Genomic DNA, 57,671 nt, shown 5'->3' on the forward strand with positions numbered 1-57,671 from the left:
AATGGCAACGACTCGAAGAGAAGTTGAAAGCGTTGCCGGTTACGAAAAAAGATGCCCGAGCATTCACTCGTTTTTTCTTCTCAGGGGCCGCTGAAGTAGGGCTTGATAAGCAAGGCAGAGTAAATATTCCTGCCAACTTGCTGGAGTTTGCTAAGATTGAAAAGGATTGTATGGTCATCGGCGTATCAAGCCGAATCGAGATTTGGTCTACAGAACTTTGGGAAGCGTACTACGAGGAATCAGAGGAATCATTTAACGACATTGCAGAAAACCTTATTGATTTTGATTTTTGAAAGCAGGCGTTGTAATTATGTTTAACCATACAACAGTTTTATTGCATGAAGCCGTCGAAGGCTTAAATGTAAAAGAAGACGGTATCTATGTGGATTGTACCCTTGGCGGTGCAGGACATAGTGAAGAAATTGTTAAGCTTCTTTCTCCGAAGGGTCAGCTGATCTGTTTTGACCAAGATATGACAGCTATTGAAGCAGCAAAGAAAAAATTAGAAAAATATGCAGCGCAAGTGCAATTTGTTCATGCAAACTTTAAAGAACTTAAAAAAGAACTAGAAAGTCTAGGTATTACTGAAGTGGACGGCATTTTGTATGATCTCGGCGTTTCATCACCACAGCTGGACACGCCCGAAAGAGGTTTTAGTTATCATCATGATGCACCTCTCGATATGAGAATGGACACCTCAGCCCCCTTAACGGCATATGAAGTGGTGAATGAATGGCCGTATGAAGATTTGGTGAGAATCTTTTTCCGCTATGGCGAAGAGAAGTTTTCAAAGCAAATTGCCCGAAAAATTGAGGAAGCACGAAAAAATGAACCAATCCGCACAACAGGGGAATTGGCGGAGCTTATCAAAACAGGTATTCCAGCCGCAGCCAGAAGGACAGGCGGACATCCGGCTAAACGAGTCTTCCAAGCGATACGTATTGCAGTGAATGATGAGTTGGGAGCGGCAGAACAGTCGCTGACAGACGCATTAACCGTACTGAGGGAAAAAGGCCGGATAAGTGTCATTACATTTCATTCGTTAGAAGATCGTTTATGTAAAAATATCTTTAAGGAAGCAGCGTCTATGCCAGACCTGCCGCCTAATTTACCTGTAATACCAGAGGGAATGGACCCGGATTTTAAGCTGATTACTAGAAAGCCCATCGTTCCTACAGATGAAGAAATCGAACGTAATAAAAGGGCTAGATCAGCAAAATTACGGATTGCAGAGAAAAAGTAGAAAAGGGGAAATCGAGAAATGGGACTAGAACAACGGAAACTATACACTCCACATACGCCGGAAGTCGAACAGCATACACCGAAAGAACAACAGCATGTTGTCCGCCGTGTCAAAAGACGTTTTTCTAAAGGCGAAAATATATTGTTCGCTTTATCTGCAGCATTTACGATCTTTCTTTCTTCGATGCTCCTACAAACGCATTCCGATTTAAATGCTGTGAATAAAGAAGTACAATTACTGAATTCAGAAATTGATGAAACTACAAAACAGAATACCGAATTGTCCATCCAAGTGAGCGATAAGTCTACGTATGAGCGCATTTGGAAAAAAGCACAAGAAAATGGCTTGAACCTCAACAAGAACAATGTAAAGGTCGTGCCGGGACGATGAAGAAGTTTCGTTTTCAATGGGGAGCCTTTCTAATGTTTGTAGTATTCGGAGGGCTCTTTTTCATATTATTCGGCAGAATTCTTTTTATTCAGCTGACTGGCCAAGTAGACGGCAAAGAACTAGCCAAAATCGCGGCGAACCAATATGAAAAGCATAGTGTTTTGCAGGCGAATAGGGGGTCTATCGTAGACCGAAATGATGACCCGATTGCATCCGATACACTCAGCTACCATGTAGTGGCAGTATTAAGTGAAGCTGCGAGTAAAAATAGTAAAAGAAATTATCATGTGGTTGATTATGAAGAAACCGCAAAAGTGTTAGCGAAGTATATACCCCTTGAAGAGCAGGAAATCTTGGCGAAAATGAAAAATGCTAAAGAGGGTACTTGGCAAATTGAATTTGGTCGAGCCGGTAGGGATTTAAAACGTGAAACAGTTCTCAAGATGGATGAGGAGCTTGAACGCAAAGGCTTGACGGGAATTTTGTTTGTGGAAGGCAAGAAACGATTTTATCCGAATGGCCGTTTTGCTTCTTATCTAGTAGGCTTTGCTCAAAAAGAAGAAACCGAAGATAAGAAAGCTATAACCGTCGGCAAGATGGGGTTGGAAAAGACGTATGATAAGCAATTGGCCGGAAAAGATGGAAAGGTAAATTACCAGTCTGATAGCTGGGGATATATCTTGCCATCGACCAATAAAAAAGTGGTGCCACCTAAAGACGGCCATACAATCAAGCTAACAATCGATAAAACGATTGAAAACTTTGTAGAAGAAGCGATGGACCAAGTTGAAAAAGAATATGCACCCCAGAAAATGTTGGTAGTCGTATCCGATCCGAAAACAGGTGAAATTCTAGCGATGAGCCAACGACCGACATTTAACCCGATGACGAGGGAAGGGTTGACGGAAAACTGGCTGAACGATGCAGTAGAACAGACAATCGAACCTGGTTCTCCGATGAAGATGTTCACATTGGCTGCTGCGGTCGAAGAGAATAAATGGGATCCAAATGCATACTTCAAATCGGGATCCTACAAAATTTATGACCGAATCATTCGTGACGTCAACGGCACAGGTTGGGGGACGATCACTTTCCTCGAAGGACTTCAGCGCTCTTCCAACGTAGGAATGGCCTATTTGCTTGAGAGAATAGGCGATCGAAAATTCATTGAATACATTCATGACTTCGGCTTTGGAAAACGTGTCGGAATTGATTTGCCGAACGAAGCAAAAGGTGTTGTGCTCGATAATTATCCGGCAGAACGCTTAACCACATCATACGGTCAAGGTTCTACTGTTACGCCGTTGCAAATGATTCAGGCAGCTTCTGCTATTGCTAATAACGGCGTCATGATGAAACCATATGTCATTGATAAAATTATCGACCCGAATACGAACAAAGTTTTAGAGGATCATAAACCGGAACAAAGCGGCTCTCCAATATCTGCTGAAACAGCGAAAAAAGTGCGAGAAATATTGGCTACTACAGTAACTTCAGATAAAGGGACCGCACAAAAATACAATCTGCCGAATTATGCAGTAGGCGGGAAAACAGGGACAGCTGAAATTCCTAGAAAGAAAGGTCCGGGATATATGTCCGGCTTTGGCAACTATCTGTATTCATTCCTTGGAATGGCACCAATAGATGATCCGCAACTATTGATTTATGTGACAGTACAACAGCCAAAATTAAAGGCTGGAGAATTTGGTTCCGATCCTGTATCGAAAGTGTTCAACCCGATTATGGAAAATAGTTTAAAGTATTTAAACATCGCTCCGGAAAATGAAGCGGAAATACCAGTCAAGAAAGTCGGTAATTATGTGGGGAAAGATGCCAAGACAGTTGCAGGACTTGCGCAGCAGGAGGGCTTTAAGCCGATCACTATAGGTGAAGGCGGAAAAGTGACAGAACAAATCCCAGCGGCGGGAACGAAATTGACGGAGAACTCAGTTGTTCTCTTGAAAACATCTGGAAAAACAACTCTCCCAGATTTCCAAGGCTGGTCTAAAAAAACAGTGCTGTCGTTCAAACATCTTTCCAATCTGGATATACGGATAAACGGTGAAGGGTATGTAGTTGGTCAAAGTGTAACCAAGGGGACGAAAGTAAGCGCCGATGACCCAATTGTCATTGAGTTGCGTACACCTGAAGAACAATATAACGATAAGAAGTCTAAAGAGCAAGAAGAAGAGGAAGTAATCATGGGCGGCTAATGAATAGGGCGCATTCCGGTGACATACCTTAGTAGAAAAACAAAAGGTAGTGAGTCATTGCGGTCTTTCATTGATATGCAGTCGAAGAAACGTTTACGAGCAGCCTTTATCATTTTCTTTATCAGTATGCTGCTAGTTGTGGGCAAATTATTTCACGTGCAAATCATTAAGCACGAATGGTTAAAAGAACGAGCAAAAGAAAACTGGGATCGGGAAATTCCTTTTGGCGCCATGCGAGGTGACATTATGGATCGCAACGGCGACCTGTTGGTGGGTAATAAATTAGCGCCTACCCTATATTTTATGCCCTCTCAAAATCCAGATATCTCCAGTTCGATACCTGATATCGCCAAAATTCTTGATTTACCTCCAGAAGTATTGGAAGAGAAAATGAAGAAAAAGGAATACATGGTAAAGCTGGCGCCAGAGGCAAAGAACATATCGAAACAACAAGCAGATGAAATAACGAAACTTCAAGTACAAGGCTTGTATGTAGGTGTGGATTTTGTTCGTCATTACCCATATGACGACTTGCTGGCTAGGTTAATTGGATTTACTGGGTATGACAGTAAAGGATTGGCAGGAATTGAGTATGCGTATGATGAGATTCTGAGCGGTGTTGGTGATAAAATTAGACTGTTTACAGATGCGAAAGGAATTCCGTTGCCACATGTCGAAGATGGTTTTGAACATGGGAAAGAAGGATCGTCTCTAGAACTGACCATTGATTTGAAAATGCAACAAATCGTGGAGCGTGAACTGATCCAAGCGATGGAGAAGTATGAAGCTACGCAAGCGTTGGCAATTATCATGAATCCTAAGACAGGGGAATTGCTATCTCTCGCATCCGTCCCTGGCTACGACCCCAAAAATTATCAATCGACGGATTCGACAATCTATAATCGCAATTTACCGGTTTGGATGACATATGAACCCGGCTCTACCTTTAAAATCGTCACTTTAGCCGCCAGTCTTGAAGAAAAAGTCATTGATTTGGAAAATGAAAGTTTTTATGACCCAGGCTACACGATGGTCGCGAATGCTCGCTTACGTTGCTGGAAGCGAGAAGGACATAAAGACCAAACGTTTCTTGAAGTCGTGGAAAACTCGTGTAACCCAGGTTTCATCACGATGGGGCAGCGCTTAGGAAGTGAAAAGCTGGATCGATATATCCGGTCATTCGGATTTGGTGAAACGACGGATTCTGGAATCGCAGGTGAGGCGAAAGGGATATTGTTCTCCAAAGAAAAATTTGGTCCTGTTGAACAAGCAACGACATCTTTCGGACAAGGAATTTCCGTTACACCGATACAGCAGGTTCAAGCAGTAGCCGCTGCTATTAACGGAGGAAATCTTTTCAAACCATATATCGTGAAAGAAATAAAAGATTCCGAAGGGAAGACATTGAAAAAGTTCGAACCAGAACTGAAAAGAAAAGTAATCAGTGAAGAGACTTCTGCGCAGGTCCGACATGCACTCGAATCTGTCGTTGCTAATGGTTCCGGACGCAATGCATTTGCGGATGGTTTACGAATTGGCGGCAAAACCGGAACGGCTCAAAAAGTAGTTGATGGTCGATATAAAGATGGTGATTATATTGTTTCATTCATTGGTTTCGCACCGGCGGATGACCCTGAACTACTCGTATACGTAGCAGTGGATAGCCCGAAAAACTCGGTTCAATTCGGTGGTGTTATTGCCGCACCTATTGTCGGGCGGATCATAGAAGAAGTGGCACCGATTGCGAAGATCGAAAGAAGGAAAGACCAGCTCGAAAAAGAGTACAGATGGGGGGATGCTGTTACGTTTCGCGCGCCTGATCTACTGGGCATGAGTGAAAAAGAATTGCTTGCCCAACAGTACACGTTCAAAATGGAATGGCACGGCAAAGGCAAAAAAGTCATTCGTCAATTGCCGGCTCCGAATACATTAATGACCGTGGAGGATACGATTCATCTGTACACAGAATAACAAAAACAGCAGAACCAATATGTATCTGCTGTAAATTAGAAGGAGAACCTATCATGACACTCGGTACGACAGTCACGACAATTGCTGTAGCATTCTTTGTTTCAGCAATTGTCGGGGTGATCATCATCCCATTACTCAGAAGGCTGAAATTTGGCCAAAGCATTAGGGAGGAAGGTCCACAGGCGCATATGAAAAAAGCCGGTACCCCTACAATGGGGGGACTTATCTTCCTAATTTCCATTACAATTTCAACACTTGCTCTATCTTACATAAATGATTCGCTGACAACTCATACAATTGTATTGCTAATTGTGCTGCTCGGTTTTGGGTTCATTGGCTTTTTGGATGACTTCATTATCATCATAGCGAAAAGAAACTTAGGATTGACATCGCTGCAGAAGTTAATAGGACAGATCGTAATTGCGATCGTCGCTTTTTTCTTGTTGAAGTTAGGGCCATTCGAAACAACAGTCACCATACCGTTCACTACGATCGGGTTGGATCTAGGCGTATTTTATGTGGCGTTTCTTATTTTTTGGCTAGTCGGCTTTTCCAATGCCGTCAATTTGACAGATGGACTGGATGGTCTCGTTGGCGGAACATCGACGATTGCATTTGCAACGTTTGGTGTGTTTGCTTTAGTTTACGAGCAAAATGACATTGCATTGTTTGCGTTTGTTGTGGCGGGTGCGATGCTAGGATTTTTATTGTTTAATATTAAGCCGGCTAAAGTGTTCATGGGAGACACAGGTTCATTGGCGCTTGGCGGGGTACTTGCCATGATGTCCGTGCTGATCAAACAAGAATTACTATTGCTCGTGATCGGTATAGTTTTCGTTGTTGAAACCTTGTCTGTCATCATTCAAGTTATCAGTTTTAAGTTGACAGGAAAGCGTGTTTTCAAAATGAGTCCGATTCATCACCATTTTGAATTATCAGGATGGTCTGAATGGAAAGTCGTCGTTGTATTTTGGGGAGTGGCATTATTGGCTGCTCTCGTACCGGTCTTTTTGGAGGTCATGTAGATGAAAAATATAGAGCAATTCATAGGGAAAAGAGTGTTGGTTGTTGGTTTGGCTAAAAGCGGTCTCGCAACTGCAGGTTTACTGCGACGTCTTGGAGCGGAGGTAGTGGTTAATGACGCCAAGCCGCTTGAGGGGAATGAGGAAGCCGCTGAACTTCAAGCGCAAGGTGTTGAAGTAATTGGCGGCGGTCATCCAAGTGATTTATTGAAACGGGATTTTGACTTTATCGTGAAAAGTCCAGGGATTCCGTATAGTAATCCATTGATTGCGAAAGCAGTTGCTGCAAATAGTACAATTTGGACCGAAATCGAATTGGCTGGAATAATTAGTGAGGCACCAATCATTGCGATTACCGGTTCAAACGGTAAAACGACAACGACGACTCTGCTTTACCACATGCTGAATATAGGTAAGAAAAAACCGCTTATCGCCGGTAACATCGGAACGGTTGCTTGTACGGTAGCGGAAGAAGCAAAGTCGGATGAAGTTATGGTATTAGAAGCTTCTTCATTTCAATTAGCAGGCACTGAGAATTTTAAGCCTCGAATCGCCATTTTTACTAATTTGTACGAAGCTCATTTAGATTATCACGGTTCGATCGACGAATATTTGGAAGCCAAGTTACAGGTTGCTCGAAATCAAACAATGGATGATTTCCTGATTTACAATGATGATCAAGAGGTTGTGAGCCGATCCGTTGAATCTTTGTCTTCTCAAAAAGTTCCATTTTCTGTGGAAGGGAAAAAAACTACTGGTATTTCGGCCGATGAAGAATGGATTTATTGGTTGGGAGAGCCATTTATTGAAACAAGAATTATCAAATTGCCAGGACGTCATAATCTGGAAAATATCTTGGCGGCAACTGCGGCTGCAATTCTCTCAGGATGTGAAAAGTCGGCTATTGAAAATGTCTTGAGTTCGTTTACGGGTGTCCGTCACAGGATGCAATATGTCAGGGAGCTGAAAGGCCGCACCATTTATAATGATTCAAAAGCAACGAACACTTTGGCCACGAAAAGCGCCTTATCCTCATTCCGCACACCGATTGTCTTAATAGCGGGGGGCTTGGAGCGAGGACATTCCTTTGAGGAATTGCGTCCCTATATGGCCAATGTGCGTGTTGTAGTCGCTATAGGGGAGACTGCCCAGCGTTTTACCGAATTCGCAACGTCGTGCGGTGTCCCACAAACGTTCATTGCTTCTGCTATGCCAGATGCTGTGCAAATTGCTTATGATTCTAGTGCAGAAGATGATGTCATTTTATTATCGCCAAGTTGTGCCAGTTGGGATCAATATCCAAACTTTGAAATCCGAGGAGATCAATTTATTGAAGCAGTAATGAAATTGTAAATGAGTTGTAATAGTAGGAGCGTATAATTGAAAAGCGACTGATTAATTTGCGGAAGGATGCGAACGCTGGAAAGAACATATCGTGCAGTCTTTTTGACATCTGCTTTGTTGCTGTCGGTGATTGGGCTCGTGTTTGTCCAATCGGCGGGTTCTTATTGGGGAGAAGTGCATTATCAGGATTCCTCTCCATTCATCGTCAAGCAAGCGATTTATATGGCTGTTTCTTTAAGTATCGCCTATGCATTATATAGAAGCCCATTGACTTCACATCCAAAATTTTGGACATATTTTTATGTGGGTTCGATCTTGATGTTAGTAGCAGTTTTAATTCCTGGCATTGGAGTTGTGCGAAACGGCTCTCAAAGTTGGATAGCACTCGGACCGATCAGTTTGCAGCCCGCCGAGTTTGTGAAGGTTGCCTTGCTTGGAAAATTGGCCAGCAGTATGAAGCGGAATAAGAAGAAATCTTGGCAATGGCAAGATTTCGCACTCATTTTATTGCCGGCTACTTTAATTATGATGCAACCTGATTTAGGTTCTGCCGTCATAATGATCGTTTCTGCTTTTGTGATTCTTTTCTTAGCGGGCTACCCACTCTCTTTCTTTATTTTTCTTTTTGTTTCGGGAGTGACTGCATTTATCGGGCTGATTTTAGCGGCACCTTACCGATTAGATCGAATAAAATCGTATATCGATCCATGGAATGACCCGTTAGGAACAGGTTTTCAAGGAATTCAATCCTTGTTTGCCATAGCACCAGGCGGATTGTTCGGACATGGACTTGGAAATAGTCGTCAGAAGTTCTTATACTTACCAGAACCTCAAAATGACTTCATCTTTTCGATCATTGCGGAAGAAATCGGTTTTATCGGCGCAGCATCTATCATTTTGCTTTTTATATTATTGTTGGCATCGACATTTGGTATCGCCATTCGGCTGCGTGATTGGAATTCGTTTTTGGTCGTATCCGGTATGGTGTCCATGATTATCTTCCAAACATTTTTAAATATGGGTGTCGTTTCGGGGTTACTGCCCGTTACAGGGGTTACATTACCTTTCATTAGTTATGGCGGTTCATCGCTATTGACAACCTGGCTGGCGGTTGGAACGATCTTACACTTTTCAAAAGGCAAAAGGATGGGCTGAAAGGAGAACAGCGTATGGATAAAGTAATCGATATTGAAGAACGAATCCCATCAATGCGTAAGAAGCGCAGGAGGAAGACGAATAAAAAATTTATTCTACTCGTTTCTTTATTCTTAATTGTTCTCCTTTCATTGCTGTATTTTCAATCTCCATTAAGTGATGTTAAAGATATAACCATCAATGATACGAAGTTATCTGATGGGGCTTTCTACAAAAATCAGAGCGGGTTGTTTACCGGTCAATCATTGTGGGGGTTCCATACAGAGGACATCGAAAAGAGATTATTGAAAATCACAGGTGTAAAAGAAGTCACGGTGTCCAGAAAGTTCCTCAACAACGTCAAGATTACGATTACTGAATGGGAACCGATAGCGTATATAGAAGATAAAGCACGGTATGATTTATTGCTGGTGAACGGGGATCGCATTGAAGCGAATGAGGCAGATTCGCTCTTGCATGCACCTATTCTTTCGGGGTTCACTGAGCCGGATGTGATTGAACAGACGATTCAGCAGCTTCAGAAGATGGACAACTCTGTCTTTGAGTTGATTTCAGAACTTCAATATATTGAGGAAGATAAAATCCGGGTATTCATGAACGATGGATATGAGGTGCACGCGGCGATCATGAGCTTTGCTGAAAAAATGTCCTATTATCCTGAAATTATTGCACAGTTGCCTAAAGAAGAAAAAGGTGTACTGGACATAGAAATCGGTGTGTTCTTTAAAACGTTTACTGACTATTATGCCGAACTGGGACAGGGGGAGGAAGATGGAGAAGAAACCGAAACAATCGAGTAAAAAAAGAGGAAAGCAGTTGCTATACTCTGTCGTCTTCCTTGTGCTCGGCTTCATTCTTGCTTTCTCCTATCGAACGATCGGCAGCAATCATAAAGAGTTGGATGAAGTACAATCCGAACTTTTTTTGCAGGAAGAGCAATATAGAGAAGAGTTAATTGGGCAGCAAGAACGAAATAAAGAATTAACCGACGAATTATTAAGTAAGCAAAAAAAAGTGCATGAATTCGAACAAGATTTTTCCAGCAAGCAGAAAGATCATGCAGTGCTGGTGGATAAAGCGCAAGATTTACGTTTACTATTAGGTGTGATTCCTGCCAAAGGTACAGGCATCAAGGTAACAATGGAAGATTCGGATTATGATCCATCTATACAAAATCCGAACGACTATATTGTCCATGAAAGCCACGTATTACGTGTGGTCAACGAGCTGAAGATAGCGGGTGCTCAAGGCGTGGCAATTAACGGGCAGCGAGTCAATTCCAATTCGTACATAAAATGTACAGGCCCTGTTATTATGATTGATGGCCGGACATTTCCAGCCCCCTTTACAATCGAAGCAATTGGCGACCCGAAAGTGCTGTCTCCTGCTTTGCATTTGAAAGGAGGGGTAATAGACGGACTGCTGAGAGATAATATCGTTGTCACAACAGAGGAAATAAAAGAAATTCAACTACCAGCAATCCGTGATAAAGCCTAATCTTTATTCAGTAGAAGACTCTCACTTCTCTTAGGTTGTGGAATGAATGCGGTTTTATTTCCTGTTCAGAGGGTGTTCAAACGCCAGCTGAACAAAGATCAAGAGGTAGAGGGGGGTTAGAGTGAGTGGGAAAGTAAACTGGAAGTTCACATTAATTTTATGCATTGTCGGCTTCATGCTAGCTTTGCAATACAATTCCATGAACACACCATCTACCCGAGATACAAGAGATATGTGGGCCATCCGTAATGAATTGGCCAAAGAAAAGAAAATTCATTCCGAGTTATTAGGTGAGATACGGGAAGTGGATCAAACGCTTGCTTCCTATACAGAATTAACGAATGAAAAAACAGCTGAAGCTTTGCAGAATACATTGGATAAATTGTACAAACAAGCGGGTTTTATGCCGACCACGGGTCCAGGCTTTGTAATAGAAGTAGCACCATCTCCTGAAAGTATCGCGTTCGGTTATGAAGTGGAGCCTTTATCATCTGAGCTTCTGACCCGGTTTATCAATGTGGTGAATCAATATAAAGGTAATGAATTGGAAATTGATGAGAAACGTTTCACAACACTTAGTTGGATCCGAGATATTAATGGAAAGTTAACCGTTAATGGGGAAAATGTTTCTACACCGCCATTCAAAATCAAAGTCGTATCGCCGACAATCGAGGATAGTAAGAAACTCTACAATCATTTGCTCTCTTCTGCGATACAAGACGAATTTTATTTGGATAACCTTATCCTCACCATCAGTAAGCCGGTAGATCATATAACGTTACAAAGCTGGACGGGTGGTTTCGAAAATCAATTTTTAAAAGAACAAACGAAGGAGGAATGACAATATGTGGCTACCACTGCTTGGGCTGCTCCTTGGCGTTTCACTTGGTTTGCTCTCGGATATTCAAATCCCGCAAGTCTATAATAATTATTTATCCATCGCGATTTTGGCCGCATTTGATACACTGTTTGGCGGAATTCGCGCTCATCTTCAGCAAGTATATGACGACAGAGTATTCGTTTCGGGGTTCTTCTTTAATATTCTCCTTGCAGCAGCTTTGGCATTTATTGGCGTGCATTTAGGCTTAGACCTTTATCTTGCAGCAGTCTTTGCCTTTGGTGTTAGGTTGTTCCAAAACATAGCTGTAATCCGTAGAATTTTGCTGGCAAAGTGGACATCGAGGAAACAAAATTCCAGTACGAATGTCTGACGTAAAACATTTACAGAAGAGGGTGCTGAAAATATTTAGACAAAGTAGTCAAAATACAATAGAATGTAAGTTAATAGTTGCCTTTAGGAGGTGTCAATAATTGAGTCAATCATATAATTATGTATCACTTGATATAGGATCATCCACTATTAAAGTGTTGATCGGAGAAATGGATCATAACTCCCTGCATGTAATCGGTGTGGGAAATGTTCAATCAGCAGGCATTCGAAAAGGTACAATTATTGATATCGATGCAACGGTTCAATCAATTCGAAAAGCAATTGAACAGGCGGAGCGCATGACGGGCTTGAAAATAGAAGACGTTGTTCTCGGAATCCCGGCAAATGGCGTGCAACTTCAAGATGTCAAGGGAGTAGTGGCAGTCAATTCAGAGAACCGTGAAATCACTGATGATGATTTAGAACGCGTCATGAAATCTTCTCAAGTGATGAATGTGCCGCCTGAAAGAGAGATCGTCAATCTTGTCCCTAAACAATTTATTGTAGACGATTATGATGAAATTACTGATCCTCGTGGTATGATGGGGGTTAGATTGGAAATGGACGCAACGTTAATTACGACGTCCAAAACTCTAGTACATAACATTTTACGATGTGTGGAACGGGCGGGATTGCAAATACGTGAGATTTATTTGCAACCTTTAGCAGCAGGTACCTTCGCATTGTCGGAAGACGAAATGAATCATGGAACAGCCTTTATCGATATTGGCGGCGGTTCCACTACGATATCCGTATTTGCAGAAAATCGTTTGGTCAAAACGTCTGTGTTGCCGATCGGCGGAGATCATATTACGAAAGATTTGTCGATTGTTTTAAAGACACCGACTGAACAAGCCAGAATGATTAAGCATCAACACGGACATGCCTTTTATGATGATGCTTCAGATGATGAATTATTTGAAGTGCCGGTAATTGGGGCAGACTCCAAGGATCAGTACAGCCAGCGTTATATTTCTGAAATCATCGGTTCACGTTTAGAAGAATTATTTGATTTGATATTAGAAGATTTATATGAAGCTGGAATACATGACTTGCCTGGCGGAATCGTCATTACCGGCGGCACGGCTAAATTGGATGGTGTTTTACAATTAGCGCGTGAAATTTTCAAGACAAGAGTTCGTCTGTATACGCCAGAATATATAGGTGTAAGAGAACCGATGTATTCCACTGCAGTTGGCTTAATCCGCTATGCATATATGGAAGATGTTTTCTTTGGTCATGAAGAAGGACAGGCTAGTCTGTCTCAAGCGGATGAAGCGGTTTATGAGCCAGCTGAACAAAACACCAAATTGGTCAGACCGAAAAAAGAAAAAGGCGAAGGCTTCATGAAAAAAGCCAAGAAGATGTTTGATAATTTCTTTGAATAAGAAATAGTGTAGACGGGAATTGCAGATAAAGAAGAGGAGGAGTACCAATGCTTGAATTTGAGACGAATGTAGATGCATTAGCAGTAATAAAAGTTATTGGAGTAGGTGGCGGCGGGAACAACGCAGTGAATCGAATGATTGAACACGGGGTGCAAGGCGTTGAATTTATTGCAGTTAACACAGACGCCCAAGCATTGAAACTTTCTTCAGCTGAAGTGAAGTTGCAAATTGGGGAGAAATTGACTAGGGGTCTAGGTGCTGGTGCGAATCCTGAAGTAGGGAAAAAGGCAGCAGAAGAAAGCAAAGAACAAATTGAAGAAGCATTACGCGGAGCAGATATGGTATTTGTTACAGCGGGAATGGGTGGAGGTACGGGTACGGGTGCAGCACCTGTCATCGCTCAAATTGCTAAAGATCTAGGTGCATTGACGGTCGGTGTCGTGACACGTCCATTCACGTTTGAAGGAAGAAAGAGATCGACACAAGCCATCGGTGGAATTACCGGCATGAAGGAAGCTGTCGATACATTAATCGTTATTCCAAATGATAAATTGCTTGAAATCGTCGATAAAAATACACCAATGCTTGAAGCGTTCAGAGAAGCCGACAATGTATTGCGTCAAGGGGTTCAAGGTATTTCCGATCTTATCGCGGTTCCTGGACTTATTAACTTGGACTTTGCAGATGTCAAAACGATCATGTCAAATAAAGGTTCTGCCTTGATGGGGATCGGCATGTCCACTGGAGAAAACAGAGCAGCGGAAGCAGCCAAAAAAGCGATTTCCAGTCCATTGCTTGAAACGTCCATCGATGGTGCAAAAGGCGTCCTGATGAATATTACAGGCGGCTCTAACCTAAGTTTATTTGAAGTACAAGAAGCGGCAGACATCGTAGCGACAGCATCCGATGAAGATGTTAACATGATCTTCGGTTCTGTCATCAACGATAACCTAAAGGACGAAATCATCGTCACAGTCATCGCAACCGGTTTTAACGAAGAACACCTGACAGCACCACGTCCAGGCAGAGGCCCAGGAGTTGGAAGCGGCATTCGTCAACGCGAAAGCAAGCCGGTTCAACAACAGGCACCTACACCAACTAGACGTGAAGAGCCTCGTTACGAGCAACCTGAACCAAGACAGCCACAAACGAACCAACACGAAGAACAACTGGACATCCCAACGTTCTTACGCAACCGTCAACGACGTAAATAATTTATAAACCAAAGCTTTCCACATGAGAATAAGCTCTCTAGTGGGAAGCTTTTTTATTTTGCATGCTCCTGTATCCGATGTATTCAATTTTAGAAGCTTGTTTTGTCCCGTGGCTCGATTTATAGTGGGTTCTGGCAAGAGACGGGGTGTGTACATTGACACCGCTTCGCCGCTCGGAGATTGCCTTCTGCCATGAGCCAACTAGCAAAGAGCGCTAGTTGGCTCATGGCAACGGCCGACCCCGCAGTTGCGGCTACGCTAGTGTGGTTAAAATAATGTGTGTGGTGTTTAATCTAATATCCTCTTTGTTGTTAGTGCTAGCTTGTGAAGAGAATGAACTTCTTTTTTTCTACATGCTAAACGCGGGAGCCATCCGCAAGCGCCGAAGTGAGTTCAGTGAAGTTACTCTTTTTGTTGTTACGTTGCTCGATTTTTTAGAATATCCGAAATAAATACAGGTTTGTACATTATCACCGCTTCGCCGCTGGGGGATTGCCTTCTGCCATGAGCCAACTAGCAAAGAGCGCTAGTTGTCTCACGGCAACGGCCTACCCCTCAGTTGCGGCTACGCTAGAGTGCGTAAAGTGCTTGAGTATAGTATTTAAAAAAGTACTATTACGTTGTCTCGTAGCTCGACTTACAGTGGATTCAGGCAAGGATATAGGGTGTACATTATCATCGCTTCGCCGCAGGGGGATTGCCTTCTGCCATGAGCCAATTAGCAAAGAGCGCTAGTCGTCTCGCGGCAACGGCCGACCCCGCAGTTGCTGCTTCGCTAGTGTGGTTAAAATAATGTGTGTGGTGTTTAATCTAATAACCACTTTGTTGTTAGTGCTAGCTTGTGCAGAAAATGAGCATCCTTTTCTTCCATTTGCTAAACGAAGGCGCCTTACAAGCGGTAGGCGTAGCGACGAGACAGACAGGCGGTCTTCCTGACTGGCTCATCGCAGGAGCCATCCGTCAGCGCCGAAGTAGGTCCAATGACGTTGCTTTGCAATTGAATAAATGCTCTTTTTAAAATTTGAAATTGTTTATCCGAAATACACAATATCTACTTGTACTCGCCAAACGAAGGCGCCTTACAAGCGGTAGGCGTAGCGATGAGACAGGCAGGCGCGCTTCCTGTCTGGCTCATTGCGGGAGCCATCCGCCAGCGCCGAAGTGTGTTCGATGAAATTACTCTGTTCCTGGTCCTGTCTTGCATTTAACTCCACAAGCAAACTACTCAAACTTTGTCGAAGGCTTTGCCGGAAAGCGTCCGCGTCCTGACATTTTTTTTAGGAGGTCCATGATAATCTATTCCTAAGGAGGCCGGCATATGTATGGGGAACTAATGATAGGAATCAACATGCTCTTTAACTACGCCATCCTGTCATTCACGAATAAAGTAGGAAACCATCAGACGAGCAGAAGGAGGCTATGGAGTGCCTCGTTTATCGGAGCCTTCTTTATTACGTTGTTTCCATACTCCATGCTAGCGATCATTGTAACTTTTTTGGGCATGACATATATCGCCTTTGGACAAACGCTCAGCAGTTGGAAAAGCTCCGTCCTTGCGGTCCTAATCGCTGCATTTTTTGCAGGTGGACTTCTGACACTCGTCTATGCAAATGTCCCAACCATGCAGAACAACAACTTATTGTTAATTGCTATCGGACTAACTTATCTCTCACTTTATATTGTGAAAATCAAATGGCTAGATACACGCAAGAACACAAGCTTAATTCGTTATACACTGGATTCCGTCGTGCAACTATGGGGACAATCTATTCCGTTAAAAGTGTTTATTGACACCGGCAATCATTGTATTGAGCCGATTTCAGGAGCTCCTGTACATTTTATTGGATATCAGGCAGTAAAAGAACAGTTACCTGCCGATTTTGCAGATGCTTTGGAAAAATGGAAACCAGACAATTCGCCTGATCTATCTGGATTTCCTTCTGTGTATCAAAAAGATCTACGACTTATCCGCCTACAAACTGTACAGGGTGCATCTTGGACTGTTGGTATCAAATTCAAAAGCTGGTTGGTGGATGAACAGCCATTGCCTTCAGGATATATTGCCCTAACGAAAGAGCAACGTCAATATCCACAAGGCGCATCAGCAATTTTGCAAGTCAGCGCAATGGAAGTGATGAAAGAAGAAAGGAGAACGGATACATGTTAATTGAAGTGAAAAAATGGGTTTCCTTTATCGCAGGTTTTTTTAGAAAAAAGAATGGAACATTTTATATCGGAGGACATGAATCCCTCCCTAAGCCACTGGACAAAGAACAGGAAGCCAAAACAATTCAAGCATTAATGAATGGCGATCCAGCCGCACGTGATACTTTAATTGAGAAAAATTTAAGGTTAGTTGTGTATATTGCAAGACGTTTTGATAATACCAATACGAATATTGAAGATTTGATCAGCATCGGAACAATTGGCCTTATAAAAGCAATCGAAACTTTTAAAGCTGATAAAAATATTAAGCTCGCTACGTACGCATCGCGCTGTATTGAAAATGAAATTTTGATGCATTTACGCAAGACAAGCCGAATGCGTTCAGAGATATCATTCGATGAACCGTTGAATTCAGACGCGGATGGGAATGAATTGCTGCTATCAGATATTCTGGGTACAGATGAAGATATTATTACAGATGATGTTGAAAAAAAGTTGGAACGTCAATATATGATAGATGCGATTCAATGCCTTGATGAGAGAGAGCGATATATTATGGAACAGCGCTTTGGATTGATGGGCACAATGGAAATGACACAGAAGGAAGTTGCGGATTTATTAGGAATCTCACAGTCCTATATTTCAAGATTGGAGAAAAAAATCATTTCCGAGCTTCGTGATCGGCTCAACCAGCCCATTTCTTAATTGGACGTATCGGTAGAAATTGGCGATTCTCTAAACCGCATATTCTAATGCGTTGAGGACAAACTACTTTGTACACTCACCTATAGAATGCGGAGGAAAAGCCAATGGTACGTACAAGAGTAGAAATTTGTGGAATCAATACGTCCGAGCTGCCATTATTAACAAGCGATGTGATGAAAGAAACATTCATTCGTTTGCAAAGCGGCGACGAATTTGCCAGAGATGAATTGGTGTTTGCGAATTTGCGGCTCGTACTTAGTCTTGTTCAGCGTTTTAACTATCGTGGTGAACAGGCTGACGATTTATTCCAAGTAGGATGTATTGGTTTGTTGAAAGCCATCGACAATTTTGATTTAAAGCACAATGTTCGATTTTCCACTTATGCCGTGCCGATGATCATCGGAGAAATCAAGCGGCACCTAAGGGATCATCATGCTGTTCGTGTATCCAGGTCCTTGCGTGACATCGCTTATAAAGCCATAAAAGCAAAAGAAGAGTATATTAATGAACATCAACATGAACCACGTATTTCAGATTTAGAAAAAATAACGGGCATCCCGGAAGAAGATATTCTTTTCGCACTTGATGCTATTCAAGACCCGATGTCTTTACACGAACCGATGAACAGCGATGGCGGAGATCCAATCTACATGATGGACCAGCTGCAAGATCAACGTGTCTCAGAAGAACGCTGGATGACCTATGTCTCCATAAAAGAAAGTGTAGAAGAGCTAAATGAACGCCAACAACTTATTGTTTCAAAAAGATTCTATTTAGGCCAAACGCAAACCGAAATAGCCAAAGAACTTGGAATATCACAGGCGCAAATCTCGCGTATTGAAAAACATGCAATGGATAAAATCCGTCTGGGGATTGAACAAAAGAACAGCTAAAAGGTTGATTGAACATTTTAATAGCATTTTATGAAGTTGGGAATACAACGAAGCATAAGAAGTATATCATCTGTCACAATGCCAAAGGGTATTGTGGCAGCTTTTTACGTTCTCGATAAAACACACTAAGCATAGTATGAAATAAGGAGGCGGAGTTATGCGTTTTTCTAGTTTACAAAAGAAAGAAGTCATCGAACTAAAAAAAGGATCCTTTCTTGGATTCGTACAAGACGCCACCATCGACATTGAAAGTGGAAAAATCGACAAACTGCACATCGGCGAAATACAGCGTTCATTTTTCTCAGACGCCAAATCAAAAGGCGTACAGAAGGTTGGCTATGAAGACGTCATGACGATCGGCAAAGATATTATCCTTGTCCAGAAGAAACACCCAAATTGATGACTAATCGTTGATATCCAACGCCTCGCTTGATACAATGAAGCAAAGAAGAAGAAAAGTAGTGATATTGTGAAATTAATAGAACAAAGGTTAGCAACTATACAGCAGCAAATTAACGAAGCATGTGAGAAAGCAAAGCGAAATCCAGAAGATATCACCTTAATCGCGGTTACCAAATCGGTATCGTCCAAAAGAGCGCAGGCCTTAGTGGATATCGGAGTGGAGGATTTAGGTGAAAACCGATTGGAAGGGCTGCTGGAAAAGCAAAAGAATATTCAAAACCCAGTGAACTGGCATTTTATTGGGAACTTACAAACTCGCAAAGTTAAAGAGCTGATTCATACTATTCACTGTCTGCATTCTGTAGATCGTATGAGCCTTGCGAAAGAAGTGAATAAACGGGCTGAACAGCCCATGGACTGTTTTGTACAAGTCAATGTGTCTGGCGAAGAGTCTAAATCAGGTATTGAACCAGAGGCAGTTGAAGCATTTATTGAACAATTGGCAGCCTTTGAAAACATACATGTGATCGGCTTGATGACAATGGCTCCGAATACTGATGACGAATGCGCCATACGCAATGTGTTTAGCTCTTTACGTGAATTGCGTGATAAAATTGCCGCGAAACAATTATCTTATGCTCCGTGTACAAAGTTATCGATGGGAATGTCAAATGACTTCACAATCGCGATTGAAGAAGGTGCAACACACATACGCATCGGCACAGCATTAGTCGGATCAGAAAGCGAGGAAGATGAATGAGCCTCAAGAAACGATTTGAAAAATTGTTTTGGTTGGAAGAAGAGGAAACTGTTAATGAACCTCAAAGTAAACAGCCAATGGTCAATCAACCGCCTGCCCGTAAAGAAATGAAAAAAACCAATGTGAAAAAACAAGCAATAGAACCAACTCCAACTACACCGGTTATCAGTTTGCAAAGTGTCCAAAAGTCTTCAAAAGTGATTTTAGTGGAGCCGCGTGCTTATGCGGAAGCACAGGATATCGCAGAGCATCTAAAAAACAAGCGTTCGGTAGTAGTGAATTTGCAACGAATTGAGCGAGATCAGGGTTTCCGCATTATCGATTTTCTGAGCGGTACCGTATATGCGCTTGGGGGAGATATTCAACGGGTAGGGACGGATATATTTCTCTGTGCACCTGAGAACGTGGAAGTAGCTGGCTCAATTACAGAATTTATATCAGAGTAATTGTGATTCTGCTATCTGCCAGGACTACAACTTCTGTGGAAATTAAGCTTGAACAATTTTGAATGAGGTGTACATGTCATTATGATCGTATTATTGAACAATGCGTATTTACTAATCTCAGGAGCACTCCAAGTATATTCCATCCTATTGGTGATTTATATTTTGATGTCTTGGGTACCATCGACGCGAGAAACCAAATTTGGTCAAATTTTAGGTAAGCTCACAGAACCTTATCTAGGATTTTTCCGAAAGTTCATTCCGCCACTTGGAATGATTGATATTTCTCCAATCGCAGCAATTTTTGCATTACAGTTAATCGGCCGGGGTATCGGGCAGATTTATTTAATACTTTTCAGAGCACTCGTCTGAACTAAGAGTTTTAATTCCACAACGGAAATCCTCACAGGGGTGAGGATTTTTTTGCATAAGGAGAATGTTTGCCATGGAATCATTTTTCCAGCATTTTCGAAAAGAAGAACAACCATTCATTGAAAAAGTGAATAGCTGGGTGAAAGAGGTTGAGGATACGTATGCGCCTAAATTGACGGAGTTCTTGGATCCCCGGCAGCGATTTATTACGAAATCCATTGTCCGAAATTCTGATCTTGTAATGGCTTCAGAAGGAGGTTTTCCTGATGCCGAGCGCAAACGTGTCTTGATTTATCCTGATTACTACACGCCATCAGAGGATGACTTTCAAATTAGTTTGTATCAAGTTCAATATCCACAGAAATTTGTCAACATGAAGCATTCACAACTTCTCGGTTCGTTATTATCTCTCGGTATTGATCGTTCCAGATTTGGCGATATACGGATTACGGAAGAAGCCGTACAATTTGCGGTAACAGCAGAGGTTTCCGAATACATCCATGTCAATTTCACGCAAGTCGGCAAGGTGAAGGTTTCCGTACAGCCTGTTTTGAATGCAGCCGAAGTGATAGATGTTCAGGAAGAGTGGACAGAAGAGATGCACATTATCAGTTCTCTCCGTTTAGATACAGTGGTTGCTTCATTGGCGAAATGTTCAAGAGCCAAAGCTTCTTCTCTCATCAAAGGAGAGAAAGTCAAAGTGAACTGGGCGATAATCGATCAGCAAGCTTTTGAAGTAGAGGAACAGGATATCCTGTCTGTCAGGGGCTTCGGACGCTATAAAATAATCGGTATAGAAGGAAGAACGAGGAAAGACAAGATCCGCGTTGTGATTGGTGCATTAGTCTGATAGAGAAAACCTTGATAAAATCAGAAATATAGTGTTTAATCAAGTAGTACAGAATTATAAGAATCAAAGCGAGATGGATCAGACGGAAAGGAGAAAGCATTTCATGGCTTTAACCCCTACGGATATACATAACAAAGCATTCAGTACGAAATTTCGTGGCTTTGATGAAGATGAGGTCAACGAGTTTTTAGAGCAAATTATGAAAGACTATGAGAACGTTTTGAAGAAAAATGAAGAGCTGCAACAAGTTATCATAAATAATGAAGCAAAAATTGCCCATTTCAATACAATTGAAGAAACTTTGCAAAAGTCCATATTAACAGCTCAAGAAGCAGCTGAGGACGTGCGTAGAAATGCGATACAGGAATCAAAATTAATTATTAAAGAATCAGAAAGAAATGCAGATCGCATTGTTAATGACGCATTGGCGCGAGCAAGAAAGATTGCAATGGAAGTGGAAGACTTGAAAAAACAGTCGAAAGTCTTCAGAAGCCGTTTTAAAATGATGGTGGAAGCGCAGCTTGATTTGATTCAGATGGATGATTGGGATCAATTGCTTAAGTATGAACTAGATACATCGAGCCTGGAAAGTGCTTCTGACGAGAAATAATAAGAAGCTTGACAATTCAAATCGACATTCCTATACTTACACTAATTAGTTAAAGAAGAAGCGATGAAAGAGAGAGTACTTTCAGACTTTGCCGATAGCGAGCCGGGGGTGGTGGAAGCCTGGTGGAGAAGCTGAGAAGAAAATCACTCTTGAGCTGGATTATGGATATGTACATGATCCCGGTCACACTGCCGTTACTAAGTGTCTAAGCGGCAATTGTATTGTACGATTGCAAGTAGGGTGGTACCGCGAGAATATCCTCGTCCCTTTTTGGGATGGGGATTTTTTTAATTACCGAAAGCAATTAATGATACTTTGGACGTAATTTTATGGAGGAGGATTCGGAATGGAATACAAAGATACATTGCTTATGCCGAAAACGGAGTTTCCGATGCGTGGAAATTTACCGAATAACGAACCGAAAATGCAAGAGAAGTGGGATGAAGAGAATATTTATCAAAAAGTCCAGGAACGTACAGCGGGCAGACCGTTTTTTGTTCTGCATGACGGACCGCCGTATGCGAATGGAGATCTACACATGGGGCATGCCCTCAATAAAGTTTTAAAAGATATTATCGTTCGATATAAGTCGATGTCAGGATTCCATGCTCCATATGTACCAGGCTGGGATACACATGGCTTGCCGATTGAGCAGGCCCTTGTCAACAAAGGCGTGGACCGTAAAAAAATGAGCGTTGCGGAATTCCGTAAAATGTGTGAAGACTATGCGTATGAGCAAATCAATAATCAACGCACACAATTTAAGCGTTTAGGTGTACGTGGTGATTGGGAAAATCCATATATTACGTTAAAACCTGAATTTGAATCTCGTCAAATTCAAGTATTCGGTGAAATGGCGAAAAAAGGGTATATCTATAAAGGGTTAAAACCTGTTTATTGGTCCCCTTCAAGTGAATCTGCTCTAGCGGAAGCCGAAATCGAATATAAGGATAAGAAATCACCATCTATTTACGTCAGCTTCCCAGTCCGTGACGGCAAAGGCGTACTTGCAGAAGATGTAAAATTCCTAATCTGGACGACAACGCCTTGGACGATTCCAGCAAACCTTGGTATTTCGGTTCATCCAGCATTCACTTATGCAGTAGTGAATGTTAATGGTGAAAAACTCGTTGTGGCGAAAGAGCTAGTGGAGTTTTTGGCGAAAGAGTTAGAGTGGGAAAACTACTCAATAGAGCAAGAATTGCCAGGTGCGGATCTTGATCGTATCGTTGCGAAGCATCCATTCTATGATCGCGACTCACTTATCATGCTTGGGGAGCACGTAACAGCAGATGCAGGAACAGGCTGTGTCCACACAGCGCCTGGTCACGGGGAAGACGACTTCTATGTGTCCAAATCTTATGGCATCGACGCGTTATCTCCAATTAATGACCGCGGTGTGATGACAGAAGAAGCACCTTATTTTGCAGGTATGTTCTATGAGGATGCGAATAAAGCTGTAACAGAGAAGTTGGAAGAAGTAGGCGCGCTTAAAAAGCTTTCCTTTATCACACACTCGTATCCGCATGACTGGCGGACGAAAAAGCCGGTTATTTTCCGTGCAACAGCTCAATGGTTTGCTTCGATCGAATTGTTTAGAAGTGACTTGCTGGAAGCGATCCGAAATACGAAGTTTACTCCATCTTGGGGTGAAACGCGTCTATTTAACATGGTTCGTGACCGTGGAGATTGGTGTATTTCTCGTCAACGTGTGTGGGGGGTTCCGATTCCTGTGTTTTATGCGGAAAATGGAGATGCCATTTTAACGGACGAAACGATCAGCCATGTGGCGAAATTATTCCGGGAGCACGGTTCCAATGTTTGGTTTGAACGTACAGCAAAAGAATTATTGCCTGAAGGCTTCACTCATGAAGGAAGTCCAAACGGTGAGTTTACAAAAGAAACGGATATCATGGACGTTTGGTTTGATTCTGGGACGACGCATCAAGGCGTGCTGGAAGAGCGTGACGACCTTGTCTATCCAGCTGATCTGTATCTGGAAGGTTCTGACCAGTATCGCGGATGGTTCAACTCGTCATTGACAACAAGCGTTGCGATTAATGGTATTGCACCATATAAAGGCCTTTTAAGCCACGGTTTCACGCTGGATAAAGATGGCCGTAAAATGAGTAAGTCTCTTGGCAATGTCATTGTGCCGGCGAAAGTCATCAACCAATTGGGCGCTGACATTGTGCGTCTATGGGTTTCATCTGTTGACTATACGGCGGACGTTCGAGTTTCTGATTCCAACTTTAAGCAAGTTTCGGAAGTATACCGTAAGATTCGTAATACAATTCGTTTCTTGCATGGTAACGTAGCCGATTTTGATCCGTCAGCAGACCGTGTATCATTTGAAGAAATGCGCCCAGTTGATCAGTATGTCTATGTGAAGCTTCAAGACTTGATCAAAGAGGTACGTACTGCATATGATCACTATGAATTTGCAGGTGTTTATCATGCGGTTAATAATTTCTGCACAGGCGTCTTAAGTTCTTTCTACTTGGATATCGCAAAAGATGTCGTGTATATCGAAGGAGTCAACCACCCGCATCGCCGCGCTATGCAAACGGTTATGTATGATACGTTGATCACATTAGTCAAACTAATCACGCCGATCTTACCGCATACAGCAGATGAAATGTGGAACTACTTGAATGTGAAGGAAGCGGACAGTGTACAATTGACAGATATGCCAGAAGCAGATGAAAAGGGCGAGGTAGCAGATAAACTGCGCGAGCGCTTTGATCATTTGATGGCTATCCGTGATGATGTATTGAAAGCGTTGGAAGAAGCGCGAAATGCAAAAGTCATCGGTAAATCACTCGAAGCAAAAGTCACCGTCGTACTTCCAGAAGATCAACAAGGTCTTCTTCAAGCAAGCGATATTGACTTCGCTCAGTTCTTTATTGTCTCCACTTTTGAAGAAAGCAAAAATACTGAGCTTCCGAATGCCCTGAAACTAGACCGTGCAACTGTACTAGTCGAACCGGCGGAAGGCGAGAAATGTGAACGTTGCTGGACCATCTCTACAACTGTAGGAGAAGATACAACTCACCCGGCATTATGTGCACGATGCGCATCCGTTGTGAAAGAGAACTATGCGTAAGCAATCTTGATGCAAAAGCCATCATCATCTACTTAAGGATGACGATGGCTTTTGCTTTTGATCAATGAAAATTGATAAGAGTAAATTAAGCAGGTTTTGTGTTAAAATGAATAAGACATTTGCTGGACGGAGGTAGACGAAGTGATCGTTTATTATGCAATCGCTGCCCTGGTCATAGGATTGGACCAATTGACGAAGTGGCTAGTAGTGAAGAATATGGAGCTCGGCGAACAAATATCTATATGGGATCCTTATTTTGGCTTCCTTTCGCACCGTAACCGAGGTGCAGCGTGGGGGATGCTGGAAGGGAAAATGTGGCTATTTTATATCGTAACCATTGTCGTTGTCGTAGCTATTATTTATTTTTTTCATACAGAAGGGAAAAAAGATCGGCTTCTTGGTGTCAGCTTGATGTTATTGCTTGGCGGAGCGATCGGAAATTTCATCGACCGATTATGGAGAGGTGAAGTCGTTGATTTCGTAGATGTACTGATTCCTGTCATCCGCTACGACTTTCCGATTTTCAATGTGGCAGACGCTGCCCTGACAATTGCCGTCGTATTAATCTTATTACACGTAATACTCGATGAGAAAAAGAAAAAGAAAAAAGGTGTCTCTTAATGGAAAGATTTGAATATGAAATTACAGAAGAAACAGCTGGCAATCGAATTGACAAAGCACTCGCTTTACTACAGCCTGATTGGTCTCGGACACAGATCCAGCAATGGGTGAAAGATGAACGCATCCAAGTGAATGGCAGCTTCATGAAATCGAATTATAAAGTGAAAACTGGAGATGTTGTCTCTGTAGAACAGCCAGAACCTGAGGCATATGATATTGAAGCAGAAGACTTAAATCTCGAAATCGTTTATGAGGATCAAGACGTCCTTGTGGTCAATAAGCCAGTCGGAATGGTCGTACATCCTTCCCCTGGACATCTATCGGGAACGCTGGTCAATGGATTGATGCATCAGTGTACGGATCTGTCGGGGATCAACGGTGTGATGAGACCGGGTATTGTACACCGGATCGATAAAGACACATCTGGATTGTTGATGGTCGCAAAAAATGATAAAGCACATGTATCGTTAGTTGATCAACTCGTGGAAAAATCCGTCAACCGTGTCTATACGGCTCTTGTTCACGGCCATATTCCTCACGATAATGGAACGATCGACGCTCCGATCGGAAGAGATCCGCGAGATCGTCAAAAAATGGCGGTAGTGGATAACGGAAAAAACGCAGTGACCCATTTTAAAGTATTAGAGCGTTTTGGCGATTATACATTGGTTGAATGCAGATTAGAAACAGGGAGAACGCATCAAATTCGTGTCCATATGAAATACATCAGTTATCCGTTAGTTGGCGATCCCAAATACGGTCCGAGGAAAACAATTGATTATGGCGGACAAGTCTTACATGCTGGAACGGTTGGTTTCCAACATCCTTCTACAGGTGAGTACATGGAGTTTACGGCTCCATTGCCTGAAAATTATCAACAGTTGCTAAATGAATTACGTGCACATTAAGCGTTGACAAATACAAACGGCTAGCTGTATACTCGATAAAGCAATTGAATAGCGATACCTTTAAAGTCAGTCCTGTGAGGCTGGGAAGGTTGCACGGAAATACATGAGACTTACTGCGGTAAGAATCACTGTATGCTTTTTTCTGCACGTCTGCCCTCCTGTCTACTCTGACTGGAGGGTTTTTCTTATGGATAAATACACATAACGGAAAGGGGAACTAAAAAATGGCAGAGAAAGCAACGATACTAGATGATCAAGCGATCACACGAGCGGTAACAAGGATTGCACATGAGGTCATTGAGAAAAATAGAGGGATTGATGATTGTATAGTGGTCGGTATCAAAACGAGAGGTGCAATTTTAGCTAAACGTTTAGCCGAAAAGATTGAGCAAATCGAAGGCAAGCCGATCAAGACGGGAGAACTCGATATCACCCTATATCGTGATGATCTTCAGTTGAAACATGAACAGGCGGAAGCATTAGTGCAGCAAGTAAATATAGCGCACGATGTTTCAGATCAAAAAGTAATTTTAGTTGATGATGTGCTGTATACAGGACGGACGGTTCGAGCAGCACTCGATGCAATTATGGATCTTGGAAGACCTTCATCAATCCAATTGGCTGTACTCGTGGACAGAGGACACAGGGAATTGCCGATTCGGCCGGATTTTGTAGGGAAGAACATTCCGACTTCGAGTGAAGAACGAGTTGTTGTAAGCATGACAGAAACGGACGGAACAGACGGAGTAACGATTCATACACGCACATTATAAGCGGCTGGAGGACAGGATAAATGAGTGAAAAAGTATTAGATGTAAATGAAAAACCGCAACCGGTGAGATGGCTGGCATTGAGTTTGCAGCACATGTTTGCGATGTTCGGCGCAACAATTTTAGTGCCTCAACTTGTGGGATTAAGCCCGGCAATCGCTTTACTGACAAGCGGTATAGCCACACTCGTATTTATCGCAGTGACGAAGTTTCAAGTGCCGGCATACTTAGGTTCTTCCTTCGCCTTTATCATCCCAATTCAGATTGCGACCACAACTGGCGGAATCGGCAGTGCGATGATCGGGAGTATGTTCGTCGCATTGGTCTACGCGATTGTCTCCCTTGTGATATGGAAGACGGGCTATCGCTGGATCATGAAAATTTTACCGCCGATTGTTGTCGGACCTGTCATCATGGTCATCGGATTGGCAATTGCACCAACCGCCATCAACATGGCCAGTATGATTCAAGTGGATGGTCAGGATGTATACAGCGGCTTGCATTTTTCAGCAGCCTTGGTAACACTTGCTTCAGCGGTTTTCTGCTTAATGTTCTTTAAAGGTATCATCAGTTTAATGCCCGTGTTGATCGGAATTGTAGTCGGGTATATTTATTCAGCAGCGATTGGGATCTTGGACTTCAGCCAAGTTGTCGAGGCGAAGTGGTTTGCAGTGCCGGACATGCTGATTCCCGGTGTGGACTATTCGTTTGTAGTGACGCCGACCTTACTGATTATTATGGTACCGATTGCGATCGTGACGATTGCAGAACATATCGGACACCAGCTTGTACTAGGTAAAGTGGTGGAAAGAAATTACATCGATAATCCAGGTTTGCATAGATCATTGCTCGGCGATGGGATTGGCACATTGATCAGTGGAATGGTCGGAGGTCCGCCAAAAACTACTTATGGAGAAAATATTGGTGTGCTGGCGATCACTCGTGTATATAGTGTTTACGTAATTGTCGGAGCTGCAGTATTTGCGATTTTCTTCTCTTTCTTAGGAAAAGTAATGGCCTTGATCGCCACGATACCTCAAGCAGTGTTAGGCGGAATTTCCATTCTGCTGTTTGGTATAATCGCTTCTTCTGGAATGCGTATGCTGATTGATCACAAAATCGATTTTGACAATCAACGGAATTTGGTTATCGCATCGATTATTCTAGTAATTGGAATCGGCGGAGCTACAATCAAATTCAGCCCGACTTTTGAAGTAGGCGGGATGGCGTTAGCGGCGATTGTTGGAGTAGTACTCAACTTGGTGTTGCCAGGGAGAAAAGACGATACGTTAATGGATGAATAAAAGAAATTAGATAGAATGAATTGCAATAAATGCCTGCACTTCATGAGGGAGGAACATCCGATGGAACATTTAGTTTCAATGAAAGACCTGACAGTGGAAGAAATCATGTTGATACTTGATCGAGCGGCGATTTTTAAACGCCTGGGCTTCCGTGAACTGCCAGGAACCTACACTGTGTGCAATCTGTTTTTCGAGCCAAGCACAAGAACAAAAACGAGCTTTGAAATGGCGGAACGAAAAGTTGGAGCGCAAATCATCCCATTTGAGACTAGTTTCTCCAGTACATTAAAGGGGGAAACGTTATATGACACGATCCGAACGTTGGAGGCAATCGGCTTGGACGCACTTGTTATCCGGCATCCGTCCGATGGCTTTTATGAAGAATTGATTGATCGAACGAATGTAGCGATCATCAATGCGGGTGACGGTTCAGGTCAACATCCGACACAATCTTTATTGGACCTTTTCACAATCCAGGAGGAGTTCGGAAGTTTCGAGGGGCTGAAGGTGCTGATTGCAGGAGATATCTCACATAGCCGTGTGGCGCGGTCCAACGCAGAAGCTCTGCAGAAACTAGGTGCCGATGTCACATTCCTCTGTCCACCAGAATGGGCAGGAGAATTTGAAAGTGTGGATAACTGGGATGAAGTCATTGAAACGAGCGATGTTGTCATGCTTCTCCGTGTACAGCATGAACGCCATAATACAGAAATGGCCTATACGAAAGCGGCTTATCATGAACAGTACGGTTTGACAGTAGAACGCGCAGGCAGAATGAAAAGCGAAGCAATCATCATGCATCCGGCACCTGTCAATCGAGATGTGGAGATCGCGGATTGCTTAATTGAAAGTCCTCAATCACGTATTTTTAAACAAGTCGAAAACGGCGTCTATATTCGAGCAGCTGTTCTAGAATTAATTTTGAAGGGGCGGAAATAACATGAACACTTTAATTCAAAATGTCCAAATGGTAAGCGAAGAAGGCCAGATCGTAGTAACAGACGTGAAAATCTCAGAAGGAAAGATTACAGAAATCGGTAGCCAGTTACCGACAGCTGATTGTGAAATCATTGAAGGACAAGGGTTGTTGCTATCTCCAGGTCTGATTGACGTACATGTCCACTTGAGAGAGCCGGGTGGGGAGCATAAGGAAACGATCGCAACTGGAACGGCAGCTGCAGCAAAAGGCGGGTATACAACGATTTGTTCGATGCCTAATACACGGCCAGTGCCGGACACGATTGAAAATATCGAAAAAATTAATAAATTGATTGAAGATCATGCGAAAATTCGCGTGTTGCCATACGCATCTATCACCATTCGAGAAGCTGGAAAAGAGCGGACCAATCTTGCGGAATTAAAAGACCATGGCGCATTTGCTTTCACAGATGACGGAGTGGGCGTTCAAGAAGCAGGAATGATGTACGAAGCAATGCAAGATGCTGCGGCTATCAATATGCCGATTGTAGCGCACTGTGAAGACAATACATTGATCTATGGCGGCGCGATGCACGAAGGGACGCGCAATAAAGAGCTTGGGTTGCCGGGTATCCCATCCATCGCAGAGTCAGTACATATTGCGAGAGATATTTTATTAGCAGAAGCAGCAGGCGCGCACTACCATGTTTGCCACGTCAGCACGAAAGAATCCGTACGGACGATTCGTGATGCGAAAAAAGCTGGAATCCATGTGACAGGGGAAGTAAGTCCGCACCACTTGTTGCTAACGGAAAACGATGTGCCGGGGGATGATGCTGACTGGAAGATGAATCCTCCACTGCGCTCTGAAGAGGACCGCGAAGCATTGCGTCAAGGGTTGCTAGACGGTACATTGGATTGCATCGCTACGGACCATGCACCACATACGGCAGAGGAAAAATCTGTCGGATTCGCGAAAGCACCATTTGGCATCACTGGATTCGAAACAGCATTTCCTTTATTGTACACACATTTCGTAAAACCGGGTCACTGGACTCTGAAGCAATTGCTTGACTGGATGACGATTAAACCGGCAGAAGTATTCGGTTTGCCTTATGGAAAAATTGAAGTAGGAGCAACAGCTGATTTAGTTTTAATTGATTTGGAGAAAGAGCAAAAAATCGATCGTACAACGTTTGTGTCAAAAGGGAAAAACACGCCATTTGACGGCTGGGATTGCACTGGATGGCCTGTAATGACAATTTTCGGTGGAAACATCGTTTGGAAGGATGGTCAATGATGAAAAAAAGATATTTAGTTTTAGAAGATGGCTCTATTTTTGAAGGGAAAGCATTTGGAGCGGATAGTGCTTCATTAGGAGAAGCTGTATTTGCAACAGGAATGACCGGTTATCAGGAAACGATCTCTAACCCTTCAGGCTGTGGACAAATCGTCGTCATGACGTATCCCTTAATCGGAAACTATGGCATCAACCGGGATGATTACGAATCCATTGATCTGGCGATTAATGGTTTAGTCGTCAGAGAATTAACGGAAGAGCCGTCCAACTTCCGCAGTGGAATGACGTTAGGTGATTTGCTTTCATTAAAAGGTATTCCGGGAATCCAAGAAATCGATACAAGAAAACTGACCCGTCTACTGCGCGATAAAGGTGCATTAAAAGGAAAACTAACTGCTGCTGGCGAAGACATCAATTTGGATGAGGTCCTGGCAGAAGTTCAAGGCTATGAAGTGCCGACGAACCTTGTGGCAAAAGTTTCAACTAAACGTCCATATCCAAGCCCGGGCTTAGGGAAACGTGTAGTCGTCATCGATTACGGAATCAAGCATGGCATTTTACGTGAACTGAATAAGAAGGATTGCGATGTCATTGTCGTGCCTTACGATACATCCGCTAAAGAAATCCTAGCGCTGTTCCCAGACGGCATTTTATTATCAAACGGTCCTGGGAATCCGCAAGATGTCGAAGGTGCTGTTGAGACAATCAAAGAATTGCTTGGCAAGAAACCAATCTTCGGTATCGGGCTGGGCCATCAATTATTTGCACTCGCGTGCGGAGCAAAAACAGCTAAAATGAAAAACAGCCATATTGGCGGCAACTATCCGGTAAAAGATTTGGAGACAAACCGTACCGATCTGACATCACAAAGTCATGGCTATGAAGTGCTGGAAGATTCTTTAGCAGGAACTGGCCTAATAGTTACACATAAAGCGTTGAATGATGGCTGTGTTGAAGGTGTAAGCAGTGAGCAATATGAAGCTTTTTCTGTACAGTTCCATCCTGAAGCTTCACCCGGACCACAAGATGCAAGTTATTTATTCGATCGTTTCATTCAGCAAATGACTGCAAGCAACCGAAAGGAGAATACCAATGCCTAAACGTCAAGATATAAAATCCATCCTCGTCATCGGCTCAGGTCCGATTGTCATCGGCCAAGCCGCAGAATTCGACTATGCAGGTACACAAGCATGTCTTTCCTTAAAGGAAGAGGGCTACCGCGTCATTTTAATCAACTCGAATCCAGCTACAATCATGACGGATACAGAAGTTGCAGATAAAGTATACATTGAACCGATTACTCTAGATTTCGTCAGCCGAATCATCCGCAAGGAGCGTCCTGATGCACTGCTGCCTACATTAGGCGGACAGACAGGCTTGAACATGGCGATCGAACTTCAAGAATCAGGAATTTTGGATGAACTTGAAATTGAGATTCTTGGTACAAAACTGGATGCGATCCATAAAGCAGAAGATCGCGACTTATTCCGTAATTTAATGAATGAAATGGGCGAACCTGTTCCGGAAAGTGACATTATTCATAACCTTGAGGAAGCTTATGCATTCGTCGGAAAAATAGGCTATCCTGTGATCGTGCGCCCGGCATTTACGCTTGGCGGAACAGGTGGAGGTATTTGTCACAACGATGAGGACTTAGAAGAAATTGTGGCGAGCGGCCTGAAATATAGTCCAGTGACTCAATGTCTACTTGAAAAATCCATTGCAGGCTTTAAAGAGATCGAATATGAAGTAATGCGCGACTCGGCGGATAATGCCATCGTCGTATGTAATATGGAGAACGTCGATGCTGTAGGGATCCATACAGGCGATTCCATCGTTGCTGCTCCATGCCAGACTTTGACGGATCGTGAAAATCAAATGCTGCGTAACGTGTCATTACGGATTATCCGTGCCTTGAAAATTGAAGGCGGCTGTAACGTTCAGCTGGCACTTGATCCACATAGCTTTGATTATTACATCATTGAAGTGAATCCACGAGTGAGCCGTTCATCTGCACTGGCTTCTAAAGCAACGGGTTATCCAATTGCGAAACTGGCTGCGAAAATTGCTGTCGGACTGACGCTAGATGAAATGATGAACCCGGTTACCGGTAACACATATGCTTGCTTTGAGCCAACGCTTGATTATGTTGTAACGAAAATTCCGCGCTGGCCTTTCGATAAGTTCGAATCTGCTAAACGGAATCTTGGCACTCAGATGAAAGCAACAGGAGAAGTTATGGCGATGGGCCGTACTTTTGAAGAGTCCATCTTAAAAGCAGTTCGTTCACTTGAAACTGGTCAATTTGATCTTTCATTGCCAGGCGGCAGCGAGATGTCGGATGAATGGATCGAAAAACGAATCCGTAAAGCTGGAGATGAGCGCCTATTCTTCATCGGTGAAGCATTGCGCCGCGGTGTGACGATTGAAACGCTGCACGAATGGAGTGCAATCGACTTATTCTTCTTACGAAAATTTGAAAATATTGTGCGCTACGAACAGGCATTGAAAGATCATCCATTTGACCAAGAAGTTGCTCACAAAGCAAAGCGTCTAGGATTTGCAGATGCGATTGTGGCGCAACTTTGGAATACGACAGAACGTGAAGTCTATAACTGGAGAAAAGAGCAAGAATTGATCCCTGTCTATAAAAAAGTAGATACATGTGCGGGTGAGTACGAATCCGACACTCCATACTTCTATGGTACGTATGAAGATGAAAATGAATCTGTAAAATCTGATAAGAAAAGTGTTGTCGTTCTTGGTTCCGGCCCAATCCGTATCGGTCAAGGCGTGGAGTTTGACTATGCAACGGTGCACTGTGTCTGGGCGATCCAAGAAGCAGGCTACGAAGCGATCATCGTCAATAACAACCCAGAGACTGTTTCAACTGACTTCTCCATCTCTGACAAGCTATATTTTGAGCCGCTGACAATTGAAGATGTCATGCACATTATCGATTTAGAGCAGCCGGAAGGAGTCATTGTACAGTTTGGAGGACAAACGGCGATTAACTTGGCGGCTGAACTGGAAGCACGTGGTGTGAAGATTCTCGGGACGTCCCTTGAAGATATCGACCGTGCGGAAAACCGTGACAAGTTCGAACGTGCGCTTCACGAAATCGGCGTTCCCCAGCCACTTGGAAAAACGGCGTTATCTGTTCCGGAAGCAGTTGTGATAGCCAATGAAATCGGCTATCCAGTACTCGTTCGTCCTTCTTACGTATTAGGTGGTCGTGCGATGGAAATCGTCTATCATGAACAAGAATTGCTGCAATACATGGAAAATGCGGTGAAAGCAAGTCCTGAGCACCCAGTATTAATCGACCGTTATTTAACAGGTACAGAGATTGAAGTAGATGCGATCTGTGACGGCGAGACGGTATTGATTCCAGGAATTATGGAACATATCGAACGCGCAGGCGTACACTCAGGTGACTCGATCGCTGTCTATCCGCCGCAAAATCTTTCCCAATCAATGATCGAAACGATTGCGGATTACACGAAGCGTTTGGCTCTAGGGTTGAATATCCGAGGGTTGCTCAATATCCAGTTCGTCATTTCGGAAGGTCAGGTATATGTCATTGAAGTGAACCCGCGTTCCAGCCGGACAGTACCATTCCTAAGTAAAATCACGAATATTCCAATGGCCAATGTCGCTACCCAGTCAATTTTAGGTAAATCAATTGCACAACAAGGCTTTACAGACGGACTTGCAGACGCTCCAGAGGGTGTCTATGTAAAAGTACCAGTCTTCTCCTTTGCGAAACTGCGTCGTGTAGATATCACGCTCGGACCTGAGATGAAATCGACAGGTGAAGTAATGGGGAAAGACAGCACTCTCGAAAAAGCACTTTATAAAGGCTTAGTCGCTGCAGGCATGGAAGTGAAGGAATACGGTTCGGTCTTGATGACGGTTTCCGATAAAGATAAAGAAGAAATTATTGAAATCGCAGAACGCTTTGTTCAAATCGGCTACCGCATCTTAGCTACAGAAGGAACAGCTAAAGCACTTGAACAAGCAAACATCGAAGTGAAAACTGTCGGCAAAATCGGAACGGAAGGCCCGACATTGATTGATGTCATCCAAAAAGGACAGGCACAGTTAGTGATCAATACACTGACAAAAGGTAAACAACCTGCTCGTGACGGCTTTAGAATTCGCCGTGAATCAGTAGAGAATGGAGTTCCTTGCTTCACTTCCATCGATACAGCAGCTGCAATGCTTTCTGTCATCGAATCGATGACGTTTCAAACAGCCGCGATGCCCAAGCAGGTGATTCAATGATCATTCAAGATTTGATGACAGTTGGATCGCAACAGCAAATCGCGAAAAATATCTTTGAAATGAAACTCACTGGAAAGCTGGTCGGAGAAATTACTTCTCCGGGCCAGTTCGTCCATATCCGCGTATCCGATTCATTTGAACCATTGTTGCGACGTCCCATTTCGATAGCGGAAGTCAATGTGGAAAAAAATGAAATGACGATTATCTATCGTGCAGAAGGACATGGCACTGGGTTGCTTTCACAAAAGCGAGCAGGGGATATCGTCAATGTGTTGGGTCCGCTTGGAAATGGCTTTCCTGTCAATGAGACGGCTTCAGGTCAAACGGCTGTGCTGATCGGTGGTGGCATCGGGGTACCGCCATTGTACGAACTGTCTAAGCAGCTGACGGCAAAAGGTGTCAAATGCATTCATATCCTAGGCTTCCAATCAGATGACGTCGTGTTTTATGAAGAGCAGTTTGCTACACTAGGCGAAACGTATATTGCGACGGTCGATGGAAGTAACGGCACAAAAGGATTTGTTACGAATATTATGGGCGAGCTAACTGACGAATTTGAAACATTCTATAGCTGCGGACCAATGCCGATGCTCGATGCAGTCCAAAAAGCATATGTGCATAAAAAAGGATTCTTATCATTTGAACAGCGCATGGGCTGCGGCATCGGCGCTTGTTTCGCTTGTGTGTGCCATACAAATGAAAACGCGACAGACAAAGCCTATGTCAAAGTATGCTCCGACGGTCCAGTATTTCCAGCAGGGGTGGTGCAAATATGAGTAGATTAGCAATTACATTACCAGGACTCGAATTAAAAAACCCGATCATGCCGGCTTCCGGATGTTTCGGTTTTGGGAAAGAGTACGGCAATCTCTATGATCTTTCTCAACTTGGTGCGATCATGATTAAGGCAACAACACTTGAAACGCGTTACGGAAATGCGACACCTCGAGTAGCGGAAACAGCTTCTGGTATGTTGAATGCAATCGGTTTGCAAAATCCAGGCTTGCATGGTGTTCTTGAAAATGAATTGCCATGGCTTGAACAGTTCGATGTTCCGATCATTGCCAATGTCGCGGGTTCCGAAACAGCGGACTACGTGGAAGTGGCAAAAGAAATTTCCAAAGCGCCGAATGTTCACGCGTTGGAACTGAATATATCGTGTCCGAATGTCAAATGTGGCGGCATCACGTTCGGTACGGATCCTGAAATTGCGAAAGAGCTGACTGCAGCCGTGAAAGCTGTGTCTTCCGTGCCTGTCTATGTGAAATTGTCACCAAACGTAGCGGATATTAAGTCTATGGCAATCGCAGTGGAAGCAGGCGGAGCAGACGGCATCACGATGATCAATACATTGGTCGGCATGCGTCTGGATGAAAAAACAGGTAAGCCGGTTATTGCCAATAAAACAGGTGGTTTATCAGGTCCTGCCGTGAAGCCTGTAGCGATTCGTATGGTTTATGAAGTAAGCCAAGTCGTCAATATTCCGATCATCGGAATGGGGGGGATTACTTGTGTGCAAGACGTTGTCGACTTTTTATCTGCAGGAGCGAGTGCAGTGGCGGTCGGCACAGCGAATTTCGTAGATCCATTTATTTGTCCAACTCTTATTGAACAGCTTCCAGGGAAATTGGATGAATTGCAAATAGATCATATTTCAGAATTGATCGGAAGGAGCCATCGTCTATGAATAGATCTCCCATCATCGCGCTAGATTTTAATTCAGCAGAAAAAACATTTGATTTCCTTAAAGCATTCGATCATTCGGTCAATGTCAAAGTTGGAATGGAATTGTATTATAAAGAAGGTCCTGCGATGATCGCCCGCTTGAAAGAAGAAGGCTATTCCATCTTCTTGGACTTGAAACTGCACGATATCCCGAATACCGTCAAATCCGCGATGAACGTCTTGGCTTCGCTTGAAGTCGATATGGTCAATGTTCACGCGGCTGGCGGGAAAGCTATGATGGAAGCGGCACTGGAAGGTTTGGATATCGGTACGCCAGCAGGCAAACAGCGTCCCGCATTAATTGCCGTGACGCAGCTCACTTCAACAGATGACCGCCAAGTACGAGAAGAGCAATTGATCGGCGTCCCGCTTCAGCAATCCGTAGAACATTATGCGAAGCTTGCTTCATCAGCTCATTTGGACGGCGTCGTTTGTTCGGTACAAGAAGCGAAGATAATTGAAGAAGTTTGTGGTAAGGAATTTTTCAAAGTGACACCAGGGATTCGATTAGCACAAGGTGATGTCCACGATCAGAAACGTGTCGCGACCCCTGCTAAAGCGACACAGGAAGGCTCTACACATATCGTCGTTGGACGTGCTATCACAGGGGCAAAAAATCCAAGTGAAGCGTATGAGTTAGTAAATACTTTATGGGAGGGAACCCCTCAATGACTAGAGAAAAAGAAGTAGCTCAAATTTTATTGAATGTCGGGGCTGTTGCCTTGAATCCGAAAGAACCATTTACGTGGGCATCAGGTATCAAATCGCCAATCTATTGTGATAACCGCTTAACGATGGCGGATCCAGTTGGACGAAAAGAAATCGCTGAAGGTCTTGCGGCTTTGATCCGAGTTCACTATCCGGAAACAACGGTGATCGCAGGGACAGCGACAGCAGGGATTCCGCATGCGGCGTGGGTGGCAGATATACTCAAGTTGCCGATGGTCTATATCCGTTCTTCCGCCAAAGCACATGGCAAGAGCCGTCAAATTGAAGGCAAGATCGAGCCGAACGCAAAGGCAGTCATCATCGAAGACTTGATCTCAACAGGCGGTAGCAGCTTGAACGCAGCGAACGCTTTGCTGGCTGAAGGCGTAGAAGTATGCGGCATCGTCTCTATTTTTACATACGAACTTCAAAAAGCGGATGAAAAGTTTGCAGAAGCTAAACTTTCATACCACAGCCTGACGAACTTCGCGGCTTTGGCGGAAGTGGCAAAAGAAGAAGGCGCAATCGAAGAGGAATCCATGAATGAATTAACGGAATGGCATACGAAATTGAAGCAGGGTACATTGTAATAAATAAAGGACTGTCAGGGAAATCGTGGATTGATTCGCGGTTTCTCGTGGCGGTCCTTTTGTTTTATGTTTACTTTACGGCAAAAGCAAATTAATGAAAAGTTAGAGATTATTTTAGTTGAAGTCCGATGAATTTAAAGAAGTTTGGTAGAATGGTATTAGATTGGTAAAAAAAATTGATGTTTAGTAAAGTGACTAATTTTTGCGTGTGAAATTCCACTTAAAGGGACGTGCTTGAGTGAGAATAAGATCCTTTAATATTCGATTAACGGAGCGTATCCTTGATAAGGAGGAATCACTTGTATGAATAAGTGGGGAGGTTTTTCTTTTCTGCCGGTTGTTGCAAGCATTATATCGTTTTTTATTCTAAGAGGTCCGAATACAGACTTGCCGTTAGTAATTATAATTTTAGGTTCACTTTCTCTTTTTGCAATAATTTTTGATAATGGTGTAATGTTAATTTTAGTAAATTTTTTATTGCTGACAGACGGAATATCTGTTTAGCTTTTCCTTTTTCATTAAAGAGTACATTTATGAAAAGATCTCTACTAATTTAGTAACAGACTATTTAAAAGGATGAATTAGATTGCAAAATAAATTTAGGAAAGCTCAAGAGATAAACTTATATTTGGAGTTTGTAGAGGCATCGCAGAATACTTTGGGATGTCTTCTCTCGGCATGAGGATTCTCTTTTTGGTTTAACCGGCAAAGTAGCGTGACCAGACGAGATAATGGAGTAGCATGAAGGAGGAGAAATTCCTATGAACACTGAAAAGCGTTGTCCAAGTTGCAATGGGAACGAATTTAGAGAAGGAACAGATTAAATGCCAATTAAATCGAAAAAATCTTCATTCAGTGGATCAAATAAAATCTATACTTTCTGCTTGAATTGCGGAGAAGTTGTCTCTATCAGAATAGAAGATCCGAAAAGGTTCGTCTAACAAAGTGTGAATAGCTCAATTAACGAAGGCTTTTAAAGCGTCAGTATTGCAGCAATCGAAGCCATGTTGTTTGATATTTAGGAGTGAAGAAATGAATGATTTTTTTACATCATTAACTCATGTAAATAAAATGATTTATGAGTCGAATCACTTAACTGTAAAGTCAGTTCAAGAAGAGAAGCAAAATTCGAAGTATGGTGCTGGTACATTTCAAATATCTTCTAAAACAATTCGATTCAGAGTTGCGAATATTACACCTGCCAAAGCCGGGCAGTTTGTTGCATTTTGGGAAAAAGACGAAAATAATAAAAATCAACCCTACTCATATGAGGAAGCCCCTGATTTATTAGTTATAACTACCTTTAAAAATGAAAATGAGTTTGGACAATTTATCTTTCCGAAAGAAATTCTTTTAAAACAAAACATTCTTAGGTCTACTTCAACAAAGGGCAAAATGGCAATAAGAGTTTATCCTAGCTGGGATAGTCCAAGTAGTAAACAAGCGATGAAAACTCAAAAATGGCAGTTACCTTATTTTGTTGATATGTGTAATCCAAATAAATTATCCTTAGAAAAAATAATAGAACTGTATTCCCTTTAATCCTCTGTAAACGAGCGCGATTGTTTAACAAAACTTCTAAGCAGAGTCTGACTTGATTGGAAAGGGAGGCGGTGAAAAGCAAAAATATGCTCTTAGCGCTATGCTTTTGTTTGCAAAAGCCGTTCTTCGTTACGGCTTTTCTTGCAGGATCAACAGAAATCAAAGATTCTCAGGCTGTATATTGGTTGTAAGATTAAAATCATGGTTCTGTTAAAGGAGTTCACTGTATTAAAAGTTGGTTTGGTATTTTCCTTAATCTGTTCCATGATCTCTAGTGAACTAGTAACGAAACGTGGATTGCTTACAGGCAGTCTTCGTTTTCTATGTAAAGCCTTGAATGGAGACAGGAGATGAAATAAGTGTGCACACTGTATATTCGTACACAAGATGAATCAGTTCGGTTCATCACCAACAGCGATCCATTGATGAAAAAGATGATTACATTTATTGGTGATATTGAAATCCCTTTACGGACCGACTACCTTTCCTCCATTGTCCGTTCCATCATTGGCCAGCAAATCTCCGTCAGTGCAGCCAGTGCAATTTATGAGCGTCTTCTGAAATTGCTTGGCGGAAGTGTCACAGTGGAGGGGGTGCTTGCGAAGTCAGAAGAGGGGTTGAAGCAGGTTGGTTTAACAACGAGAAAAGCAGAGTATGTAAACGACTTGGCAGAGAAAATAGCAGCAAATGAGCTGGATCTTAACCATATAGCGGAATATAGCGATGAATCCATTATGGAGCAGTTAATTAATGTCAAGGGGATAGGAAAGTGGACAGCAGAGATGTTTCTGCTTCTGTCTCTTGGCCGTGGTGATGTGCTTGCCGTAGACGATGTGGGAATTCAGCGTGCTGCCGAATGGTTGTACGGGGTGGATAAATCGGAACGGCGGAGCATTCTGGTCGAAAAATCCCCGCTTTGGAAACCGTATCGTTCTGTCGTGTCGTTTTATCTATGGGAAGCAATTCATCTGGGGCTTATTAAAGAGTATAAATCAGTCGATGAGCTAGAGGTGCAATGAATATGGTGTGAAAATGTAAAAGGGTCTGTCCCGAAAGTCCAAAACTGCTTTCGGTGAAATTCCAATTTTGCGCGGCCAGTAAATAAAATATTACAACGCGCCAAAGTATGCGGCAACCGCACCAATATAGCATTGAACAGAACCAAACTCCTTTCGAACCGCTCCAATCTGTAACTTAACCGAACCAATCCACGATCCAACCGAACCAATATAGCCAAGCACCGCACCTTTTTCCTGTTCATCATCCGACCGAATTAATTAAATCCTCCCCCTCATACAAAAAGCCCGAAAAGTCAGGTGGCAATGACTTTTCGGGCAGCCTTTTTATATAATATTACTCACTTCCGCAGTTTACGGACTAAATCTTCATCAGGCGTAACAAACACGGTTTTCTGTTCAAAGTAAATAACAAATCCAGGTTTTGCACCGGAAGGTTTCTTCACATGCTTAATCTCGGTATAATCGACCGGTACAGAAGACGACTCACGAGCCTTACTGAAATAAGCGGACAGCCCAGCTGCTTCTTCAATCGTTTGTGCGTCTGGCTCTGCATCATGGATGACGACGTGCGAGCCAGGTATGTCTTTTGTATGCAGCCATACATGATCCCGCGCAGCCATTTTGAACGTCAAATAATCATTTTGCTTATTATTCTTCCCGACGGAAATTGGAACTCCAGTCGAGGAAACAAATGCTTCCGGTGCCGGTTTCTTTGGCTTTACCTTCTTTTTGCTTCTTCTAGCACGCATAAATCCAAGTTCGACCAATTCTTCACGTATTTCTTCTATATCAATTGGGGAAGCTTGATATACTTGCTGCCGTACCATCTCAAAGTATTCGATATCTTCTTTCGTCTTTTCTAGCTGCTCCGCAATTCGGACGAGTGCGGTTTTGGCTTTCGAATAACGGGAGAAATAATTCTGGGCATTATCAATAGGTGATTTCCGCGGATCAAGCGGAATCGTGACGGTGGTGCCTTGCTCATAATAATTTTCTACCGTCACTTCCTTATCGCCTTTTTGCATTAAGTAATTATTCGCTGTCAATAACTCACCGTACAGTTTTAAGGTATCCAAGTTTTGAGCCGTCTGCTGTTCTTTTTGCAGTTTTTTTGTCTTATTTTCAAGCTTCGTAATTTCATTGGACAACCAGCGTTCCAAATCAATCGCTTGGGACTTGACCCTCTCTCGCTCTGCTCTGGCAAAATAGACTTTGTCGAGTAAATCACTCAATGTAGAAAACGTTTGAGTTGTGCCGGGCGCGTGTGTCAATTCCACAGCGGAGAATAATGTCTTTCGATCATTCTCCACTACAGTAGGCTTCATTGAATCTGCGTTGAAACTGTCTAAAAAAGATCTCCAAACGCAAAATGGCTGCTCCTGATTTTGTTGGAGCCGATACAGTAGTTCGGCAGCAGTCAGGGGAGAAAAGCCAGCGAATTGCTGGACAACATCTCTCGGCTCCTGCAGGTTAGGCAAGACATCCATAAATTCATTTTCTAAGACTTGAAAAGGATCCAGTTTATCTTGTGGAGGTGCCGGGATATACGGCTGTCCAGGCAGAATCGTCCGGTAACTGTTCACGGAAGGCGGCAGATGCTTCATACTGTCGATAATCAAATCGCGCGAAGCATCCAGTAAAATTAAATTACTGTGTCTGCCCATGATCTCAATAACCAGTTTTCGTTCAATCTGATCGCCCAGTTCATTTCGAGCCTGAACTTGGATACTGACAATCCGGTCTGTCTCTTGCTGCTCAATGGACGTAATCATTCCGCCCTCAAGCTGCTTCCGTAACACCATGCAAAACAACGGAGGCTCGGACGGATTCGTCAACACTTCATTCGTCAATTGCATCCTCGAAAAAGAAGGATGCAGTGAAACTAATAATTTATGATTTTTATTATTTGCCCGGATCTGAAAAATAATTTCCTGCGAATTCGGCTGATGAATCTTCGAAATCCGGCCAGACTTCAACTGCTGCAACTCGCTTACAATCGCTTTCGTAAATAAACCATCAAATGCCATACGGATTCCTCTTTCATTTCGTTTTGTTCCATTTTAGCACTCATCGTATGAATATGGTATAATATGAACAGATTGCACACATGGGCCTGTTCGGTCAGATTAAATAATCTGAATGGAATAAATCACTTTATTGTACGCTGTTGTTATTGAAGCTTTTTAGGAACAGAAGCGTATCTAGTTGATTGGAGCGGAAGACGGGCGACTCCTGGGGGATCAGCGTGCGCCTTGAGAACCCGCAGGAGCAAAGCGACGAGGAGGCTCAAGCCACGCCCCCCGGAAAGCGTCCCGTCTGGAGTGGAAATCAACGGTGCGGGGACAGCATGCCGTGTAAATGAATACATAACAAAGAGGGATTATATGTACAAACATCGAGGACTCCTAATCGTCCTTTCAGGTCCATCCGGCGTAGGTAAAGGAACTGTTCGTAAAGAACTCTTCTCAAGCCCGGACACCAACTACGAATACTCCATATCGATGACCACTAGAAACCCGCGCGAAGGCGAAGTGGACGGCGTCGACTACTTCTTCAGATCACGGGAAGTATTTGAACAAATGATCCAAGAAGGGAAACTTCTGGAGTATGCCGAATATGTAGGAAACTACTACGGCACGCCACTCGACTACGTCAACGAAACACTCGACGCAGGCCGCGATGTATTTCTTGAGATAGAAGTCGTCGGTGCTGCACAAGTTCGTGAAAAAGTACCAAATGGTTTATTTATCTTCTTGGCACCTCCAAGCTTGAGTGATCTGGAAACTCGTTTGATCGGAAGAGGTACAGAAGCATCCGATATCATTGCCGATCGAGTATTAAAGGCAAGAGAAGAACTTGAAATGATGCACTTGTACGATTATGTAGTCGAAAACGACGAGGTCTCCAAAGCATGTGATCGGGTCAATGCAATTGTTACAGCAGAGCATTGCCGCAGAGAACGTGTGGAAAAGAGATACTTACAAATGTTGGAGGGAGAATAAACTATGTTATATCCATCAGTTGATTCACTAAAAGGGAAAGTAGATTCTAAATACACATTGGTCACGCTGGCTGCGAAACGTGCGCGTGAACTACAGGAAAAACGGAACGAACTCTTACATAAGTATCGTTCAGAGAAAAGTGTCGGCAGAGCGTTAGAAGAAGTGGCTGCTGGGGTCTTGATCAACCAACAAGCGGATGAATCAATTATTTACGAAGACGAAGTTTGATTTGAAATCAATTACGCTTTGGCGTAATTGCGTCCAGATTTTGAATCGAGCGTGCTCGATTAAATCCTTTCAAAATCTGTGACATCCGCCGGAGGCATAGGCCTACAGGATGTAGGTTATGCAGGCATTGCCACAGGATGTGGCGTTTCTAGCCTGCGTTCTCCTATTGGTCAGCGGGCGTTTGAAATCCCACTGAACAGGATATTACCACATTCATCTCACCACCTATTGAGGTGAGAGTTTTTGCTGAATAAAGATAAAACTACTCCCTTGGAATTCAACCGTTCTCAGGGAGTTTGTTATTTTTTGAAAGGAACAGGGGGCACCTAATTATGATAAATAATAAAAATGTCTTGCTTTGTGTGACGGGTGGAATTGCAGTCTATAAAGCAGTCGCACTTGTCAGCAAGCTATCTCAGGCAGGCGCAAACGTTAAAGTCGTAATGACGGATTCAGCGAAAGAATTTGTGCAGCCATTATCATTCCAAGTGATGTCAAAAAACGATGTGTATTTCGATACATTTGATGAAAAAGACTCTCGTGTGATTGCACATATAGATCTTGCGGATTGGGCGGATTTGGTATTAGTGGCGCCTGCTACGGCGAATGTCATCGGCAAACTGGCAAACGGGATCGCGGATGATATGGTCACTACAATTTTACTTGCTACTGAAGCGGATGTTTGGATTGCACCCGCAATGAATGTACATATGTACGCCCATCCCGCTGTTGTAAGGAATATTGGGCAACTCCATTCGGACGGCTACCGCTTTATTGAGCCTTCGGAAGGTTTTTTGGCCTGCGGTTATGTGGGGAAGGGGCGTTTGGAAGAACCAGAACGTATTACGGAACTGGTAAGCCAGCATTTTACGCAAGGCCATTATCAACCGCTAAAAGGGAAAAAAGTCGTGATTACTGCGGGGCCGACACGTGAACGAATTGATCCGGTTCGCTATGTTTCGAATTTCTCCAGCGGTAAAATGGGTTATGCGATGGCGGTAGCAGCGCAAAAGCTTGGCGCGGAAACCGTTCTCATTTCAGGTCCAGTTGAATTGACTGTTCCTTCAGGCGTCCAAATAATCCATGTCGAGAGTGCTGCCGATATGTACGATGCAGTGCTCAGTCAATTTGACGATGCTTCTATTGTCGTGAAATCCGCGGCAGTTGCAGATTACCGTCCAAAATCGGTACATACTCAGAAAATGAAGAAAAAAGCAGGCGACGACGTGCTCGAATTGGAGCGTACGACAGATATATTGAAATCGCTCGGAGATCGGAAAGAACATCAGCTATTGATAGGCTTTGCAGCTGAAACGACGGATGTCATCGCATATGGTCAAAAAAAATTGGAGTCTAAAAATCTGGATTATATCATCGTCAATGATGTGACCGATCCGGGTGGCGGCTTTGGCAGTGATACGAATGTTGTCACACTGCTTTCCAGAGAAGGAGAAGCCACTCCGTTTACTGCCATGCCAAAAGATCAATTGGCGGTACGTTTATTTGAAACGATACTTCAGCAAGAAGGCGGCAAGTTAGATGATCGCTGAAGTCATTGTCGATGTAGCGGCTTATCCGATCGATCGTCCGTTTGATTATGCTGTCCCGGCAGAGTGGGAGAGCGTCATGGAGCCGGGCCTGAGAGTGAAAGTGCCATTCGGCCCTCGAAAAGTCGTCGGATATGTCACAGCAATCAAAATGCATAGTGAACTGGATTCTGGCAAGATTAAACCAGTGTTGGAGATAATAGATTTAGAGCCGGTCCTATCCACGGAACTGCTGGCATTGTCAAAATGGATGGCAGCTGAAACGATTGCCTATGAAATCGATGCGCTCCAAGTGATGCTGCCGGCAGCGATGCGTGCGAAATATGAGAAAATCATGCGTGTAGTCAAGCCAGAATTGCTCGACGATTCATTCCGAGAGTTTTTAGGAAATCGAGAGCAAGTATCGTTGAAGGCTTTGCAGGATGCTCATTTATTGAATGAAGTGAAGAAGTATAGTGAACAAGGAATTGTTCAGATCGATACGGCGATCCAGCAGAAAACCAAGATGAAAAAAGTTCGGATGATTCATATTCCGGACACAGCACACTTGGAATCCGCTTTGGAAGAGACACATTCAAACGCAAAAAAACAAGTGGAATTATTGCAGTGGTTGCTTCTACATCCGTCGAAATCGATGGAAGCCAGCGAAATCATGAATAAATCAGGCGTTAAAGCAAACGTCTTGAAAGCACTGCTCGATAAACAAGTCATCGAACAATCCCAAGTGGAAGTTTACCGTGAATTGGATGCACCCAAAATGCGGGACAGCGGGAAGCCTGAGCAGCTGACAGATGAGCAACAGTCCGCATTGTCAGCGATTGAACAAGCTAGTGATAAGAAGAAGCAAGAAACGTTCCTATTGCATGGAATCACAGGCAGCGGGAAAACAGAAGTCTATTTGCAAGCGATCGACCATGTGTTGAAAAAAGGCAAGGAAGCAATTGTGCTAGTTCCTGAGATTTCTCTGACACCACAAATGACCGCTCGATTTAAAGGGCGATTCGGTGAGTTGGTCGCAGTGCTGCATAGTGGATTATCGTCTGGCGAGAAATATGATGAATGGCGCCGGATCCATCGAGGCGAAGTAAAAGTGGCAATCGGAGCCCGTTCAGCTGTTTTTGCACCTTTTACGAATTTAGGTCTGCTCATTTTGGATGAAGAACATGAATCAACCTATAAACAAGAAGAGTCCCCGAGATATCATGCGAGAGATGTAGCGATTTGGCGAGCTGATTATCATCGCTGTCCAGTCATATTCGGAAGCGCTACGCCGTCGTTGGAATCGTATGCACGCGCAACTAAAGATGTTTATACATTATTGACCCTAACAAAACGTGCAAAACAACAGGCATTACCAGAAGTTCAGGTCGTCGATATGAGAGAAGAACTGAAGACAGGAAATCGTTCGATGTTTTCTGTCGCACTGGCGGATGGTATTCGGCAACGGTTGGAACGTAAAGAACAAATCGTGTTGTTGCTGAATAAACGCGGCTTCTCGAGTTTCGTACTATGCCGTGACTGCGGTACGGTAGTGGAATGCCCGAATTGTGATATTTCATTGACCTATCATCGTTCAAGTGAAAGTTTGAAGTGCCACTATTGCGGTCATGAGCAGCCTGTGCCGATCGAATGCCCGGAGTGTGCAAGTGAGCATATCCGGTTTTTCGGCACAGGTACGCAAAAAGCACAGGAAGAGTTGTATAAGCTAGTACCTGAAGCGCGCGTAATTCGAATGGATGTAGACACGACCAGTACGAAAGGCGCCCATGAGAGGTTGTTGCATGATTTCGGTGAAGGAAAAGCAGATATTCTGCTGGGTACACAGATGATTGCCAAGGGACTGGATTTCCCGCGTATTACACTTGTTGGCGTATTGGCTGCCGATACATCACTTCATTTAGCTGATTTTAGGGCTGCGGAAAAGACGTTTCAGTTGCTGACACAAGTGAGCGGCAGGGCCGGACGGGATCAGCTGCCGGGAGAAGTAGTGATTCAGACATACGATCCAGAGCACTATGCGATTGAATTATCGAAAACTCAAGAGTACGTGCCGTTTTATGAATTGGAAATGGATAGAAGAAGACAGCTGGGCTATCCGCCCTATTATTTTGTGACGGTTGTGCAGTTCAGCCATGAGGATGTACTGAAGGCGGCTGATTATGCACATAAAGGCACGAGTTTCCTAATGGAACAGCTGTCTTCCGAGTCCGTGATTATTGGACCGACCGCTGCAGCAATCAGTCGCCTCAACAATAGATATCGTTATCAATGTTTGGTAAAATACAAACAGGAACCTGCGCTCGTACCGGTTTTACAAAAGTTATTAAAACATTACAAAACCAGCTGGGCAAAAGACGGATTGGTTATGTCCATAAACCGTGAGCCGACAGCTATTTTTTAAACAAAAGTTCAAAGCGTCGTTTAGCCTCGACAGGCGTTGGAGGGCTTATCGACAAAGTTGAGTTCTTTGCAACTTTTCGAAAAGACCGAAACGACCCGAGAGGCTGGGGCTTGGAACTAGACGAATCAAAAGTGCAAAGCGCCGTTTAGCTTCGACAGGCACTGAACGTAACTACAGAAATGAGGAATAATTTTGGCTATATTAGAAATCGTAAAACACCCGTCTCCGATTTTGACGGCACCATGTGAGGAAGTCACAGTCTTTGATGAAGAGCTGGGTACGTTACTGGATGATATGCATGAAACGATGATAGAAAATGATGGTGTAGGTTTGGCGGCACCGCAAATCGGAAAATCGATTCGCGTGGCAATTGTGGACTTTGATGAAGAACAAGATATCATCGAAATGATCAATCCAGTAGTTACTGCAACAGGAGGAGCTGAAGTGGATGTGGAAGGCTGCTTAAGTTTTCCTGGATTATTTGGTGAAGTAGAGAGACCTTTCCATGTCCGTATAGAAGCGCAGGAACGCGACGGCAGACTGTATGAACTAGAGGCGGAAGGTTATGAAGCGCGTGCGATTTTGCATGAGATCGATCATTTGAACGGCATTTTATTCGATAAGAAAATACAGCGGATTGTGGATCCTTCCGAGTTTGAAGAGGATGAGGAGGGCGACGAATGACGAAAATTATTTTCATGGGAACACCTCAATTTTCTGTGCCCGTCCTGACGATGCTTCACGATGAAGGCTACGATATATTAGCAGTAGTAACCCAACCCGATCGCCCGGTTGGCCGGAAGAGAGTATTGACTCCGCCGCCTGTAAAAGAAGAAGCGTTACGCCTTGGGTTACCTGTCATTCAGCCGGAAAAGCTAAAAGGATCCGCTGAGCTTCAGGAAATCATCAGTTTGCAGCCGGAGTTAATTATTACGGCAGCATTTGGTCAATTGCTTCCTAAAGAGTTATTGGACGCACCAAAGCTTGGCTGTATCAATGTCCATGCGTCATTATTGCCGAAATACCGCGGGGGTGCACCGATTCATCAAGCGGTGCTGGACGGTGAAACTGAAACAGGCGTAACGATCATGTATATGGCGGAAAAATTGGATGCAGGAGATATCATTTCACAGACTGCTCTGCCGATCAAAGAAGATGACGATACAGGCAGTCTATTCACGAAGCTTTCTGCTGTGGGAACAACTTTATTGAAGAACACTTTGCCTTCGATCGTAAATGGTACGAATGAACGTACAGTTCAAGATGAAACGCAGGTGACGTTTGCGAAAAATATTTCGAGGGAACAGGAACGAATTGACTGGAAACGTTCTGCTCGTTCCGTTTTTAACCAAGTGAGAGGTTTACATCCATGGCCTGTAGCTTATTCGAAATTTGCGGATGACCAAGTGAAGATTTGGTGGGGGCGTGTTGAAGAACGGACGTCTGATGCGGTGCCGGGTGAAATTATAGCGTTGGAAAAAGACCGGATTATCGTCCAGACAGGTGATGGTGCGTTTGCCATTACCGACTTGCAGCCTGCGGGGAAAAAACGAATGACTGCCGCCGTTTTCTTAAATGGAATCGGATCCAAGTGGCAAGTGGGAGACCAGTTTGAATGACAAATTATAAGAAGAAAATTTGGCGAGGCAATGTACGTGACGCCGCCCTGTCGATCTTGATGGATATCGAAAACGAGCAAGCTTTCAGTAACTTATTGCTTCACAAGACAATTGAGTTATACGATCTTCCCCAAAAGGATCGGGCTTTGTTGACGGAATTGACATATGGGACATTGCAACAGCAAATGACATTGGATTATTATTTGGCACCTTATATTCGCGGGAAATTGCAACCGTGGGTTCGCCAATTATTGCGGATGTCCGTTTATCAAATTATCTATTTATCCAAAATCCCTCCGCACGCCGTTGTCAATGAAGCAGTGAAAATTGCAAACAAGCGAGGGCATAAGGGCGTCTCCTCTATGGTAAACGGGATTTTACGTTCGATTTTACGAGAAGGTGTTCCTTCTTTGGATGAAATTGAAGATCCGGTAGCCCGGCTGTCGATTGAGACGAGTCACCCAGAATGGTTGATCCGACGTTGGATTGAACAGTACGGCATGGAAGAAGCAACGGCTATTGCAGTTGTCAATAATTTGCCGCCTGTTACCACAGCGCGAATCAATTCAACGAAAACGAACAGAGGAGAAGTCATAGGGTTACTCAAGAAGGAAGGCGTACTTGCATCGCCGGGTAACTTGACTGACAGCAGTATTCAAGTAGAGTCAGGAAATTTAGCCTCTACGGAAGCATTTCAACAAGGACTGCTGACGGTTCAAGATGAAAGCTCCATGCTGCCAGCGTTAGCTTTACAAGTAGAACCGGGTATGAAAGTTCTCGATATGTGTGCGGCGCCTGGCGGTAAAACAACGCATATTGCCGAGCGTATGAAAGATGAGGGGGAAGTGCAAGCTCATGATCTTCATCCGCATAAATTACGTTTAATCGAGCAAAATGCTGAGCGGCTTGGCTTGACTTCCATTCACACAAATAGCGGGGACAGCAGAGAATTACTCTCAACCTATGAACCGCAATCATTTGATCGTGTACTGGTTGATGCGCCTTGCAGCGGTTTAGGAGTCATTCGAAGGAAACCAGAAATTAAATACAAAAAAACAGTGCAAGATATTGAAAATCTATCGGTTATTCAAAAAGATCTGCTCCAAGTTGCCAGCCAATTAGTGAAAAAAGGCGGTCGCTTGGTTTACAGCACCTGTACGATTGATAAAACAGAAAACCAGGCAATCGTCGAATGGTTTTTACGGGAGCAGCCGGATTTTGAACTTGTTCCTTTACACATCATCGATCAACCGACTGATAGCAGCTATTTACAGATCTTGCCGCATCAATACGAAAGTGACGGCTTCTTTGTGGCAGCTCTGCAAAGAAAGAACTGATCTGATGGAAAGGGAATGGGGGTTAGCTTATGGAATATGAGATTCGCTCAGATACTGGACGCAAGCGGACAGTAAATGAAGATGAGGCGGCTGTGTTCGTTCATCCTAAAAACAATACAGTGCTAGCCGTCATTGCAGATGGAATGGGGGGGCATAAAGGCGGCGACTTTGCCAGCTCTACTGCCGTACGAATGATTGGCGAGCAATTCATGTCGGCAAGTGACGATGTGGAGACGGAACAGGACTGGTATGATTTATTGTACGATACGGTCGTGGATATCAATCTGTTTTTATATACAAAAGCCCAGCAGGATGAAAGTTTTAAAGGTATGGGAACGACGCTTGACCTTGCGTTGATTTTAGGGGATCAATGCCTTGTTTTCCATGTAGGAGACAGCAGGATTTACCAAGTGACAGGCAAGGCTATACGGCAAATTACGAAGGATCATTCGTTCGTCAATATACTGATCGAAAGCGGAGAGATTACGGAACAGGAAGCAGAAGTGCATCCGCAGAGAAACTGGATTATGAAAGCGGTGGGCTCTGAAAAGTCGATTGTACCAGATTTGTATACCATTCCAGTGCCATCTCAATCGTACTTGTTGCTGTGCACAGATGGGTTAAGCAATAAAGTCGAAAAGGAACTGATGCTTGATATTATATTGCGTGACGTTTCATTGGCTGACAAAGTGGATACGTTCGTGGAGTTGGCAAATGAACGTGGCGGCGAAGATAATATTACGGCGATCTTACTGGAAATACCTGAAACCGAGGTGATTTCCACATGATCGGTAAACGGATTGGTAAACGATATGAAATTATCCGTGTGATCGGTGATGGAGGAATGTCAAGGGTTTATCTGGCACATGATATGATTCTTGATCGGGACGTGGCAATCAAAGTATTGCACTATGATTTTGCGAATGAAGAAGAATTGAAAAAGCGATTTCAAAGAGAAGCACTTTCAGCGACAAGTTTGACCCATCCTCATATCGTCAATATTTTTGATGTCGGCCAAGAAGATGAGCTTCATTACTTGGTAATGGAATACATACCAGGCCGGACGTTAAAAGAATATATACACACACACGGAGCATTATCTGCTGAACATGCTGTATCCATTATGCAGCAACTGGTGTCAGCGATCTCTCATGCCCATCATAATGGCATCGTCCATCGTGACATTAAACCGCAAAATGTCCTGATGAATGGTGAAGACGACGTCAAGATTACGGACTTTGGTATCGCGATGGCGCTGAACTCCACAGCACATACGAAAACGAATTCAGTTATTGGTACCGTTCATTATTTATCTCCTGAGCAGGCGCGGGGAGGCATGGCTACAAAGCGCTCGGATATTTATTCGTTAGGGATCGTTTTTTATGAATTGTTGACAGGAAAGCTTCCTTTTTCTGCGGAGACGGCTGTTGCTATTGCGCTGAAGCATTTGCAGGAAGAGACGCCTTCTGTACGGGAGCAGCTTCCTGAAATTCCGCAAACTGTGGAGAATGTCATTTTGAAAGCGACCGCGAAGGATGCCAACTATCGATACGCCACAGCCGATGAAATGTACGATGACCTATTAACGGTCTTTTCACCGGAACGTGCGAATGACAAGAAATTTACATTGCCTTTTGATGATGATCGAACAGTAGCGATTCCAATCGTGAAAGACACTTCGAAATTCGATAATGTGGAAAATACCGTAAAACACACACCGCCAGCAGTGGAACCGGTTCCGCCGGATGAGAAGAAAAAGAAAAAGAAAAAGAAGAAATGGCCACTTATTGTGGGAGCAAGCCTTCTGGTCATTGCCTTACTTGCAGTGGTGCTGACGATGTGGCTGAAACCTAAAGAAATTATCGTTCCTGAAGTAATAGGTGAGGAAGAACTAGCCGCAACGGAGCTGCTAGAAAAAGAAGGTTTTGTCATAGATGAACGATTGGAAGAAACGTCTGATGAATTCAACGCAGGTCAGGTCATCAAAACGATACCGGAAGCCGGCAAGAAGCGAAAAGAGGGAGACGGCGTTAAACTGTTTGTCAGTATAGGTAAAGATAAAATGAAACTGCTCAACTATGTCGGCCGCAGTTACGAAGCGACCGTGCAATTTCTAGAAAATTATGGGTTCGAGAAGATTACTCCAGTTGAAGAGTATTCTGACGAGCCCATAGGGACCATTATTGGACAGCAGCCAGAAGCCGATCAAGAAGTCGTTCCTGAAGATACGGAAATCATTTTTACGGTCAGTAAAGGAAAAGAGTTGCATTCGTTGAATGATTTAAGCGGTATGACAGAAAAACAATTAGAAAGCTACGCAAAAAGTGCAGTGCTTACTATTCATATTGTCAGCGGAGAATATTCGGAGACGGTTGAAAAAGGTCGTGTGATCTCTCAAAAACCTCCCAAAGGAACGAAGATGGATAAACATGAACGTGTCGATGTCGTCATGTCAAAAGGGGCTCCATCGAAACCCGTCAAACTGTTAGTGAAAACTATTACGATTCCATATGAAAATCCTGAAGATGAGGATGAATGGGAAGAGGGAGACGAACGAGAGCCTCAGAAAATTCAAATTTATATACAAGATCGCAAACATACAATGAACGATCCTGTAGAAGAATTTGTAATAACTGAAGATACTTCCCGTAAGATCACCATCGAGCTTGAGGAAGGTGAACGGGGCGGTTATAAAGTGTTGCGCAACCAGACCGTGATAGAAGAAGATAAATTTGACTATAAAGAGTTGAATTAAAGGAGGAGTTCGATGGCGGAAGGCCAAATTCGAAAAGCGATCAGCGGCTTCTATTATGTTGAACATAATGGTGAATTAATTCAGTGTAAGAGTCGGGGAGTTTTTCGGTTAAAAGGAATTAACCCACTTGTTGGCGATATGGTCACCTATACACCAGATGGTGAGAATGACGCGACCATCACAGATGTTCATCCAAGGAAAAGTGAACTTGTTAGACCACCCATAGCGAATGTGGACCAGGTACTACTAGTATTTTCCGTTGTAGAGCCAGATATGAGCCTTCGTTTGTTGGATCGTTTTCTCTCTGTTATTGAATCGCACCGTCTAGAACCAATTATTTATGTTTCAAAGGAAGATTTAGCGAACCAGCAGACAATAGCGGAAAATGAAGGGAATTTAGCCTATTATCGGCGTATTGGTTATACCGTATTGCGTAATGTGGGCAACGAAGAGCCGTTGATTGAAGTACTGCGCCCCTATTTAAATGGCAAAACAACCGTGCTTGCAGGTCAGTCAGGGGTTGGAAAATCGACGTTGCTCAATACGATTCTCCCCGAGTTGGAGTTGAAGACAGGAGTCATCTCAGACGCACTCGGGCGTGGTAAGCATACGACGCGCCACGTAGAACTGCTCGAAATTGCGGATGGATTAGTTGCGGATACACCTGGCTTTAGTTCATTGGGCTTCGAACATATTGAGAAAGAAGAATTACGAGATTGTTTTGTAGAGATATCGGAAGCCGGTGAAGGATGTAAATTCCGGGGCTGCCTTCATGTCAAGGAGCCTGGTTGTGCTGTGAAAGCACAAGTGGAAGAAGGAACGATCTCTGAAGCGCGTTACAAGAATTACTTACTGTTCTTACAAGAAATTATAGATCGAAAGCCGAGGTATTGATCATGGTAAAAATTGCGCCATCTATTTTAGCAGCTGATTTTTCAAAGCTGGGAGAAGAAGTAAAGGAAGTAGAAAAAGCGGGTGCGGAGCTCATTCATATCGATGTGATGGACGGTCACTTTGTACCAAATATTACAATGGGTCCTATAGTTGTCGAAGCGTTGCGCCCTTTAACAAAATTACCATTGGATGTTCATTTGATGATCGAGAATCCAGATGCGTATATCGAAAGTTTTGCTAAAGCAGGTGCAGATTATATTACGGTTCATGTAGAGGCTTGCCGTCACTTGCACAGAACATTGCAATTGATTAAATCAACAGGCGCTAAACCTGGCGTTGTGTTGAATCCGCATACGCCTGTTGATCTGATCATGCATGTTTTGGAAGATGTGGATATGGTATTGTTCATGACAGTCAATCCAGGGTTTGGCGGACAGTCATTTATTGAATCTGTCGTGCCAAAAGTAAAGCAACTGTCAGAAATTATTTCAGCACGCGGTCTTTCTATTGAAATTGAGATCGATGGCGGTATCAATGAAGAGACCATCAAGCCATGTGTTGAAGCTGGAGCAACCATTTTCGTTGCAGGCTCTGCAATCTACAATCAAAAAGATCGTGCAAAGGCATTGCAAGCAATAAAATCTGCTGGTGAGAGTGTGATGCAAAAATGAAATATGCCATTATTTGTGCGGCAGGTCCCATTGAGGAAGTCGTAGATTTGGCAGAATATGATCAGCAGGACACGGTCTATATTGGTGTGGACCGTGGTGCTCTTTATTTATTGGAAAAAGGAATTCAACCGCATGAAGCAGTGGGAGACTTTGACTCCGTGTCAAAAGAGCAATTCGAAAAAATCACTTCAGCGGTGGAAATCGTGCATCGTGTCAACGAAGAAAAAGATGAGACGGATACGGAATTGGCTGTACAGCGAGCCCTGACGTATGATCCGGATTATATCATATTGACTGGCGTGACGGGCGGCAGATTGGATCACCTGCAATCTGTTTTACATTTATTATATAGGGTGCAATCAGAGCATCGCAGAGTGAAATTTAAAATTCACAACACAACCAATGATATCCGTGTCATGTTGCCGGGTGTACGACGTGTAAAAAAAGATGAGCGTTACCCATACACTTCTTTTTTCTCGTTTGGACCTGTGGTGACAGGATTGACGTTGACTGGGTTTAAATACGAAACAGTGAATGAACGGTTGGAAATCGGCACGACTCGATTCACAAGTAATGAAACGGTGGCGGATGTTTGTACTATCTCTTTCCGAGACGGCATATGCTTAATGGTAAGGAGTTCAGATTCCTGAAAGGAGTGGGGATTTGCGAGTATATACATTTACGCTACCGAAATTCGTTAGCAATATTGTCAGAAAGTGCGCAGTCGCGTTCCAGAAGGACGGCCGTGCGAAATCAACAGTTGCAACGAATAGTAAAGTCAGCAAGTCAAAGAGACGTAAAAAAGAAAAAACACAAGGCGCCTAATTTAGGTGCCTTGTGTTTTTTCTTTTTGCTGAAAGCAAAAAGCGCCTTTATGATAATCCCTCCAACATCTGTCGAGGCTACCCGGCGCTTTTAGCATTTGATTCGTCCAGCTTCAGGTGGCAGCCGCTCGGGACACTTCGGACTTAAAGATAAAGGCAAAGAACGCCTTTATTTTTAAGTCCTCCAGTGCCTGTCGCGGCTAGACGCCACCTTCAGCTTTAAGTTCACATCCAGCTTCAAGCGCCAGCCTCTCGGAGCGTTTCGAAATTGCCAGAAAGGCAAAAAGCGCCTTTATGGCAATTCCTCCAACGTCTGTCGAGGCTACCCGGCGCTTTCAGCATTTGATTATTATACTCGTTGTACTTTGCCTGATTTTAGAGCTCTTGCAGATACCCAAACACGTTTAGGTTTGCCGTCTACTAAGATTCTAACTTTTTGAAGGTTTGCTCCCCAAGTGCGTTTGCTTGAGTTCAGAGCGTGTGAACGAGAGTTTCCAGAACGTGCTTTACGTCCAGTGATAACACATTGTTTAGCCATTTTAGTACCTCCTCGTGAATTATTTAGCGATTCACGTTACAATTCGCATACCATAGTACTTTATCATAAGCGGGAGATCGATGCAACATTTTTTTAGGAGACCTTCAAGCTTTTTTCCTTTACACTATATTTCAGCGACAACAATGCTTTCTTTCTTGATAAATTACCGTATAATGTACGTATATGCGTGAAAAGAGTTGGGAGGAGAAGAGGATGTCAATCGAACTGAAGAATGAACATGGTACTATCGATATTACGAATGACGTAATTGCCCAAGTCGTCGGTGAGGCTGCGATCGAGTGTTACGGAATTGTGGGAATGGCTTCACAACACCAAATTCGTGACGGACTTACAGAAATTCTCCGGAAAGAAAACTTTGCTCGCGGGGTGATTGTACGTAACGAAGGAAATGCTTTTCATATCGATATGTATGTCATCATGAGCTATGGTACGAAAATTACTGAAGTGGCCTATCAAGTACAATCGAAAGTACAATATACAGTTAAGAAAGTGTTAGGTCTCACAGTAAGTTCAGTAAATATTTTTGTTCAAGGAGTTCGGGTAACGAACGTGTAGAAGGAGGCCTTTGAGTTAATGAGTTCAATAAATGGATTGCAATTTGCGAAGATGGTGGAAATGGGTGCACATCACCTTCACCAGAATGCGGATTATGTGGATTCTTTAAACGTATTCCCTGTACCAGACGGTGATACAGGGACGAATATGAATTTATCCATGACTTCAGGTGCGAAAGAAACAGGCTTGAACGCACAGGAACATATCGGCATGACTGCCCAAGCTTTCTCTAAAGGTCTGTTGATGGGCGCTCGCGGAAACTCAGGTGTTATTTTATCTCAGCTATTCCGCGGATTCAGCAAACAGATTGAAAGCGAATCGGAAGTTAATGTAAAGCAATTTGCAGAAGCCCTTCAATACGGTGTCGAAACTGCCTATAAAGCAGTCATGAAGCCGGTAGAAGGAACAATTTTGACAGTAGCAAAAGATGCCGCGAATGCAGCAGTTTCTTATAAGGAACAAGCGGCAGATCTAACCGAATTAATGGAAGTCATTGTCGAAGAAGCGAAGGCTTCTTTAAAAAGAACGCCTGACCTATTGCCTGTATTGAAGGAAGTAGGGGTAGTGGACAGTGGTGGACAAGGCCTTGTGTATGTGTATGAAGGCTTTTTGTCTTGTTTAAAAGGTGAAGAT

The 57,671-nt window shown here is 43.4% G+C and carries 59 protein-coding genes, 1 pseudogene and 1 other annotated feature (2 of these 61 only partly in view); of the genes and pseudogenes, 57 read left to right on the forward strand and 3 right to left on the reverse strand.

Annotated features, from left to right (window positions below; translation table 11 throughout):
* From mraZ to MKY93_RS05860, 42 genes and pseudogenes are all read left to right on the forward strand, one after another.
* Positions 1–293, forward strand: partial view of a division/cell wall cluster transcriptional repressor MraZ gene (gene mraZ, locus MKY93_RS05660; RefSeq protein ID WP_040758850.1) — the 3' portion only. The gene continues 139 nt to the left of window position 1, outside the view; 293 of the gene's 432 nt are visible here — the last part of the coding sequence; its start codon lies beyond the left edge, outside the window; its stop codon occupies positions 291–293.
* A gap of 17 nt (positions 294–310) precedes the next feature.
* Entirely contained in the window at positions 311–1,243 is a 933-nt protein-coding gene (gene rsmH, locus MKY93_RS05665) for a 16S rRNA (cytosine(1402)-N(4))-methyltransferase RsmH (protein ID WP_340758508.1), read from the forward strand.
* 18 nt (positions 1,244–1,261) lie between these two features.
* Entirely contained in the window at positions 1,262–1,633 is a 372-nt protein-coding gene (gene ftsL, locus MKY93_RS05670) for a cell division protein FtsL (RefSeq protein ID WP_078817816.1), read from the forward strand.
* Positions 1,630–3,846, forward strand: a complete 2,217-nt coding sequence (locus MKY93_RS05675; protein WP_340758509.1) for a penicillin-binding protein — start codon at positions 1,630–1,632, stop codon at positions 3,844–3,846. Before ftsL ends, MKY93_RS05675 begins: the two co-directional genes overlap by 4 nt.
* A gap of 75 nt (positions 3,847–3,921) precedes the next feature.
* A complete protein-coding gene (locus MKY93_RS05680; RefSeq protein ID WP_221836216.1) occupies positions 3,922–5,817 on the forward strand; it encodes a penicillin-binding transpeptidase domain-containing protein in 1,896 nt (631 codons plus the stop codon).
* Positions 5,818–5,870: 53 nt separating this feature from the next.
* Positions 5,871–6,842, forward strand: a complete 972-nt coding sequence (gene mraY, locus MKY93_RS05685; protein WP_078817814.1) for a phospho-N-acetylmuramoyl-pentapeptide-transferase — start codon at positions 5,871–5,873, stop codon at positions 6,840–6,842.
* Entirely contained in the window at positions 6,843–8,192 is a 1,350-nt protein-coding gene (gene murD, locus MKY93_RS05690) for a UDP-N-acetylmuramoyl-L-alanine--D-glutamate ligase (protein WP_340758510.1), read from the forward strand.
* 57 nt (positions 8,193–8,249) lie between these two features.
* On the forward strand, positions 8,250–9,338 hold the full coding sequence (gene ftsW, locus MKY93_RS05695; RefSeq protein WP_009765596.1) for a putative lipid II flippase FtsW: 1,089 nt from the start codon (positions 8,250–8,252) through the stop codon (positions 9,336–9,338).
* A 14-nt stretch (positions 9,339–9,352) separates the two neighbouring features.
* Positions 9,353–10,138, forward strand: coding sequence for a cell division protein FtsQ/DivIB (locus MKY93_RS05700; protein WP_078817812.1), 786 nt, complete (start codon positions 9,353–9,355; stop codon positions 10,136–10,138).
* On the forward strand, positions 10,110–10,835 hold the full coding sequence (locus MKY93_RS05705; protein ID WP_009765594.1) for a DUF881 domain-containing protein: 726 nt from the start codon (positions 10,110–10,112) through the stop codon (positions 10,833–10,835). Before MKY93_RS05700 ends, MKY93_RS05705 begins: the two co-directional genes overlap by 29 nt.
* 121 nt (positions 10,836–10,956) lie before the next feature.
* On the forward strand, positions 10,957–11,676 hold the full coding sequence (locus MKY93_RS05710) for a DUF881 domain-containing protein (RefSeq protein WP_078817811.1): 720 nt from the start codon (positions 10,957–10,959) through the stop codon (positions 11,674–11,676).
* A gap of 4 nt (positions 11,677–11,680) precedes the next feature.
* Positions 11,681–12,046 (forward strand): small basic family protein, encoded by a 366-nt coding sequence (locus MKY93_RS05715; protein WP_078817810.1) that lies wholly within the window; start codon positions 11,681–11,683, stop codon positions 12,044–12,046.
* Between the two features lie 100 nt (positions 12,047–12,146).
* The gene (ftsA, locus tag MKY93_RS05720) at positions 12,147–13,433 is read left to right on the forward strand and encodes a cell division protein FtsA (RefSeq protein ID WP_078817809.1); all 1,287 of its coding nucleotides are present in this window, start codon (positions 12,147–12,149) and stop codon (positions 13,431–13,433) included.
* 47 nt (positions 13,434–13,480) lie between these two features.
* Entirely contained in the window at positions 13,481–14,647 is a 1,167-nt protein-coding gene (gene ftsZ, locus MKY93_RS05725; protein ID WP_009765590.1) for a cell division protein FtsZ, read from the forward strand.
* 850 nt (positions 14,648–15,497) lie between these two features.
* Positions 15,498–15,665: a hypothetical protein gene (locus tag MKY93_RS05730; protein WP_340758511.1), complete on the forward strand. Its 168-nt coding sequence runs from the start codon at positions 15,498–15,500 to the stop codon at positions 15,663–15,665.
* A 37-nt stretch (positions 15,666–15,702) separates the two neighbouring features.
* Positions 15,703–15,855 carry a hypothetical protein gene (locus MKY93_RS05735; RefSeq protein ID WP_340758512.1) on the forward strand — a complete coding sequence of 51 codons (153 nt, stop codon included), beginning with the start codon at positions 15,703–15,705 and terminating at the stop codon, positions 15,853–15,855.
* A 110-nt stretch (positions 15,856–15,965) separates the two neighbouring features.
* A complete protein-coding gene (locus MKY93_RS05740) occupies positions 15,966–16,814 on the forward strand; it encodes a sigma-E processing peptidase SpoIIGA (protein ID WP_340758513.1) in 849 nt (282 codons plus the stop codon).
* On the forward strand, positions 16,808–17,518 hold the full coding sequence (gene sigE, locus MKY93_RS05745; RefSeq protein WP_009765586.1) for an RNA polymerase sporulation sigma factor SigE: 711 nt from the start codon (positions 16,808–16,810) through the stop codon (positions 17,516–17,518). Before MKY93_RS05740 ends, sigE begins: the two co-directional genes overlap by 7 nt.
* A 104-nt stretch (positions 17,519–17,622) precedes the next feature.
* Positions 17,623–18,411 carry an RNA polymerase sporulation sigma factor SigG gene (gene sigG, locus MKY93_RS05750; RefSeq protein ID WP_009765585.1) on the forward strand — a complete coding sequence of 263 codons (789 nt, stop codon included), beginning with the start codon at positions 17,623–17,625 and terminating at the stop codon, positions 18,409–18,411.
* A 157-nt stretch (positions 18,412–18,568) separates the two neighbouring features.
* Complete coding sequence (locus MKY93_RS05755) at positions 18,569–18,811, forward strand: PRC-barrel domain-containing protein (protein WP_340758514.1); 243 nt, start codon at positions 18,569–18,571, stop codon at positions 18,809–18,811.
* Positions 18,812–18,880: 69 nt separating this feature from the next.
* The gene (locus MKY93_RS05760; protein WP_340758515.1) at positions 18,881–19,573 is read left to right on the forward strand and encodes a YggS family pyridoxal phosphate-dependent enzyme; all 693 of its coding nucleotides are present in this window, start codon (positions 18,881–18,883) and stop codon (positions 19,571–19,573) included.
* Positions 19,570–20,019, forward strand: coding sequence for a cell division protein SepF (locus MKY93_RS05765; protein ID WP_078817805.1), 450 nt, complete (start codon positions 19,570–19,572; stop codon positions 20,017–20,019). The genes MKY93_RS05760 and MKY93_RS05765 overlap by 4 nt, the downstream gene beginning before the upstream one ends.
* Positions 20,020–20,100: 81 nt before the next feature.
* Entirely contained in the window at positions 20,101–20,388 is a 288-nt protein-coding gene (locus MKY93_RS05770; RefSeq protein WP_009765580.1) for a YggT family protein, read from the forward strand.
* Between the two features lie 73 nt (positions 20,389–20,461).
* Complete coding sequence (locus tag MKY93_RS05775; RefSeq protein WP_340758516.1) at positions 20,462–21,238, forward strand: YlmH family RNA-binding protein; 777 nt, start codon at positions 20,462–20,464, stop codon at positions 21,236–21,238.
* Between the two features lie 103 nt (positions 21,239–21,341).
* Positions 21,342–21,848 carry a DivIVA domain-containing protein gene (locus MKY93_RS05780; RefSeq protein WP_340758517.1) on the forward strand — a complete coding sequence of 169 codons (507 nt, stop codon included), beginning with the start codon at positions 21,342–21,344 and terminating at the stop codon, positions 21,846–21,848.
* A gap of 54 nt (positions 21,849–21,902) precedes the next feature.
* Positions 21,903–22,119, forward strand: a binding site (T-box leader).
* A gap of 75 nt (positions 22,120–22,194) precedes the next feature.
* A complete protein-coding gene (gene ileS / locus MKY93_RS05785) occupies positions 22,195–24,954 on the forward strand; it encodes an isoleucine--tRNA ligase (protein ID WP_078817802.1) in 2,760 nt (919 codons plus the stop codon).
* Between the two features lie 141 nt (positions 24,955–25,095).
* Complete coding sequence (gene lspA / locus MKY93_RS05790; protein ID WP_009765576.1) at positions 25,096–25,575, forward strand: signal peptidase II; 480 nt, start codon at positions 25,096–25,098, stop codon at positions 25,573–25,575.
* Positions 25,575–26,483, forward strand: a complete 909-nt coding sequence (locus tag MKY93_RS05795) for an RluA family pseudouridine synthase (RefSeq protein WP_340758518.1) — start codon at positions 25,575–25,577, stop codon at positions 26,481–26,483. The genes lspA and MKY93_RS05795 overlap by 1 nt, the downstream gene beginning before the upstream one ends.
* Positions 26,484–26,707: 224 nt before the next feature.
* On the forward strand, positions 26,708–27,256 hold the full coding sequence (gene pyrR, locus MKY93_RS05800) for a bifunctional pyr operon transcriptional regulator/uracil phosphoribosyltransferase PyrR (RefSeq protein WP_009765574.1): 549 nt from the start codon (positions 26,708–26,710) through the stop codon (positions 27,254–27,256).
* 20 nt (positions 27,257–27,276) lie between these two features.
* The gene (locus tag MKY93_RS05805; RefSeq protein ID WP_078817799.1) at positions 27,277–28,557 is read left to right on the forward strand and encodes a uracil-xanthine permease family protein; all 1,281 of its coding nucleotides are present in this window, start codon (positions 27,277–27,279) and stop codon (positions 28,555–28,557) included.
* A 60-nt stretch (positions 28,558–28,617) separates the two neighbouring features.
* A complete protein-coding gene (locus tag MKY93_RS05810; RefSeq protein ID WP_340758519.1) occupies positions 28,618–29,496 on the forward strand; it encodes an aspartate carbamoyltransferase catalytic subunit in 879 nt (292 codons plus the stop codon).
* A 1-nt stretch (position 29,497) separates the two neighbouring features.
* Complete coding sequence (locus MKY93_RS05815) at positions 29,498–30,775, forward strand: dihydroorotase (protein ID WP_340758520.1); 1,278 nt, start codon at positions 29,498–29,500, stop codon at positions 30,773–30,775.
* The gene (locus tag MKY93_RS05820; protein ID WP_040758848.1) at positions 30,775–31,875 is read left to right on the forward strand and encodes a carbamoyl phosphate synthase small subunit; all 1,101 of its coding nucleotides are present in this window, start codon (positions 30,775–30,777) and stop codon (positions 31,873–31,875) included. Before MKY93_RS05815 ends, MKY93_RS05820 begins: the two co-directional genes overlap by 1 nt.
* A complete protein-coding gene (carB, locus tag MKY93_RS05825) occupies positions 31,868–35,062 on the forward strand; it encodes a carbamoyl-phosphate synthase large subunit (RefSeq protein ID WP_340758521.1) in 3,195 nt (1,064 codons plus the stop codon). Before MKY93_RS05820 ends, carB begins: the two co-directional genes overlap by 8 nt.
* On the forward strand, positions 35,059–35,838 hold the full coding sequence (locus MKY93_RS05830) for a dihydroorotate dehydrogenase electron transfer subunit (protein ID WP_009765568.1): 780 nt from the start codon (positions 35,059–35,061) through the stop codon (positions 35,836–35,838). Before carB ends, MKY93_RS05830 begins: the two co-directional genes overlap by 4 nt.
* On the forward strand, positions 35,835–36,749 hold the full coding sequence (locus tag MKY93_RS05835; RefSeq protein ID WP_009765567.1) for a dihydroorotate dehydrogenase: 915 nt from the start codon (positions 35,835–35,837) through the stop codon (positions 36,747–36,749). The genes MKY93_RS05830 and MKY93_RS05835 overlap by 4 nt, the downstream gene beginning before the upstream one ends.
* The gene (gene pyrF / locus MKY93_RS05840; RefSeq protein ID WP_340758522.1) at positions 36,746–37,459 is read left to right on the forward strand and encodes an orotidine-5'-phosphate decarboxylase; all 714 of its coding nucleotides are present in this window, start codon (positions 36,746–36,748) and stop codon (positions 37,457–37,459) included. The genes MKY93_RS05835 and pyrF overlap by 4 nt, the downstream gene beginning before the upstream one ends.
* Positions 37,456–38,085, forward strand: a complete 630-nt coding sequence (gene pyrE / locus MKY93_RS05845) for an orotate phosphoribosyltransferase (protein WP_078817794.1) — start codon at positions 37,456–37,458, stop codon at positions 38,083–38,085. The genes pyrF and pyrE overlap by 4 nt, the downstream gene beginning before the upstream one ends.
* Positions 38,086–38,388: 303 nt before the next feature.
* A complete protein-coding gene (locus MKY93_RS05850; RefSeq protein ID WP_340758523.1) occupies positions 38,389–38,589 on the forward strand; it encodes a hypothetical protein in 201 nt (66 codons plus the stop codon).
* A gap of 114 nt (positions 38,590–38,703) precedes the next feature.
* A pseudogene (locus MKY93_RS20415) lies at positions 38,704–38,787 on the forward strand (PspC domain-containing protein); the annotation flags it as partial.
* A 330-nt stretch (positions 38,788–39,117) separates the two neighbouring features.
* Complete coding sequence (locus MKY93_RS05855) at positions 39,118–39,627, forward strand: MepB family protein (RefSeq protein WP_340758524.1); 510 nt, start codon at positions 39,118–39,120, stop codon at positions 39,625–39,627.
* Between the two features lie 359 nt (positions 39,628–39,986).
* Positions 39,987–40,646, forward strand: a complete 660-nt coding sequence (locus tag MKY93_RS05860) for a DNA-3-methyladenine glycosylase family protein (RefSeq protein ID WP_340758525.1) — start codon at positions 39,987–39,989, stop codon at positions 40,644–40,646.
* Positions 40,647–40,736: 90 nt separating this feature from the next.
* On the opposite strand, the gene MKY93_RS05865 is transcribed toward MKY93_RS05860, so the two are convergent.
* Together MKY93_RS05865 and MKY93_RS05870 are read right to left on the reverse strand one after the other, a co-directional pair.
* The gene (locus tag MKY93_RS05865) at positions 40,737–40,868 is read right to left on the reverse strand and encodes a hypothetical protein (RefSeq protein WP_281250661.1); all 132 of its coding nucleotides are present in this window, start codon (positions 40,866–40,868) and stop codon (positions 40,737–40,739) included.
* Between the two features lie 116 nt (positions 40,869–40,984).
* On the reverse strand, positions 40,985–42,673 hold the full coding sequence (locus tag MKY93_RS05870; protein ID WP_340758526.1) for an Rqc2 family fibronectin-binding protein: 1,689 nt from the start codon (positions 42,671–42,673) through the stop codon (positions 40,985–40,987).
* Positions 42,674–43,030: 357 nt separating this feature from the next.
* On the opposite strand from MKY93_RS05870, the gene gmk reads away from it, so the two are divergent.
* The 13 genes from gmk (at position 43,031) to spoVM (ending at position 55,925) form a co-directional block, all read left to right on the forward strand.
* On the forward strand, positions 43,031–43,648 hold the full coding sequence (gene gmk, locus MKY93_RS05875) for a guanylate kinase (RefSeq protein ID WP_009765562.1): 618 nt from the start codon (positions 43,031–43,033) through the stop codon (positions 43,646–43,648).
* Between the two features lie 3 nt (positions 43,649–43,651).
* Positions 43,652–43,876 carry a DNA-directed RNA polymerase subunit omega gene (gene rpoZ / locus MKY93_RS05880; RefSeq protein ID WP_078817788.1) on the forward strand — a complete coding sequence of 75 codons (225 nt, stop codon included), beginning with the start codon at positions 43,652–43,654 and terminating at the stop codon, positions 43,874–43,876.
* A 332-nt stretch (positions 43,877–44,208) separates the two neighbouring features.
* Positions 44,209–45,426, forward strand: a complete 1,218-nt coding sequence (gene coaBC, locus MKY93_RS05885; protein WP_340758527.1) for a bifunctional phosphopantothenoylcysteine decarboxylase/phosphopantothenate--cysteine ligase CoaBC — start codon at positions 44,209–44,211, stop codon at positions 45,424–45,426.
* Positions 45,416–47,824, forward strand: coding sequence for a primosomal protein N' (gene priA, locus MKY93_RS05890; protein ID WP_340758528.1), 2,409 nt, complete (start codon positions 45,416–45,418; stop codon positions 47,822–47,824). The genes coaBC and priA overlap by 11 nt, the downstream gene beginning before the upstream one ends.
* Positions 47,825–48,016: 192 nt before the next feature.
* The gene (def, locus tag MKY93_RS05895) at positions 48,017–48,508 is read left to right on the forward strand and encodes a peptide deformylase (RefSeq protein WP_078817785.1); all 492 of its coding nucleotides are present in this window, start codon (positions 48,017–48,019) and stop codon (positions 48,506–48,508) included.
* Positions 48,505–49,443 (forward strand): methionyl-tRNA formyltransferase, encoded by a 939-nt coding sequence (gene fmt, locus MKY93_RS05900; RefSeq protein ID WP_078817784.1) that lies wholly within the window; start codon positions 48,505–48,507, stop codon positions 49,441–49,443. The genes def and fmt overlap by 4 nt, the downstream gene beginning before the upstream one ends.
* Entirely contained in the window at positions 49,440–50,780 is a 1,341-nt protein-coding gene (rsmB, locus tag MKY93_RS05905) for a 16S rRNA (cytosine(967)-C(5))-methyltransferase RsmB (protein ID WP_078817783.1), read from the forward strand. Before fmt ends, rsmB begins: the two co-directional genes overlap by 4 nt.
* Positions 50,781–50,809: 29 nt before the next feature.
* Positions 50,810–51,568, forward strand: a complete 759-nt coding sequence (locus MKY93_RS05910) for a Stp1/IreP family PP2C-type Ser/Thr phosphatase (protein ID WP_078817782.1) — start codon at positions 50,810–50,812, stop codon at positions 51,566–51,568.
* A complete protein-coding gene (gene pknB, locus MKY93_RS05915; RefSeq protein ID WP_340758529.1) occupies positions 51,565–53,535 on the forward strand; it encodes a Stk1 family PASTA domain-containing Ser/Thr kinase in 1,971 nt (656 codons plus the stop codon). The genes MKY93_RS05910 and pknB overlap by 4 nt, the downstream gene beginning before the upstream one ends.
* A gap of 12 nt (positions 53,536–53,547) precedes the next feature.
* On the forward strand, positions 53,548–54,429 hold the full coding sequence (gene rsgA / locus MKY93_RS05920; protein ID WP_340758530.1) for a ribosome small subunit-dependent GTPase A: 882 nt from the start codon (positions 53,548–53,550) through the stop codon (positions 54,427–54,429).
* Between the two features lie 2 nt (positions 54,430–54,431).
* On the forward strand, positions 54,432–55,100 hold the full coding sequence (gene rpe / locus MKY93_RS05925) for a ribulose-phosphate 3-epimerase (RefSeq protein WP_340758531.1): 669 nt from the start codon (positions 54,432–54,434) through the stop codon (positions 55,098–55,100).
* Entirely contained in the window at positions 55,097–55,750 is a 654-nt protein-coding gene (locus tag MKY93_RS05930) for a thiamine diphosphokinase (protein WP_340758532.1), read from the forward strand. The genes rpe and MKY93_RS05930 overlap by 4 nt, the downstream gene beginning before the upstream one ends.
* Positions 55,751–55,763: 13 nt before the next feature.
* The gene (gene spoVM / locus MKY93_RS05935) at positions 55,764–55,925 is read left to right on the forward strand and encodes a stage V sporulation protein SpoVM (protein ID WP_139365993.1); all 162 of its coding nucleotides are present in this window, start codon (positions 55,764–55,766) and stop codon (positions 55,923–55,925) included.
* 348 nt (positions 55,926–56,273) lie between these two features.
* Here spoVM and rpmB read toward each other — a convergent pair whose 3' ends face one another.
* Positions 56,274–56,462 carry a 50S ribosomal protein L28 gene (gene rpmB / locus MKY93_RS05940; protein ID WP_078817777.1) on the reverse strand — a complete coding sequence of 63 codons (189 nt, stop codon included), beginning with the start codon at positions 56,460–56,462 and terminating at the stop codon, positions 56,274–56,276.
* A 213-nt stretch (positions 56,463–56,675) separates the two neighbouring features.
* On the opposite strand from rpmB, the gene MKY93_RS05945 reads away from it, so the two are divergent.
* Both MKY93_RS05945 and MKY93_RS05950 read left to right on the forward strand, forming a co-directional pair.
* On the forward strand, positions 56,676–57,038 hold the full coding sequence (locus tag MKY93_RS05945; RefSeq protein WP_340758533.1) for an Asp23/Gls24 family envelope stress response protein: 363 nt from the start codon (positions 56,676–56,678) through the stop codon (positions 57,036–57,038).
* Between the two features lie 18 nt (positions 57,039–57,056).
* A protein-coding gene (locus MKY93_RS05950; RefSeq protein WP_340758534.1) for a DAK2 domain-containing protein crosses the window boundary here: on the forward strand, positions 57,057–57,671 show its 5' portion. 1,044 nt of this gene lie beyond the right edge of the window; only the first 615 of its 1,659 coding nucleotides appear in the window; the start codon lies at positions 57,057–57,059; the stop codon falls past the right edge of the window.

The sequence above is a fragment of the Sporosarcina sp. FSL W7-1283 genome (genome assembly GCF_038003105.1).
GTDB lineage: Bacteria > Bacillota > Bacilli > Bacillales_A > Planococcaceae > Sporosarcina > Sporosarcina newyorkensis.

What these genes read in the sequence shown, in the direction of transcription:
- MKY93_RS05675 (WP_340758509.1), top strand. Translation starts at nt 1,630, where the DNA reads ATGAAGAAGTTTCGTTTTCAATGGGGAGCCTTTCTAATGTTTGTAGTA.
- pyrE (WP_078817794.1), top strand. Translation starts at nt 37,456, where the DNA reads ATGACTAGAGAAAAAGAAGTAGCTCAAATTTTATTGAATGTCGGGGCT.
- MKY93_RS05730 (WP_340758511.1), top strand. Translation starts at nt 15,498, where the DNA reads ATGAGCATCCTTTTCTTCCATTTGCTAAACGAAGGCGCCTTACAAGCG.
- MKY93_RS05930 (WP_340758532.1), top strand. Translation starts at nt 55,097, where the DNA reads ATGAAATATGCCATTATTTGTGCGGCAGGTCCCATTGAGGAAGTCGTA.
- pyrR (WP_009765574.1), top strand. Translation starts at nt 26,708, where the DNA reads ATGGCAGAGAAAGCAACGATACTAGATGATCAAGCGATCACACGAGCG.
- fmt (WP_078817784.1), top strand. Translation starts at nt 48,505, where the DNA reads ATGACGAAAATTATTTTCATGGGAACACCTCAATTTTCTGTGCCCGTC.
- sigG (WP_009765585.1), top strand. Translation starts at nt 17,623, where the DNA reads ATGGTACGTACAAGAGTAGAAATTTGTGGAATCAATACGTCCGAGCTG.
- rpe (WP_340758531.1), top strand. Translation starts at nt 54,432, where the DNA reads ATGGTAAAAATTGCGCCATCTATTTTAGCAGCTGATTTTTCAAAGCTG.
- MKY93_RS05780 (WP_340758517.1), top strand. Translation starts at nt 21,342, where the DNA reads ATGGCTTTAACCCCTACGGATATACATAACAAAGCATTCAGTACGAAA.
- rpmB (WP_078817777.1), bottom strand. Translation starts at nt 56,462, where the DNA reads ATGGCTAAACAATGTGTTATCACTGGACGTAAAGCACGTTCTGGAAAC.
- MKY93_RS05945 (WP_340758533.1), top strand. Translation starts at nt 56,676, where the DNA reads ATGTCAATCGAACTGAAGAATGAACATGGTACTATCGATATTACGAAT.
- rsgA (WP_340758530.1), top strand. Translation starts at nt 53,548, where the DNA reads ATGGCGGAAGGCCAAATTCGAAAAGCGATCAGCGGCTTCTATTATGTT.
- ftsZ (WP_009765590.1), top strand. Translation starts at nt 13,481, where the DNA reads ATGCTTGAATTTGAGACGAATGTAGATGCATTAGCAGTAATAAAAGTT.
- MKY93_RS05810 (WP_340758519.1), top strand. Translation starts at nt 28,618, where the DNA reads ATGGAACATTTAGTTTCAATGAAAGACCTGACAGTGGAAGAAATCATG.
- MKY93_RS05795 (WP_340758518.1), top strand. Translation starts at nt 25,575, where the DNA reads ATGGAAAGATTTGAATATGAAATTACAGAAGAAACAGCTGGCAATCGA.
- MKY93_RS05700 (WP_078817812.1), top strand. Translation starts at nt 9,353, where the DNA reads ATGGATAAAGTAATCGATATTGAAGAACGAATCCCATCAATGCGTAAG.
- MKY93_RS05755 (WP_340758514.1), top strand. Translation starts at nt 18,569, where the DNA reads ATGCGTTTTTCTAGTTTACAAAAGAAAGAAGTCATCGAACTAAAAAAA.
- mraY (WP_078817814.1), top strand. Translation starts at nt 5,871, where the DNA reads ATGACACTCGGTACGACAGTCACGACAATTGCTGTAGCATTCTTTGTT.
- ftsL (WP_078817816.1), top strand. Translation starts at nt 1,262, where the DNA reads ATGGGACTAGAACAACGGAAACTATACACTCCACATACGCCGGAAGTC.
- priA (WP_340758528.1), top strand. Translation starts at nt 45,416, where the DNA reads ATGATCGCTGAAGTCATTGTCGATGTAGCGGCTTATCCGATCGATCGT.
- MKY93_RS05775 (WP_340758516.1), top strand. Translation starts at nt 20,462, where the DNA reads ATGGAATCATTTTTCCAGCATTTTCGAAAAGAAGAACAACCATTCATT.
- MKY93_RS05715 (WP_078817810.1), top strand. Translation starts at nt 11,681, where the DNA reads ATGTGGCTACCACTGCTTGGGCTGCTCCTTGGCGTTTCACTTGGTTTG.
- gmk (WP_009765562.1), top strand. Translation starts at nt 43,031, where the DNA reads ATGTACAAACATCGAGGACTCCTAATCGTCCTTTCAGGTCCATCCGGC.
- MKY93_RS05770 (WP_009765580.1), top strand. Translation starts at nt 20,101, where the DNA reads ATGATCGTATTATTGAACAATGCGTATTTACTAATCTCAGGAGCACTC.
- MKY93_RS05815 (WP_340758520.1), top strand. Translation starts at nt 29,498, where the DNA reads ATGAACACTTTAATTCAAAATGTCCAAATGGTAAGCGAAGAAGGCCAG.
- MKY93_RS05680 (WP_221836216.1), top strand. Translation starts at nt 3,922, where the DNA reads ATGCAGTCGAAGAAACGTTTACGAGCAGCCTTTATCATTTTCTTTATC.
- rsmH (WP_340758508.1), top strand. Translation starts at nt 311, where the DNA reads ATGTTTAACCATACAACAGTTTTATTGCATGAAGCCGTCGAAGGCTTA.
- ileS (WP_078817802.1), top strand. Translation starts at nt 22,195, where the DNA reads ATGGAATACAAAGATACATTGCTTATGCCGAAAACGGAGTTTCCGATG.
- MKY93_RS05740 (WP_340758513.1), top strand. Translation starts at nt 15,966, where the DNA reads ATGTATGGGGAACTAATGATAGGAATCAACATGCTCTTTAACTACGCC.
- MKY93_RS05835 (WP_009765567.1), top strand. Translation starts at nt 35,835, where the DNA reads ATGAGTAGATTAGCAATTACATTACCAGGACTCGAATTAAAAAACCCG.
- MKY93_RS05805 (WP_078817799.1), top strand. Translation starts at nt 27,277, where the DNA reads ATGAGTGAAAAAGTATTAGATGTAAATGAAAAACCGCAACCGGTGAGA.
- MKY93_RS05830 (WP_009765568.1), top strand. Translation starts at nt 35,059, where the DNA reads ATGATCATTCAAGATTTGATGACAGTTGGATCGCAACAGCAAATCGCG.
- rsmB (WP_078817783.1), top strand. Translation starts at nt 49,440, where the DNA reads ATGACAAATTATAAGAAGAAAATTTGGCGAGGCAATGTACGTGACGCC.
- carB (WP_340758521.1), top strand. Translation starts at nt 31,868, where the DNA reads ATGCCTAAACGTCAAGATATAAAATCCATCCTCGTCATCGGCTCAGGT.
- sigE (WP_009765586.1), top strand. Translation starts at nt 16,808, where the DNA reads ATGTTAATTGAAGTGAAAAAATGGGTTTCCTTTATCGCAGGTTTTTTT.
- MKY93_RS05855 (WP_340758524.1), top strand. Translation starts at nt 39,118, where the DNA reads ATGAATGATTTTTTTACATCATTAACTCATGTAAATAAAATGATTTAT.
- MKY93_RS05820 (WP_040758848.1), top strand. Translation starts at nt 30,775, where the DNA reads ATGAAAAAAAGATATTTAGTTTTAGAAGATGGCTCTATTTTTGAAGGG.
- pyrF (WP_340758522.1), top strand. Translation starts at nt 36,746, where the DNA reads ATGAATAGATCTCCCATCATCGCGCTAGATTTTAATTCAGCAGAAAAA.
- coaBC (WP_340758527.1), top strand. Translation starts at nt 44,209, where the DNA reads ATGATAAATAATAAAAATGTCTTGCTTTGTGTGACGGGTGGAATTGCA.
- MKY93_RS05910 (WP_078817782.1), top strand. Translation starts at nt 50,810, where the DNA reads ATGGAATATGAGATTCGCTCAGATACTGGACGCAAGCGGACAGTAAAT.
- MKY93_RS05765 (WP_078817805.1), top strand. Translation starts at nt 19,570, where the DNA reads ATGAGCCTCAAGAAACGATTTGAAAAATTGTTTTGGTTGGAAGAAGAG.
- ftsW (WP_009765596.1), top strand. Translation starts at nt 8,250, where the DNA reads ATGCGAACGCTGGAAAGAACATATCGTGCAGTCTTTTTGACATCTGCT.
- pknB (WP_340758529.1), top strand. Translation starts at nt 51,565, where the DNA reads ATGATCGGTAAACGGATTGGTAAACGATATGAAATTATCCGTGTGATC.
- MKY93_RS05850 (WP_340758523.1), top strand. Translation starts at nt 38,389, where the DNA reads ATGAATAAGTGGGGAGGTTTTTCTTTTCTGCCGGTTGTTGCAAGCATT.
- MKY93_RS05870 (WP_340758526.1), bottom strand. Translation starts at nt 42,673, where the DNA reads ATGGCATTTGATGGTTTATTTACGAAAGCGATTGTAAGCGAGTTGCAG.
- murD (WP_340758510.1), top strand. Translation starts at nt 6,843, where the DNA reads ATGAAAAATATAGAGCAATTCATAGGGAAAAGAGTGTTGGTTGTTGGT.
- MKY93_RS05705 (WP_009765594.1), top strand. Translation starts at nt 10,110, where the DNA reads ATGGAGAAGAAACCGAAACAATCGAGTAAAAAAAGAGGAAAGCAGTTG.
- rpoZ (WP_078817788.1), top strand. Translation starts at nt 43,652, where the DNA reads ATGTTATATCCATCAGTTGATTCACTAAAAGGGAAAGTAGATTCTAAA.